At 36.5% G+C, this 57671-nt stretch carries 52 protein-coding genes and 1 pseudogene (1 of these 53 running past the window's edge); 24 read left to right on the top strand and 29 right to left on the bottom strand.

The window, feature by feature from the left end; genetic code table 11:
- A protein-coding gene (locus tag JR347_RS12740; RefSeq protein ID WP_205720980.1) for an FG-GAP-like repeat-containing protein crosses the window boundary here: on the top strand, positions 1-2052 show its end. Its footprint begins 2223 nt before the window's first position; 2052 of the gene's 4275 nt are visible here — the last part of the coding sequence; the start codon falls outside the window, past its left edge; it ends in the stop codon at positions 2050-2052.
- Here the strand turns inward: JR347_RS12740 and JR347_RS12735 are convergent.
- Complete coding sequence (locus tag JR347_RS12735) at positions 2036-3058, bottom strand: zinc-binding dehydrogenase (protein WP_205720979.1); 1023 nt, start codon at positions 3056-3058, stop codon at positions 2036-2038. The two genes, JR347_RS12740 and JR347_RS12735, sit on opposite strands and share 17 nt — an antisense overlap.
- A 73-nt stretch (positions 3059-3131) precedes the next feature.
- On the opposite strand from JR347_RS12735, the gene JR347_RS12730 reads away from it, so the two are divergent.
- On the top strand, positions 3132-3734 hold the full coding sequence (locus tag JR347_RS12730; RefSeq protein ID WP_205720978.1) for a DUF6134 family protein: 603 nt from the start codon (positions 3132-3134) through the stop codon (positions 3732-3734).
- Positions 3735-3809: 75 nt separating this feature from the next.
- Here JR347_RS12730 and JR347_RS12725 read toward each other — a convergent pair whose 3' ends face one another.
- The gene (locus JR347_RS12725) at positions 3810-6239 is read right to left on the bottom strand and encodes a choice-of-anchor tandem repeat GloVer-containing protein (protein ID WP_205720977.1); all 2430 of its coding nucleotides are present in this window, start codon (positions 6237-6239) and stop codon (positions 3810-3812) included.
- 83 nt (positions 6240-6322) lie between these two features.
- Here JR347_RS12725 and JR347_RS12720 point away from each other — a divergent pair, with 83 nt between their 5' ends.
- Positions 6323-6901, top strand: a complete 579-nt coding sequence (locus tag JR347_RS12720) for a hypothetical protein (RefSeq protein WP_205720976.1) — start codon at positions 6323-6325, stop codon at positions 6899-6901.
- Here JR347_RS12720 and JR347_RS12715 read toward each other — a convergent pair.
- The 4 genes from JR347_RS12715 to JR347_RS12700 all read right to left on the bottom strand — a co-directional run bounded on the left by JR347_RS12715 (position 6898) and on the right by JR347_RS12700 (position 9631).
- A complete protein-coding gene (locus tag JR347_RS12715) occupies positions 6898-7467 on the bottom strand; it encodes a nitroreductase family protein (protein WP_205720975.1) in 570 nt (189 codons plus the stop codon). The genes JR347_RS12720 and JR347_RS12715 overlap by 4 nt on opposite strands.
- 7 nt (positions 7468-7474) lie before the next feature.
- Positions 7475-7771, bottom strand: a complete 297-nt coding sequence (locus JR347_RS12710) for a hypothetical protein (protein ID WP_205720974.1) — start codon at positions 7769-7771, stop codon at positions 7475-7477.
- Entirely contained in the window at positions 7772-8488 is a 717-nt protein-coding gene (locus JR347_RS12705) for a pirin family protein (RefSeq protein WP_394369453.1), read from the bottom strand. It lies immediately after the preceding gene.
- 270 nt (positions 8489-8758) lie between these two features.
- On the bottom strand, positions 8759-9631 hold the full coding sequence (locus JR347_RS12700) for an AraC family transcriptional regulator (RefSeq protein WP_205720972.1): 873 nt from the start codon (positions 9629-9631) through the stop codon (positions 8759-8761).
- Between the two features lie 104 nt (positions 9632-9735).
- Here JR347_RS12700 and JR347_RS12695 point away from each other — a divergent pair, with 104 nt between their 5' ends.
- The 3 genes from JR347_RS12695 (at position 9736) to JR347_RS12685 (ending at position 11711) form a co-directional block, all read left to right on the top strand.
- Positions 9736-10005 carry a hypothetical protein gene (locus tag JR347_RS12695; RefSeq protein WP_205720971.1) on the top strand — a complete coding sequence of 90 codons (270 nt, stop codon included), beginning with the start codon at positions 9736-9738 and terminating at the stop codon, positions 10003-10005.
- A 56-nt stretch (positions 10006-10061) separates the two neighbouring features.
- Positions 10062-11363 carry a M20/M25/M40 family metallo-hydrolase gene (locus JR347_RS12690; RefSeq protein WP_205720970.1) on the top strand — a complete coding sequence of 434 codons (1302 nt, stop codon included), beginning with the start codon at positions 10062-10064 and terminating at the stop codon, positions 11361-11363.
- Positions 11364-11471: 108 nt separating this feature from the next.
- Positions 11472-11711 carry a hypothetical protein gene (locus JR347_RS12685; protein ID WP_205720969.1) on the top strand — a complete coding sequence of 80 codons (240 nt, stop codon included), beginning with the start codon at positions 11472-11474 and terminating at the stop codon, positions 11709-11711.
- Positions 11712-11902: 191 nt separating this feature from the next.
- Here JR347_RS12685 and JR347_RS12680 read toward each other — a convergent pair whose 3' ends face one another.
- On the bottom strand, positions 11903-14695 hold the full coding sequence (locus tag JR347_RS12680) for a S8 family peptidase (RefSeq protein ID WP_205720968.1): 2793 nt from the start codon (positions 14693-14695) through the stop codon (positions 11903-11905).
- Positions 14696-14867: 172 nt separating this feature from the next.
- Between JR347_RS12680 and JR347_RS12675 the strand changes: the two genes are divergently transcribed.
- The 3 genes from JR347_RS12675 to JR347_RS12665 all read left to right on the top strand — a co-directional run bounded on the left by JR347_RS12675 (position 14868) and on the right by JR347_RS12665 (position 17397).
- Positions 14868-15428, top strand: coding sequence for a hypothetical protein (locus tag JR347_RS12675; protein ID WP_205720967.1), 561 nt, complete (start codon positions 14868-14870; stop codon positions 15426-15428).
- Positions 15429-15708: 280 nt separating this feature from the next.
- The gene (locus JR347_RS12670) at positions 15709-17097 is read left to right on the top strand and encodes an ice-binding family protein (protein WP_235689669.1); all 1389 of its coding nucleotides are present in this window, start codon (positions 15709-15711) and stop codon (positions 17095-17097) included.
- A 75-nt stretch (positions 17098-17172) separates the two neighbouring features.
- The gene (locus JR347_RS12665; RefSeq protein WP_205720966.1) at positions 17173-17397 is read left to right on the top strand and encodes a YtxH domain-containing protein; all 225 of its coding nucleotides are present in this window, start codon (positions 17173-17175) and stop codon (positions 17395-17397) included.
- Between the two features lie 115 nt (positions 17398-17512).
- Here JR347_RS12665 and trhA read toward each other — a convergent pair whose 3' ends face one another.
- From trhA to JR347_RS12580, 17 genes are all read right to left on the bottom strand, one after another.
- Positions 17513-18184 carry a PAQR family membrane homeostasis protein TrhA gene (gene trhA, locus JR347_RS12660; protein ID WP_205720965.1) on the bottom strand — a complete coding sequence of 224 codons (672 nt, stop codon included), beginning with the start codon at positions 18182-18184 and terminating at the stop codon, positions 17513-17515.
- A gap of 69 nt (positions 18185-18253) precedes the next feature.
- The gene (locus tag JR347_RS12655; RefSeq protein WP_235689664.1) at positions 18254-19333 is read right to left on the bottom strand and encodes a fatty acid desaturase family protein; all 1080 of its coding nucleotides are present in this window, start codon (positions 19331-19333) and stop codon (positions 18254-18256) included.
- A gap of 59 nt (positions 19334-19392) precedes the next feature.
- Complete coding sequence (locus JR347_RS12650) at positions 19393-19563, bottom strand: hypothetical protein (RefSeq protein WP_205720964.1); 171 nt, start codon at positions 19561-19563, stop codon at positions 19393-19395.
- Positions 19563-19757 (bottom strand): hypothetical protein, encoded by a 195-nt coding sequence (locus JR347_RS12645; protein WP_205720963.1) that lies wholly within the window; start codon positions 19755-19757, stop codon positions 19563-19565. The genes JR347_RS12650 and JR347_RS12645 overlap by 1 nt, the downstream gene beginning before the upstream one ends.
- 127 nt (positions 19758-19884) lie before the next feature.
- On the bottom strand, positions 19885-20253 hold the full coding sequence (locus JR347_RS12640) for a cupin domain-containing protein (RefSeq protein WP_205720962.1): 369 nt from the start codon (positions 20251-20253) through the stop codon (positions 19885-19887).
- 204 nt (positions 20254-20457) lie between these two features.
- Entirely contained in the window at positions 20458-21669 is a 1212-nt protein-coding gene (locus JR347_RS12635; protein ID WP_205720961.1) for a cation:proton antiporter, read from the bottom strand.
- A 54-nt stretch (positions 21670-21723) separates the two neighbouring features.
- The gene (locus JR347_RS12630) at positions 21724-21921 is read right to left on the bottom strand and encodes a hypothetical protein (protein WP_205720960.1); all 198 of its coding nucleotides are present in this window, start codon (positions 21919-21921) and stop codon (positions 21724-21726) included.
- Between the two features lie 4 nt (positions 21922-21925).
- Positions 21926-22081: a lmo0937 family membrane protein gene (locus JR347_RS12625; protein ID WP_205720959.1), complete on the bottom strand. Its 156-nt coding sequence runs from the start codon at positions 22079-22081 to the stop codon at positions 21926-21928.
- Positions 22082-22107: 26 nt separating this feature from the next.
- Positions 22108-22416, bottom strand: coding sequence for a hypothetical protein (locus tag JR347_RS12620; RefSeq protein WP_205720958.1), 309 nt, complete (start codon positions 22414-22416; stop codon positions 22108-22110).
- Between the two features lie 71 nt (positions 22417-22487).
- Positions 22488-22931 (bottom strand): sll1863 family stress response protein, encoded by a 444-nt coding sequence (locus JR347_RS12615; RefSeq protein ID WP_205720957.1) that lies wholly within the window; start codon positions 22929-22931, stop codon positions 22488-22490.
- A 252-nt stretch (positions 22932-23183) separates the two neighbouring features.
- A complete protein-coding gene (locus JR347_RS12610) occupies positions 23184-23846 on the bottom strand; it encodes a porin family protein (protein WP_205720956.1) in 663 nt (220 codons plus the stop codon).
- A 105-nt stretch (positions 23847-23951) separates the two neighbouring features.
- Complete coding sequence (locus tag JR347_RS12605) at positions 23952-24143, bottom strand: CsbD family protein (RefSeq protein ID WP_205720955.1); 192 nt, start codon at positions 24141-24143, stop codon at positions 23952-23954.
- Positions 24144-24283: 140 nt separating this feature from the next.
- A complete protein-coding gene (locus tag JR347_RS12600) occupies positions 24284-24481 on the bottom strand; it encodes a hypothetical protein (protein WP_205720954.1) in 198 nt (65 codons plus the stop codon).
- A 66-nt stretch (positions 24482-24547) separates the two neighbouring features.
- Positions 24548-24751 carry an SHOCT domain-containing protein gene (locus JR347_RS12595; protein ID WP_235689662.1) on the bottom strand — a complete coding sequence of 68 codons (204 nt, stop codon included), beginning with the start codon at positions 24749-24751 and terminating at the stop codon, positions 24548-24550.
- 333 nt (positions 24752-25084) lie between these two features.
- Complete coding sequence (locus JR347_RS12590; protein ID WP_205720953.1) at positions 25085-25375, bottom strand: hypothetical protein; 291 nt, start codon at positions 25373-25375, stop codon at positions 25085-25087.
- Between the two features lie 78 nt (positions 25376-25453).
- Positions 25454-26020, bottom strand: coding sequence for a helix-turn-helix domain-containing protein (locus JR347_RS12585; protein WP_235689660.1), 567 nt, complete (start codon positions 26018-26020; stop codon positions 25454-25456).
- A 158-nt stretch (positions 26021-26178) separates the two neighbouring features.
- On the bottom strand, positions 26179-27033 hold the full coding sequence (locus tag JR347_RS12580) for a class II glutamine amidotransferase (RefSeq protein ID WP_205720952.1): 855 nt from the start codon (positions 27031-27033) through the stop codon (positions 26179-26181).
- Positions 27034-27152: 119 nt separating this feature from the next.
- Between JR347_RS12580 and JR347_RS12575 the strand changes: the two genes are divergently transcribed.
- On the top strand, positions 27153-27962 hold the full coding sequence (locus tag JR347_RS12575) for an ion transporter (protein ID WP_205720951.1): 810 nt from the start codon (positions 27153-27155) through the stop codon (positions 27960-27962).
- An 11-nt stretch (positions 27963-27973) separates the two neighbouring features.
- The gene (locus JR347_RS12570) at positions 27974-28552 is read left to right on the top strand and encodes an NADPH-dependent FMN reductase (RefSeq protein ID WP_205720950.1); all 579 of its coding nucleotides are present in this window, start codon (positions 27974-27976) and stop codon (positions 28550-28552) included.
- 38 nt (positions 28553-28590) lie between these two features.
- Here the strand turns inward: JR347_RS12570 and JR347_RS12565 are convergent.
- Positions 28591-29996 (bottom strand): annotated as a pseudogene (locus JR347_RS12565) (sugar porter family MFS transporter).
- A 3-nt stretch (positions 29997-29999) separates the two neighbouring features.
- A complete protein-coding gene (locus tag JR347_RS12560; RefSeq protein WP_205720949.1) occupies positions 30000-32834 on the bottom strand; it encodes a triple tyrosine motif-containing protein in 2835 nt (944 codons plus the stop codon).
- A 257-nt stretch (positions 32835-33091) separates the two neighbouring features.
- Here JR347_RS12560 and JR347_RS12555 point away from each other — a divergent pair, with 257 nt between their 5' ends.
- The 10 genes from JR347_RS12555 to JR347_RS12510 all read left to right on the top strand — a co-directional run bounded on the left by JR347_RS12555 (position 33092) and on the right by JR347_RS12510 (position 52198).
- Positions 33092-36229: a glycoside hydrolase family 2 TIM barrel-domain containing protein gene (locus JR347_RS12555; protein WP_205720948.1), complete on the top strand. Its 3138-nt coding sequence runs from the start codon at positions 33092-33094 to the stop codon at positions 36227-36229.
- 10 nt (positions 36230-36239) lie between these two features.
- On the top strand, positions 36240-37706 hold the full coding sequence (locus JR347_RS12550; RefSeq protein WP_205720947.1) for an Ig-like domain-containing protein: 1467 nt from the start codon (positions 36240-36242) through the stop codon (positions 37704-37706).
- Positions 37707-37730: 24 nt separating this feature from the next.
- Positions 37731-38537 carry a glycoside hydrolase family 16 protein gene (locus tag JR347_RS12545; protein WP_235689658.1) on the top strand — a complete coding sequence of 269 codons (807 nt, stop codon included), beginning with the start codon at positions 37731-37733 and terminating at the stop codon, positions 38535-38537.
- 26 nt (positions 38538-38563) lie between these two features.
- A complete protein-coding gene (locus tag JR347_RS12540; protein ID WP_205720946.1) occupies positions 38564-40825 on the top strand; it encodes an immunoglobulin-like domain-containing protein in 2262 nt (753 codons plus the stop codon).
- Between the two features lie 82 nt (positions 40826-40907).
- Positions 40908-44318: a hypothetical protein gene (locus JR347_RS12535; protein WP_235689656.1), complete on the top strand. Its 3411-nt coding sequence runs from the start codon at positions 40908-40910 to the stop codon at positions 44316-44318.
- Positions 44318-46120 (top strand): glycoside hydrolase family 3 protein, encoded by a 1803-nt coding sequence (locus JR347_RS12530; RefSeq protein WP_235689654.1) that lies wholly within the window; start codon positions 44318-44320, stop codon positions 46118-46120. Before JR347_RS12535 ends, JR347_RS12530 begins: the two co-directional genes overlap by 1 nt.
- 25 nt (positions 46121-46145) lie before the next feature.
- On the top strand, positions 46146-47435 hold the full coding sequence (locus tag JR347_RS12525) for a glycosyl hydrolase family 17 protein (protein ID WP_205720945.1): 1290 nt from the start codon (positions 46146-46148) through the stop codon (positions 47433-47435).
- A gap of 3 nt (positions 47436-47438) precedes the next feature.
- Positions 47439-48944: a glycoside hydrolase family 30 protein gene (locus JR347_RS12520; protein ID WP_205720944.1), complete on the top strand. Its 1506-nt coding sequence runs from the start codon at positions 47439-47441 to the stop codon at positions 48942-48944.
- 3 nt (positions 48945-48947) lie between these two features.
- Positions 48948-51302: an MFS transporter gene (locus JR347_RS12515; protein WP_205720943.1), complete on the top strand. Its 2355-nt coding sequence runs from the start codon at positions 48948-48950 to the stop codon at positions 51300-51302.
- Between the two features lie 11 nt (positions 51303-51313).
- Entirely contained in the window at positions 51314-52198 is an 885-nt protein-coding gene (locus JR347_RS12510; RefSeq protein ID WP_205720942.1) for a glycoside hydrolase family 17 protein, read from the top strand.
- Here the strand turns inward: JR347_RS12510 and JR347_RS12505 are convergent.
- Complete coding sequence (locus JR347_RS12505; protein WP_205720941.1) at positions 52195-53403, bottom strand: BaiN/RdsA family NAD(P)/FAD-dependent oxidoreductase; 1209 nt, start codon at positions 53401-53403, stop codon at positions 52195-52197. The two genes, JR347_RS12510 and JR347_RS12505, sit on opposite strands and share 4 nt — an antisense overlap.
- 80 nt (positions 53404-53483) lie before the next feature.
- Here JR347_RS12505 and JR347_RS12500 point away from each other — a divergent pair, with 80 nt between their 5' ends.
- The 3 genes from JR347_RS12500 to JR347_RS12490 all read left to right on the top strand — a co-directional run bounded on the left by JR347_RS12500 (position 53484) and on the right by JR347_RS12490 (position 56382).
- Positions 53484-55100: an ABC-F family ATP-binding cassette domain-containing protein gene (locus tag JR347_RS12500; protein ID WP_205720940.1), complete on the top strand. Its 1617-nt coding sequence runs from the start codon at positions 53484-53486 to the stop codon at positions 55098-55100.
- A gap of 280 nt (positions 55101-55380) precedes the next feature.
- The gene (locus JR347_RS12495; RefSeq protein ID WP_205720939.1) at positions 55381-56016 is read left to right on the top strand and encodes a carbonic anhydrase; all 636 of its coding nucleotides are present in this window, start codon (positions 55381-55383) and stop codon (positions 56014-56016) included.
- Positions 56017-56112: 96 nt separating this feature from the next.
- On the top strand, positions 56113-56382 hold the full coding sequence (locus JR347_RS12490) for a hypothetical protein (protein WP_205720938.1): 270 nt from the start codon (positions 56113-56115) through the stop codon (positions 56380-56382).
- 189 nt (positions 56383-56571) lie between these two features.
- Here JR347_RS12490 and JR347_RS12485 read toward each other — a convergent pair whose 3' ends face one another.
- Together JR347_RS12485 and JR347_RS12480 are read right to left on the bottom strand one after the other, a co-directional pair.
- Positions 56572-57282, bottom strand: coding sequence for an ion transporter (locus JR347_RS12485; RefSeq protein WP_205720937.1), 711 nt, complete (start codon positions 57280-57282; stop codon positions 56572-56574).
- Positions 57283-57361: 79 nt separating this feature from the next.
- Positions 57362-57553, bottom strand: a complete 192-nt coding sequence (locus JR347_RS12480) for a cold-shock protein (RefSeq protein ID WP_205720936.1) — start codon at positions 57551-57553, stop codon at positions 57362-57364.
- Between the last annotated feature and the right edge of the window lie 118 nt (positions 57554-57671).

Raw genomic sequence — 57671 nt, 5'->3', positions numbered from 1 at the left:
ATTGATCTCTATACTGCAAATAGTTCGGATGCAAAGGGGGAATTATTTATAAATAACCAAAATAATACATTTACTAGAGTATCTGATGAAAGTAATCAATTTACAAATACTAGTGAGATTGACGCTTCATTTATTGATGTTAATAATGACTTATGGCCAGATTTATTTGGTTCCAGCTACTTCGGGTCTAATCCAATTTACATTAATGATGGGCAAGGAAACTTAGAATTAGATACAAATAACGGTCTAAGTGAATATTCTTCTGCCACTGTAGGGTCTTCTTGGGCTGATTATGATAATGATGGAGATTTAGATGTATTAATAACAAATAACGTAAATGGAGGTGATGAATTTTACGAAAATGATGGGTATGGTGCATTTACTTATACGTTTAATCAAATAACACAGGACTATGTAGGTGGTAGTAGTAGTTCCTGGATTGATTTTGATAATGATGGTTACGAGGATGTTGTTATAGTTACAGATATTGGCAAGGTGCTATATAAAAACTTAGGTAATAAGAATTTTGAATTAATAGACGAGAATGCATTTTCAAATGAATATTATAGTACATCGGTATCTGTTGGGGATATTAATAATGATGGACATCAAGATATTTATGTAACCAGTAATACCCAAAATGAACTTTTTATTAATAATGGCAGCACCAATAATTGGTTAAAAGTCAAATTGTTAGGTATTATAAATAATAAGAATGCAATTGGGAGTAAAATTCAAGTTATTAGATCGGAAGATATTTTAACTAAGGAAATCCATACAAACTCTGGTAATGATAGCCAATCAAGTTTGGTTCAGCATTTTGGCTTGGCACAAAATAATACTGTTGACTTAAGAGTATTTTGGCCAAATAATGGTATTCAAACAATACAAAATGTAGCTGCAAATCAAATAATAACTATAGAAGAAATTCAACTTTTAGAAGCCCCTACTAATCTAGTGTCTAACGGCATTGATGATGATATTCTCTCATTATCTTGGGAAGATAATTCAATTAATGAAGTAGGATTTATTATTCAAAAGAGAATTAATAATTTGGGGCATTACTATAATTATGATACCGTTAGCTCTAATATTACTACTTACAATAGGAGTGTTACTAGTGAAAACAATTTAGAGTTTAGAGTATTAGCTTATGAGGACAATGGCTATTCACTACCAAGCAACACAATTAACGTGGGCTTCCCACCATTTGCTCCTAGTAATTTGGAAGTCAATATTTATAATGAGCAACAGCTAATTTTAACTTGGAATGATAATTCTGAAAATGAAATTGGATTTGTTTTGGAAAGATCTGAAGTTGATAATCTTAATTATTACAACTTAGATACAATTTATGCGAATTCCTCACTTATATACTTTGATAATAATGTTGTGATTGGCGATGAATACTTTTACAGAGTAAGAGCTTACAACGATTATGGCTCATCTGCTTATTCTAATGAAGTTTCTGATATACCTGAAGGAAACCCTCCAATTGAACCGACAAATTTGATTTTAGATCAAGTGGATAATACTATACAATTAACTTGGATCGATAATTCTGATGATGAGGAAGGTTTTATTATTTATAAATCAATCAATAATAATTCAAACTATGAGCCGATAGATTCAATAACTTCAAATATTACAACTTATTCTGATGCTGATTTAACCAACAGAACAACCTACTTCTATACAGTTTATGCATACAACGTATCAGGTAGATCTTTTAGATCTAATGAAGCATCAATATTGACTGAGTTTGATGAAGAAGTTGATGATGAAGTAACATCTGTAGATAAGGCTTTGGATAATAAAATAATTGTTTACCCGAATCCTACGATCGATGGTGAAATTAAATTAAGATATAACTTCAAAAATCTTGCTCAATATAGAGTTGTAAATATAGCAGGCCAAGAAGTTGTCAATGGCACCTTGAGCAATAGTAGTACTCATGTTATCAATTTAAGAAATAATAGTCCTGGCAAGTATATACTATTAATTACTGATGATAAAAAGACGCATATATTTTCATTTATACTGGAAAAGTAACTACGACCTTCCCCACCGTTTTTCCTGACTGAAAGAGCTTTATTGCCTCATGCATTTGTTCAAATTCAAAGGTATGGCCAATGAATGGGGCTGGTAAATTCATGGCTTCCATTTCTGTGATGATCTGTCTCATTAACTCACGTTTATGGTATAACCAAATCAAGTTAAATCCTAAAATGGCCTTGTTACTTTCAATCATCCCTTGAGGATCAATTTTAGGTCTGGTTAAGTATTTCCAGATAAGATCAGGCCAATTAGGAATATTAGTATTACTACCGTACCTGGCAGAACCATAATTAATTAATCTGCCTTGTGGAGCAAGTAATTCAAACCCAGCTTTAAACACTTTACCTCCAATACATTCCATCACAATATTTAACTCTCTGTCTTTTAGTTTTTCTTCTAACTTTCGTTTGAATGAACTATCTCTGACAATAAAATCATCATAACCTTCTCTTTTGAGAACATCAATTTTGGAAGAACTTCCTATCGTACCAATTGTATAGGCCCCTACTTTCTTAGCCATTCTATTAGCCTGAATTCCAACACCACCGGCTGCACTATGGATTAACACTGTATGCCCCTTTTGAATATTACCCAGATTAAAAAGACCGTAATAGGCAGTTAATGCCTGCACCAAATAACCAGCACCTTCTGCATACGACCAGCCATCAGGTAGTTTAGTAATATAATCTGAATGCAGGTTGAGGTAATTTGCATAACCTCCAAACCGAGTTACCCCCATCACTTTATTGCCTACTTCCCACTCACTGACATCTGACCCAAGCTTAGATATTACACCACAAAATTCTAAACCAGGCACAAAACTACCCTTTGGTGTGGCACTATAAAGCCCAAGAATTGCAAATATATCTGCGAAGTTGAGTCCTATGGCCTTCACTTCTATTTGCACTTCATTCTTTTCAGGTTCTCCTAAAGGTTCTTCAACCAACTTAAGCCGATTGATATTTCCAGCTTTATTAATTCTATAGGCTAATCGATTCATCTAATAAAAAGTATTTTTAAAATTCCACTGCTAGCATGCTAATCCTTCCAAGCCAACGTTTAACTTTAAGTTTATGCCAAAAATAATTTGTATCATATTTCTTACTGCATTAATCTGTTTTTCTATAAGCAGTAGCGGGCAAAAATATAACTACAGTATACACTTGGCCGGTGGTAAAATTGGTGGAATTAACGCCACTTTAACAGAAGAAAATGGTGTTCAATATTATGAAATAGAGTCTGATGTAACTTTCAAAGTACTATTCAAAAAGTATAATCGAAGAACCATTCATAAAGTAACATTTTCTGATGGTTCCATTGATGAAAGCTATACCGCTGTTTATATGAATAAAAATCAGGAAGATTCTGCTTCATTGGTTCATATTTCAAATCACCAGTATCTATGTTTTATGACTGAAAAAGATGAACGCTACAAAAAGAACTTTGGAGCAATTAGTTTTCCATCCGCCATGCTGTATTACAAAGAGCCTAAAGGTGTGAGTAAAGTCTTTTCAGAGCGTTTTCTGGACTATTGCCCAGTAGAAGTTTTGGAAGAAGGCAAATACATGGTATACCTCCCTAATGGCAAAGAGAATGTATATACCTATAAAAATGGGGAACTCATAAGTGTTTTTATCGATCGTACTTGGTTTAATATTGAGTTTAGAAAGATGTAGAATTTAACTCCAAGTGTGTAAGATTCAAAACAAGTTGAAAAACTATTTGAAATAACCAAGTAAATGGTTTTGAACCTAGTTTTTAATAAATTTAAATGTCTTTGTTATTGTTTTTGATGATATTGTTAAAAAATAAATACCATTTGGTAACTCAGATACATTAATAGCTTTGTCTTCCAAAAGCTTCCCCGTTTTGATTTCTTGACCATTAATATTTGTTATATGATATTGATTAGATGCATTAATTCTAACTGAATTGTTGATTTTCAAAATATCTGAAGTAGGGTTAGGATAAACTTTTAGATAATACTCATTGCTGTCAAAAGAAACACTTGTTATTTCCTCTTCATTTATTATTTCCTCTTCATTTATTGGTAATTCACATACTTCATTATTACCAATATAAAGTAATTCAGAAGGCGCCCAAAATGAATATGCATATCCCGTTTTTTCACCTATCACATATTCCTCCGTTAGCTCTTTGCTTAAAACATCATATGAATATAATGAACCATAGATATTGGTTTCGAAGTTGACATATGGATTTGCCATGCCATAGAGCTTGCAGCCTCTTTTTGCCAAGCTTCCTATTGGATTATTTAAATTTGAATCAAAAATGTATTCTTCCTGATAATCAGAACCGTCTGTATTAATACTAAATATCAAACCTCCTGTATGTAAAGCTGCATCAATGGTCATTCCTCCTGAAGATAGTAAGCCAAACAATCTTCCATCAACGACTATTAGACCATCAACTGCCTTTTCATTTGGTTCGAAATTGTGCAAAAGATTAAAATCATCAGAGGATGGATCAAACGAAACAATATTTCTAGAATTAGCAAAATAGAGTTTATTATCAAAAAGAAGTATTTCACTTCTTAGATCTCCAAAAAATAACTCTTCGTATGAAATAAATTCCTTAGAGTTTAGATCAATCGAAAACAAGAAGCTATTTACAATCTGATTACTAATACCCCAAAGTTTATTGTCAAATACTAAAAATTTACCTTTAAAATCATATAACCGATCCTCAAATTGAAATTCTAAAAAATCATTTACATCCCCTGTAATGACATCTACATTAAAAATGACACCTCCAAATAGTCCAACATCATCTGAATTAGCTTTAAGCCATATTTTACCTTCATGGTAGGTGAGATTTAATTCACTGTTAAACTGAATATCCGCCCCTGAAAATCTCCTAATAATTGAAAAGTTCGACCCATCAAGATTTATATGGTAAAGTGCAACATAAAAATTAGAATTATAATCAAATGCTCGAACTAAACCCCATAACTTATCTCCAACTTTAATAGGCGCACCCCTAGTTGTGCAACCAAGATAACAAGGATTCAAATCTCTAATAGTGGTCAATTCGTTTGGTTCTGTATCATACTCAAGTAATCTATCGTTATAAAATAAATATATAGTTGAACCATTAAAGATTGGTGTGGTTAAACTTGGTTCTTCGAAAACCCGGATTATCTCATTCAATTCATTCATTTGGAATATTCCCTCATCGCTTGAAAAATATAGATACCCGTTATTATATGCTAAATCACCATATAACCTACCTGACACATCTGGATTATGTTGTTGCAAATCCTGACCATCTAGATTGAAACTTCTTATACCATTATTTTGAGTATAGCCACTATTTATTGAATAAATTCTATTATTAAATTGAATGAAGCTGAAATTTGAAAATTCCTCTACTGTATTTTCTGGACTGCCATTATAAACCTCATGTAGTATTGAGTAGTCTCCTAATTCTATGTTGTACTTATATATATGATAATCAATACTGGCACCCCACAACTCACCATTCATGTAAAACAATTTTCCTAATGGATGCTTTCCGGTTTTAACTCCATCAAAATGCTCAAGAACTGTCAACGAACCTTCATTTATACTGAAGCTATATATAGTACCTAAATCAAAATTCCCTCCTAGTTTACAAGTACCATATATTATGTCATTATGGATACTTATACCATTTGGCTCATATCCACTCTGTTCATCAAACTGATGAAGTACTTTAAAGTTATTTGTTGCTAATTCAATTGAATATAAAACACCATTATCATTACCCCCACCTTCTTTAGTAATACCATATAAGAACCCATTATTCAGAACAAGAGAACTCTGTGGTTCTTTACCATTGTTTCCATCAAATTCAACTATTCTTTCTAACGTACTCCCATCTTTAGCTAATTTTAAAACCACTCCTCTTCCGTATGGACCATCAACGAATGCAGTCCATAAATAATCATCGACTTCTGTGAATGAAGTGTTATTTGGAATTGAGAAACTGCCGCTATTAAAACCTCTTAAAATATTTAATTTCTCATCACCTTCATCGAAACTAAACAATTGATAATTATTTCCTAGTTCAGTATCAGGTTTGCCATACCCATAAAACTGAGAATTCCCAGTAAGAGGCATTTTGAATAAAATCAAAAATACTATCGACTTTAATAAATTGTTGGAGTATAAATTGGTCATAAGATAGGTATGTTTCTACGGCAAAACACAATTTTAATTGAAAACCTTATTTTTAACTATTCAATGTAATATTTTTACTATTAATGGATCAATTCGAATACGTTGTCGTTCTTACTTCTTTAATATTAGGTTTGGGCATAGCCCAAATACTCACAGGCATAGCTGATGTAATTTCTAATTTCAGAAATACCAAGCTATATCTACCCCACACCCTCTTCGTGATCTTTATATTTCTTCTACACATACAAGATTGGTGGATCAATTACGAGTATGCCAATGTGGTGGAATCTTGGACATTAAAAGTAGTTTTGCTTCTTTTAGCCTACCCGATTGCTTTGTTTATTATGGCCAGAATGATTTTTCCCACAGGTTTGAGAAGTGCAGAAACTGATTTCAAACAATACTATATAGATCAGTGGAGATACCTATTTATTATAGGTTCCTCCACTGTTGTTTTAAGTATCTTACACAATTCAATTATTTCAGAGATGCCGTTAAGCATGCAGTTACCACAGTTCGCGTACCTTCTGACATACATCGTGTTTATCGTATCTAAAACCAATAACCACTGGGCTCATTTGGCATTCCAAAGTATTACGTTTTTAGGCATCGTCATTTACATACTCACAGATATGCGTATGCTAGATTCATATATGCCTTAGGAGAAGCTAACAATTTGATCCAGTCCTAAACGCTGCTGCTTTGCTTCTTCTTTTTCTTTTAATTGATCAGGTAATTGATCAGGATTACCTAAATGACCTAAGGCAAAAACACATATAGCATCGTAATGATCATCCTTAACTACTTCCTTTTCTGCTTTATCACGATCGAAGCCAGCCATTTGGTGTAGATACAATCCATTGGCCGTAGCTTGTGTTGCCAAATTGGCCACTGCCTGGCCTGAATCATACCAGGAATGAGCATTTGGCTTGCCGTTATGATCAAAAGCTTTCTTAGCGCAAACTAACACCACAACAGGGGCTGTTTTCACCCAATTTTGATTGAATTCTCCGAGAGTATTGAAAATCTTATCATACATCTCCTCTCCTTTTATTCCCACTTTAAAACGCCATGGCTGCTCATTAAAACAACTTGCCGCCCATCTGGCTGCTTCAAAAAGCGGCATGATGTCTTCTTTGGTCACTGCTTTATCAGCAAATGCCCTTGGGCTCCATCGGTTGGCTATCGGTTCAATAATTGGGTATTGATTGTCTATTTTTGGTTTCATTCGTTATTTATTTGTTTATTGCTGCATACAATTCTTGTGGAAGCAACCCGCTGCCTCCACCATAATGTTCAATTAATTTTATTGACAGTTTTTCTGCGCTAATTCTATCTCTTAGCATATCAATTTCTTCATTGGTAATACCTCCGCCTACCAGTAGTATATCATACGTGTTCAAATCCACATTATCAAGCTCTTTGTATATTGAATAGCCTTCACCTGTAAATTGTTCTAAATTATTTACTAACCTAGTCAGTAATGCAGAAATGGTTTTAGCTAATATGATAACACGATACTTCTTTTCCATTTATAAAGTCATAGGCACTTCCATTAAAAGCACCCGTGCATTGTCACTGGTTGCTTTTACTGATAGCTTGTCGGTTTCACTGATACCCAAGCCATCACGTTTAGTTAGTTTTTGTCCATTGATTTCTACTTCCCCTTCTAGAATGAAGGCATAAACCCCATTATCCGCTTTATTGAGACAATATTCAGTCTCAACACCTTTGTCAAACTTGCCAAGGTTAAACCATGCATCCTGATGCACCCATACGCCTTGATCGTCTTTATTTGGTGATAAGACCTGATAGAATTCATTTTTCTTCTCTACATCACGAATCGAAATCTGATCGTAACGAGGTTCTACATTCTTTTTATTTGGAAATACCCAGATCTGAAGGAATCGAACTTCCTTATCATCATTGGCATTAAATTCACTGTGGAATATTCCTGTTCCTGCACTCATCACCTGCACATCTCCTTCTCTAATGATGGCTTCATTACCCATGCTATCTTTATGCTTTAAGTCACCTGATAGTGGTATTGAAACAATTTCCATGTTATCATGTGGGTGCGTTCCAAAGCCTCTGCTTGGCGCCACGATATCATCATTCAACACTCTTAAAACTCCAAAGTGTACACGCTCAGGGTTGTAGTAATTGGCAAAACTGAATGTGTGATGAGAATCTAGCCAACCATGATTTGCATGGCCTCGGGTTTCTGCTTTGTGCAATACTGTTTTCATTGTTCTTTCCTCCTTATTTGGTAGGTGATTAAACCCTACCGGTTTTAATAATTCTTTTTTTGATGATTGATCTTCTGCTTTTAAAATGCTACTTCCAACCACTGCTGTTGCAGTGCCTAAAAGTGCTTTTGAGATAAAGTTTTTTCTGTTCATGGCATTAATCAATGTTTACACATCAAATAACGCAATGAATCAGAAGAAGGGTATTACAAAAATGTCGGGTATGACTATAGAAATGTCGGAATATGAGAAATTAGGGCAAAATCTCCTTTATTTTGAAAACTCTTGTTTAAACTGACCAGGAGTTACACCCACTATATTTTTAAAAAACGTGCTGAAATGGACAGGCTCTTTAAAGCCAAGGTGTAGCGCTACTTGTTTAGATGATAAATCTGAATGCAGGAGTAATCGTTTGGCTTCCATGATAATACGGTCGAGTATATACTCTTTAGCTGTGTAGCCCAAATTCTCCTTCACCACTTCATTTAAATGCTTAGGTGTAATATTTAGCCTATTGGCATACTCATTTACCTTATGTAATTCCATATAATGGCTCTCTACCTCATTCCTGAAGTCGATGAGTACACAAGAAGCTTGTGTTTCCAAAGGCTCTGGAAATTCACACGCGTGGTTGCAATGAATCAGCAAGAGCTGTAACAAAGCTCCTAAAGCTTCATTTTTATAGGCTCCATCACCTTCAAAGAAAGGAAGCATCTGTTCGATTACAGATTCAATAGTTAATGCAGGTTCATCTTCTAGCTTTAATGGCGGGGATTCATTGTAAGGTTTAAAAAGATTAATATTCTTGATAAATGAGGTAGGTATATTGTTGATCAGTAAGAAATCTGCAGAAAATGAAAGTACCCAGCCATAAGGCTTCTCAGTGGTTGATATTTGATGAATTTGCCCAGGAGAAAGGAAATAGATTTGATTGTCCTCAAGATCATATTTATTAAAATCTACAAGATGAAACCCTTTCCCTTTTTTGATCCAAATAATAGCATAAAAATCATGACGGTGTGGATCATCAGTAGTGCCGTTCACATCATCATAATGATCTTCCATTTTTTCCAGTCTAAAAAATCTGGATGGATGCTGCTCATCTTGCAAGCTATAGACTTTAATATCTTTTTTTTCCTTCACTAATTATAAACTTTTGCGTAAATTAGTTGAGAATTGAATCAATTAATAGAGCTTTCTGTTATTTTACGTAACATTAATATTCAATTTAGAAACACCAAATAATCATGAGATATCCCATTTTCTTTTTTGTTTTTGTCTTGGCAGTAGTTGTCGGCCTCGCCATGATGTTTACAAATTATAGTAATCCTGTTGACCGATTGAATGGTTTAATGGCAGATGAGCCTATTGATGATTGTTATGACAATACAATGGAGGCATGGTTTATTGAATTCAACGAATCACAAGAAGAAGGTGTTACTATGGAAGAGGCTGATCAAAAAGCAGCCAAAAAAGCACTTAATCAATTCGAAGAGTGCAAAACATCCGATAAATAATAATTATTACCTTTAACTTATACTTAGAGATCATTAGTGATCTCTTTTTTTTTGATATGAAAAAACTTTCAGCACTTCTGATATTGAGTTTGACCATTACTTCCATTTCTTGGTCACAAAGTGATGTGAAGCCGGTTATTTTGAAATCAGTTGAAGATAACACTACCTATTATACCCAATTGCTTAAAGAAATAGTAAACATTAATAGTGGCACCATGAACTTCAAGGGTGTTCAAAAAGTAGGTAACCGATTGGTAGAGGAATTTAAAAAATTAGGGATGGAAGCTTCTATGACCTCTGGTGATGCATTTGGAAGAGCAGGTCATCTAGTAGCATCCAATAACGGAACTAAAGGCATTAAAATACTAATGATAGGTCATTTAGATACCGTATTTGAACCTGAGAGCCCCTTTCAGAAGTATACCATGGTTAATGATTCCATCATGCAGGGACCGGGCGTTGCTGACATGAAAGGTGGCGATATTATTATCCTGCTTGCACTGAAAGCACTGAAAGACGCAGGTGTTTTGGAAAACCTTTCAGTAAAAGTGGTAATGACAGGTGATGAAGAGCGTAGCGGATCTCCCCTCGCCCTATCAAAAAAAGAACTGACTGATGCAGCTGATTGGGCGGATATTGCCCTTGGTTTTGAAAATGCTGATGGAAACCCTAAAACAATTGTCACTTCTCGGAGAGGTTCTACCAGCTGGACACTAAACGTAAAGGGTAATGCTGCACATTCATCGCAGGTATTCACTGATAAAGTAGGATCAGGCGCCATTTATGAGGCTTCACGCATACTCAACTCATTTTATCAGGAATTGTCAAAAGAAGAAAACCTTACTTTTAATCCAGGTTTAATTCTTGGAGGAACTGATGTAACCTATGATGATTCTAAAAGTGCAGGCACAGCTTATGGAAAACAAAATGTAGTTGCTAAAGATGTGATTGTAAAAGGTGACATTAGAGCGGTTTCATTAGAACAGCTCGCTATGGCAAAAGAAGTGATGAACAGAATTGTCACTGAAAATTATCCTGAAAGTTCGGCTGAACTTATCTTCGATTCAGAAGGTGGTTATCCTCCATTAACAAACACTAAAGGCAATGAATTTTTATTGAACCTTTATAATATGATAAGTCGTGAATTGGGCTATGGACATGTAACCGCAGTTAATCCCAGAAATGCAGGGGCTGCTGATATTTCATTTACATCAGGAAGAGTGGATATGGCCGTAGATGGTTTAGGGCTTTCTGGTGCCGATGATCATACAATAAATGAAACAGGAAACTTAAATATGATCTCCGTTCAAGCTAAAAGAGCTGCCTTGTTAATGTATCGATTGTCATCCAGAAGGTAATCTAAATAGTACTATTTTTATATTCAGAATTTTTTTCGAATATAATTTGATTGAAGCCTGAGACTTAATCAGAGAATTAATATATTGCGATCATAATTAGTATGGTTTATGACTCAAAATTCTGATCGTTTTATAAGTAAGGTTGAACTAATTATGGACTCACCAACCGAACGCAATAAATTTAAAGGATTAACAAATTTCGATGACAAGATTGCCTTTCTAAGAGGTCATTTTATCATGGACGAGATGTCTATCAGACTTCTTGAAAGAAAGTACCTTTTATCTGAAGCGAGCAGAGAAACTTTGATGAACCAAATCGAGGATATAGTACTTCGCTCTGAAAATTAGACATAAAAAAACCGGATTTAACCGGCTGCTTAGCTGAGAAATTCATTTCTCTTTATGCGATACTCCGCTTTGTTTTTTGGCTAGTACCGCTACACTTGGTAATGACAACTTACTGTCATTATTTTCTAACACTAAGAACGTATTGTAGAGAGAATAGTTCCAATTTCTGGGATTAATAAATTATCATCAAACTATTCCCTTAGGATGAACAACCTTTCTGTTATTGTTCCCTCATTGGTTATTATTCTGTAGAAGTAAAGGCCTGAGGTAACGTCAGGTAGTGCAATGGAATTACTAGTTGAAAATAATACGTCTTCAAATATCAACTGCCCTTCCCTATTTATTAATTGAAATGTAATGGAAGATCCATCGAAATCTTTAGTTAATACACTTAAAAAGTCTTCAGAACTTAATGGATTTGGAAATACAAGTACTTTCGATTCTTCTAAATAGTACACTCCAATCGTATCACTTACCAATTGCTCTCCATTGTCAAATAGTAAGGTAGCTCGATACCTGTTCAATCCATTGGAAGGGTCAGTATCGATTCCGGTAGTGACAAGATTAACAACAGGCATGGTACCAAGATTAAAAACTTGTTCTGATTCCAACGTTTCAAACATTACTTCCTTAGCTCCATATGTAAGATCTAATGATAAATCAAGCTGAATTTGATTCTCCACCACATTGGCTGAAAATGATGATATAAAACAATTAGTTCCTAATAGGTCAACATCAAAAGTGGGTGAACCAATTAATTCAGGAGGATTAGCGAACCTTGGTTTAACGGTTAAAAAATTTGTACTAAGCTGATTTCTATTAATAATCATGGAGGTGTCAGAGGTAATGGAGAAATTTTCTAGATAGTTGCTGTTGGTAATGGTGCTCAACTGATAATCAACGACACCCTCAATTTTTGGCCAGCTCACGAGTAAAGAATCTGCACAATTAAATAATACACGCACATTCAATGGCCTTGAAATAGCAAATAAATCAGTCTCATGTATATCTCCATTTACAATTATTCTGGCTCTACCGTGTGCAGTCATTGAAGGCGGCTGCCACCTGTAATAGCCCTTTTCCAAATTCACATTGTCATCGATCAATAACCACTCATTACCATCATCTATACTGTATTCCAATCTGCCTGAGCCAATTAATGTAGTTTCCCACCTAAAGTAGCTTGCGGTTTCGCCATTGTAAGGCATATTGTCTGTAGAGGTTGGGAAAGTCCATTCAAATGAATCTAGTATGTCATAAGAATAAGTAACATAAAATGGCTGAGGACTGCCGGCAATATCAAAACCCTGAACAACCACATTATAATCACCACCTTCAGGCACTTCAATACTTATTAGCTCAACATTATTCAAATGATCAGCATCTCTTGTGGGTTCATTGCTAATTCCTGATGGAGTCTCATTTAATACCCACGGTAAGGTAGTAATGTCATCTTTCTCCAGTTTAATATCCAGATCATTAATTAACGACTTAGATGAATTTGGCAGTCCCGGGACATCAGTCCAACACAACGTAACTTTGAGATTTACTGCATTTGGAGGCACTGTTAGGTTAACAATAGATTCTTCGCCATTAGTCAGGGATCCGCTGAAAAATTGTGAATTAGTAATGATTTGCAAGCTCTTTTTTGCATTCAGTGATCCGTATCCTGTCTGGAAATCAATGCCTTTGGCTCCTACATCATCAGCACCATTGATTAAAGCAGCTTTCAATAATGCCGACTCGGGATATTCATTATTAATAGCCTTATACTCTTGTTGGAGCAATGCTGCAACGCCACTCACTAATGCTGCTGAATTAGATGCTCCCACGGCACTGTAGGCCACTAACTCAGGCTTTATTCGTCCATCGTAAGCAGGCCCAACAGAAACGAATACTGGTTGATTATTTACTGTATCTACAGAACCTACCACCAGGGAATTTTTGGATTGCTTGAAATTACCTGTAAGGTTGGCGGTTCCCTCCAATCCAGCATACGTACCTGACTCAGGGGTTGATTCTCCCAAATTACCTGATGAAAATACATGTAATAATTGCGTATTATCGATGGAGCTCTGATCGTATGCTTCGGCTAATGCCCCATAAAAGTTTTCGATTTCTGTTCCGTAAGAATGATTTTGAATAAAAGCATTGAGATTAATGAAATCTGAGGCATCATCCGGGACAATAGAAGTGAAATCTGAAGACGTTATTTGCGCTGCATCGGCTACTCCCCTTCCTGTAATAAAAGAGTTACCCGCACCAGCAATAATCGTAGACATTTCAGTGGCATGATTATCCACTACGTTAGACTCCAAACTTGAGTTGATGGATCTTCCTAACAGATCTATGTCCACTTTATCAAACAACTGTTCCTGAATGGAGACCACTATCCCCTCTCCATTTAAATCAGGCCGAAGGTTATGAATAACATTTATTTTATTGGGATTTAAATTCATATCCAATACCCGTGATTCAACCGTTGGCACTAGACTTTCAGAACCCACATAAATAATTTCGTTATCTGAAAGAAGTTCCTCCAGTAGGTCTTTATCATACTTAACGGAATAGAGATTTGGAGCTATTTTCTTACAGTTACTGCATGAATAACTGTCAGTTGCTTTAAATACTAAATCATCATCAAACTGATTATCGAATACTATTTCATCGGTCAATTTCCATTGATTATTAATGCGATAAACAGCCTCAATCTCAATTTCAATAGCATTATTAATTTTTCCTATGATGTGCCTGCTATCAAGTATTCGATAAACTGTTATACCAGACTGGTTCAATGAATATTGTTCTAAGGATTCTGACAGTTTGATGAGTACATATTCTGAAGAAGTTCTGGTGCTTGCAGCTACTCTTTTCGCTTCGAATTTGGATAAATATGTGTCAATACTGGTTTGGCTGTAAGTAAAGCTTACCAATATGAATTGAAGCAAAAATGACAGATAAAATGATTTCGAAGCTTTGAACATAAAGAACAAAGTAAACCAAAAATTATGAGCTGAGAATAGTTTTTTTTAATGAACCATACCAAGGATATATGTAATCTAATTAAATAGAAGTGTAATGGTTTAGGTAGCAGAAGGAATCACCTTTACAACCTAAAAGATTCATTTAATAGAGTCTGAACTAAACTTACACACAATGAAAAAAATAAGCTTACTTACAGGCATGCTGTTAATGGTCCTTCATTTTAATGGCTATTCCCAAGAAAAATATGGCGGAACTCTCAACCTTGGTTTGGGCGTGGCAGGGCACTCAGGGTATTATAAATATGCTGGCAGATCAATACCTGTATTCAATATTAATTATGAATTTGATGTAGCTAAGAACTTTACCCTTGCGCCATTTGCAAGTATTTATACATTTAGAGATGAATATTATTGGGGCAATAACAACAACCCGGGCAAATATTACAATTATCGAGAAGTAGTAATTCCGGTAGGCGTTAAAGGCTTTTACTATTTTGACGACCTAATAAACCTGACATCTGATTGGGATTTTTATGCAGGTGCATCGTTGGGATTTGCCATTGTAAACTCAAGTTGGGAGTCAGGGTATTTAGGTGATAAAAACTATTACCACAGAAACAATAATGTATTTCTGGATATACACGTTGGTGCCAGCTACCATTTTAATGAGAAAATTGGAGCCTATATCGATTTATCTAGTGGCATATCCACCATTGGTATTCAGATTCAATAAAAGGACAAATTGGTTTCATAGTTCCTAGAGCAAAGATATTTATGAATCACTTTTTGGTGAAACAATTAGTGCGCAACAGGTTTTGTAGTTTAAATTTTTTGAATTTGCACGACAAACACTTCACCATTCAAAATCTCTAATTCAGAGGATAGTGTTCATAAATTCCTAAAGGCAAGAAATACATGTGATATATGTAACTCTTGCCTTTTTGTATGTAGCACATTCGGCAGTCAATAAGCGGAACATTGTACTATAATCAATTCACATAAATAATAATGAAATGAAATTTTTGAAACGAATTCAAATTGTGGCCATGCTGCCACTTTTGCTAGTATTAGGTTGCGATAAAGATGATGATCCTTCTGTTTTAATTCCGGCTGTGGTATCCTCCAATCCGGCATTAGATGAATTAGAAGTAGCGACTAATACGTCTATACAAATCACATTTAACAAGGATATGGACCCAACAACCATCAATAGAACATCTTTTACATTAGAAGAAGGCTCAAATGATATTGTTGGAACGGTAACTTATGATAACAAGACAGCTACTTTTACGCCTATTAGCAATCTGAAATCAGGTTCGGTATTTAATGTTAGTTTGACAACGGATGTTAAAGACCTGGGTGGCAATTCCTTAGCTGGTGTATTTAACTTGAGTTTTACAACAGGTGTAATTGTTGACATTACTAAACCAACAATTCTATCTACCAATCCAGAGGATAATGCCACTAATGTTGCCAGAAATAAAGTGATTTCTGTCACATTTAGTGAGAGTATGAGTGCGGCATCATTTACTGCTACCTCTTTTATTCTAGTACAGGGCGCAAACCCAGTAACAGGCTCAATTGAGTATGGCAATAAAACAGTACGTTTTATTCCTAACAGCATTTTAGATGCTAGTTTAAGTTATACAGCCACAGTGACTACAGGCGTTAAAGATTTGGCTGGAAACGCCCTTGCAAATACCAAAGCATGGACATTTACTACAGGTTCTGAAGCAGGACAAGCAGTCGTAAACCTTAGAAAATCAGGCGATTATGTTATTTTAGCTAAAACGGCAATAAATAATGCTCCTACCTCGGCCATAACCGGAGATTTAGGTTTAAGCCCAGCGGCTACCTCTTTTATTACTGGCTTATCGTTAACTGATGCTACGGGTTACGCAACATCAGCACAGGTTACAGGTAAAGTATATGCTGCAGATATGGCATCTCCTACAAGTACCAATTTAACTACTGCCGTTGAAAATATGATCACTGCTTACAACGATGCAGCAGGACGTCCAACGCCCGATTTCTCAGAATTAGGAACCGGAAATATTGGTGGCATGACCTTAGAAGCTGGTCTTTATAAATGGACCAATACAGTAACGATACCATCAGATGTTACAATATCTGGTAGTGCCGATGATGTTTGGATATTTCAAATAGCAGAGAATTTAACGGTTAGCACTGATGTGAAAATCACTTTAACAGGTGGTGCACAAGCCAAGAACATCTTTTGGCAAGTTGCCGGTGAAGTGGTGATGGGTGCTACTTCTCATTTTGAAGGTAACATACTTAGTATGACAGGTATTACCATGCAAACAGGTGCCTCGTTAAACGGACGTGCTCTTGCTCAAACAGCAGTAATATTAGATGCTAATACGGTAACTATATCACAATAAATAATCAACAATGAGAGCCTTCTGATATAATCAGGAGGCTTTTTCATTCAACGAATAAATTAAACATATAAAATCATGAAAAAAGGAATAATAGTAAGTGCCATTGCAGGTTTTGCAAGCGGTTTAACGGTAGGTTTATTATCAACTTCAAGTAAGGGGTCGGAATTGAGAAATAAATTATTGAAAACTATTAACACTCGATTCACGCATTTTGAAGGAAAGGTGAAAGACCTTTTATCTATAAATGACTCTAATTCAGTGAAGGATAGTAAGAAAACAGAAGAGAAAGTGACAAAATAGTTAGGTAAAATGGGTGTGTAATTTCTCGAATCACCTTATTAAATGATGAAAAGGGCATTAACCAGACTTACTATGAAAGGCTAATATTAGGCTGAGAAGAACTTAAGCCTTTTTCTCATTTACTCTGATCTGCGGCCTTGGTTGCACGCAAAAGAAAAAGCCAATGAAAGAATACACCCATTAAAACTGCAAAATGGAATATCTCATGTGTACCAATATAACCTTCTACTAGTACCGGATATTCGAAAAGATCAATAATAGCTCCAAAGGTATATGCCAAGCCACCATACACTAAGTATTTTATTGAAACATCTTTTCTCAACCTGTAAATACCAATGATTGACGCCAGTCCTAACCAACCGAAAGCCAAATAAACAGAATGCGTTAAATAGGCAGGAATATCGTTGAAATAAATAGACCCTAAGGTTATTCCAACGGACGCTATTACAGAAGCCAGGATAATAACACCCCATTTCATCAATCCTGAAAAAAGAATTTCGTGCACGGCAATTAATGTACCTGCTATGAGTAAAAATATGCCTGCATGATCAAGTACTCGTAAAACGTATCTGGCACTTGTATCGCGAGGTAATAGGTGATAAACACCGCTCATAGACAGTAAGAATACACATGAAATTGAATAAATAATAATTGCAGCCGGATATCTTCTTCCTGCACCCCCCTTCATAAACAACTTTATAGTAAGTAGTAAAACCACAAATGCTCCTAACAGATGTGTCCAGGAGCTTACTGGTTCTTCAAAACCAAGTATAGAATAGTTTTTCATAGAAGTAAGATGATTGAGCAAGAGCAAGGTAACTTAAGGAAATCAAACCTGCCAGTCATTTGATATGAATTACGCCTTACCCAACTTTCGAAGCATTTTTACATGACTCCATAGTGCTGCTGCAAAAGTGTTTTTTACTAGATAGGGTAAATCATACTCTTTAGCCGTTTTAGCTACGATTTTTGAAAGGCTTTTATAATGAACATGACATATTGTTGGAAATAAATGATGTTCTACTTGAAAATTTAATCCACCAATTAACCAGGAAAAAAACGTACTGCTAGGCGCGTAATTGCTTGTTGTAACTAACTGATGTACGGCCCAACTATTATCTATAACACCCTCTTCATCTGCTTGCTGAAACTCAGTGTTTGGCATTACGTGAGCCGTTTGAAAAATAAGGCTAATGCTAAGACCAGTTACAAAATGCATACTTAAAAAAGCTAAGATTATCACCCAAAATGGTAACGGTATAACAATAAGCGGTATGATTAGCGCATAGGAGTAATAAAGTACCTTCCACGAAAAAATGCTTATTAACTGCTTTTTAAATTCATTCTTCTTATTAAAAAAGCCCATTTTATTGTAACGAGAAGCTCTCACAAAGTCTTTCATTGTAATCCAGGATATGGTTGACAGGCCATAAAAAAGCCAAACATATAGATATTGGAATTTATGAATCCAATATCGTTTGGCATACGGTGAAAAACGTAAGAAGAATGGTGTATTAATGTCATCATCGGCCTGATCAATATTTGTATAGGTGTGGTGCAATACATTGTGCTGTACTTTCCAAACGCTTGCGTTTGCGCCTATAAGATTCATCGTGTAACCAACAAATTTATTTATCCTACTATTATTAGAATAAGCTCCATGGATGGCATCGTGCATCACACCCATGCCTACACCGGCCATGCCAAGGCCACTGGTAATATATAAAATGAAGAGCCATAAAATACTGGTAACCATACCTGTACAGAGTATTATTATCGGAATAAAAAAGACAGATAGCATAAATACAGTTTTAAATACCATATTGGTATTTGCTTTTTTGCTTTTATTATGAATTCTAAAGTAGGTATCTATCCTGGCCCGTAAGGTCTGAGCAAATTCAGCGCCTTTGTGTTTAGTAAATGTTAAGTTTTGCATGCTAGTTGTATTTATGTAGCCATATATTTAAGATCTCCTAGTGGCTAATAGGTTTGTAGCTAAGCGAATATCAGGCAAAGTTCATTTCTTGTTTTATTGAGCTTGGAGGAAAGGTTATTTAACATACCTTCCTTTTCACCTTCTTTAAAATCAAAATCGGTATCACTGAGTGTAGGAAATCGCATTTTAAGCATCGCTTTTTGTTCTCTCCAACTTCTTAATATATCCATCACATCTTTTTTATTCCGTTATCCACTAATTCACGCTCGAAGTATACCAAATCCTTCTTTTCAGGGTCTTCTACCCTTTTACAATAATAAACCCGATCGATATATCGCCTAACAACCAGCTTAAGCTGTGGTGCCTCTTTGGCGAAAACGATATCGCCCGCAACAAATTTATTTTCTAAAAATTCTTGTCCCATGTTGTTTTTATTTTCATGTATTAAGGGTAAGCTTTTCATCACTTACCCCTACCATTTTCTAAAGATTGTAGGTAAACCATCTATTAAATACTTCACACTACACTCATTCAGATTTAGTTTTCTTGGGCTAACTCATTTCTTCGTAACCGCTTTTAATAATAGTAGAAATCATTTTAAACCGAACGTTAGCCTTTACAATATTTGGAGAATGTGCAGGTATAATAATTGATTCGCCTGTATTCAATTGATGTTTATGTCCGTCAATGACTATCTCCGCTTTTCCATCAATTACCTGTATAAATGTATCGAATGGTGAGGTTTTCTCTGTAAGTGCCTCCCCTGAATCGAAGGAAGATACCGTTACATTACCTGTTGTTTTCTTGATTATTGTTTTAATTACTACAGAGTTTGGAATGTATTCAATAATCTCAACGATTATGAATGTTTTACCTTTTTCGTACTCTTCACTACTTCCTTTATTAATCTTATCAGTCATTATTTTTCTTATCTCTTCGCTTGGCTTCTTTAACAGCCCTCTTCTCCTTTAGTGTTTTTGTAGGTGGAGTTTTACCTGACTTGGCTTTGCCATCTTTTTCCTTAGACATGAGTTATGCAGTTTAGTGTTATAACTTTAGTAGTCTAAAACTAGTCGTTACTACAGGTAGTTGTGTTACACACTTCTATTTGAGTGTTACATAAATCATAGGTTTGGATTTTTTACGGACCCAATGATGTTGCGCATCATTATGATCCACAATGGACTTAATATGAGGGTAACTGAAATGGTAGATATAACCAATTGATAGGTGTTTTCTGAAATTAAACCTATAAAATAGGCTGTAGCGCCAAGTATAAAGCTAAACTCACCAATTTGTGCTAATATGGCTCCTGTGTATAAACTGTCTTTCCAGCTCTCGCCTAGAAACCTCACAATGAGTGCATTAATCAGATTGTTGGTAAAAAACGCCAGAAATACCAATATGGCCACAAACTTTATATTATCGATGAGGAAGTCCATATTAATTAACATACCTACCGACACAAAGAATAGCGCCACAAATACAATTCTAAAAGCATGAAGGCTTTTATGTACCCAGGAAGTTTCTTTGGCTTTCGAAACAATTATACCAGCAACAAAAGCACCCAGAGCTGATGAAAGACCAAAAAATGAAGTAAGCAATGAGAAGCCAAAGCAGAAGGCAAAGGCTATAAATACCTGAATTTCATGATCTTTTCTAATGTGTTTACCAAAAGGTAATTTGATTATATCCTTCTTTAGAACCCATATAGTTATACCTAAAATGAGCAAGGCCCCTAAAATTTGCTTTCCAACTTCCATAACGGAAAGTACCTCACCTGATAGGTAATTAAGTGTTACGAGCATAGGTACTACCAGAACATCTTGGACTAATAAAATACCAATAATGTTTTGTCCTAATTTAGAATCAATTAAGCCCCTATCTTGTAAGTAACCAAGAACAATTGCCGAACTACTCAGGCTAATAACAAAACCTAAAACGAGTATTTGATTGAATTGCCATGTAAATAAATTCGATACTAGCCAAACAGCTCCAATACTAAAAATAACCTGGATGAGCGTACCTAATACAGGAATTCGCCAATTGGCGATTAATTTATTTATTGAAATCTCCATACCAATGAAGAAAAGCAATAAAATAAGGCCAAATGAGCCCATACTTGATATTAGCGATTCATCCGTGACTAATTGAAAGCCATAAGGACCAATAAAAATGCCTACTAGAATGTAGGCGACAATATATGGTTGCTTTAACCACTTAAACAAAAAGCTGATGAGGATAATACCTACCGAAAGAAAAACTAGCTTAGATAAAATAGGATCAACCTGAACAGCCGACAGAATAGATAAGCTTAATTCATTCATGTCGGCCATAAAACTTGGTTTAAAATAATTTGGTAGGCTTTAAATTGATTGACAATTCTTATTTTAATTTTTTGAATCTTCTGCTTTGTGAAACGCCTTTAAATCTCGTTCCATATATGCCGATGGCTTTTTCTTCATGCCATCAATTTGCTGACAATAATAAATGATGCCTTTTTGGCTGGTGATTAACATAAGCAGATGAGGACTGGTTACCTCATATACTATGTCGCCCTCGGCAAACTTATATTGCTCTTGTTCCATGTCATTAAAAAGATCGACCACCCTTAATTACCCTGAATAGGACAGATATTAATGCAATGACTAAAAGTATATGCACAATGCCTCCTGCGTTATATCCAAGAAAGCCTATGGCCCAAAGTATAACAAGTACTACAGCAACGATGTAAAGTAAATTTCCCATGTTAGTTTTTTTAAAGTGTATGTTGATTATAAAAGCAGTATTAGGAGCAATACAATTATGATTACACCGCCTACGGAAATATATACGCCATTATCCTGCTGCTTAAGTTCTCTCTTAATTGCCTTAAGCTCATTCTTAACAGTCTTTTTCTCAGCGCGTGTCATGGTTGATTTATCCATGCTTTTGATTTCCTCTATTCGGTGAATCAGGACCGATGTCTTTTCAGATACCTCTTCTGTTACTTTTTCATTTGTTTTGTCTGTTGTATTGGCAAAGGTGTTTGTACCACACACTACCAATAAAACCACCATCGATTTAATTATAATTCTTTTCATTGCAGTTGGTTTTTGTGTATTGAATTAATCTGCTAGCTGAATATTATTAATGCAGCTAGTCAGATTTTTTCTTATTTAACATTGTTTACAGTAAGATTTTTTATTGCTTTACCTAATGCATCCATATCATTGCTGAACTCAGCCTTGAAAACTTCCCATTGGTCTTTACCTTCTACGGTATAATCATTTAGTTTTTGTTTCATTGCCGTATTTTTCTCCTCCAGCTCTTTGATTTTCTCTTGATATTCGGCTTTTACATTTATTTTGCCGTTGGGTATTCTCGCTTTAAATTCTTTTATGCTTCTTTCATTACTGGTTATAGTAGCATTTGCGTTTTTTCTGTAGTCTTCTAATTCAGCGGCATAATCCTTTTCAGCTTTGGCCAGGTTATCTTTTGCATCATTCAACTCTACTTTAGCTTCTTTTAACTTACCAGACGAACTGCTATCGCAGCTAGCAATGGTTGTTATACCTACTAAAAAGAGTCCATATGACATTAATCTTAAATTTTTCATGCTTATTTATTTATATTTCTATGTATGTAAAGGTGGGTTTATATCAACTGCAATACGTTACAATGTAAACGCAAATGGTTACATAAATCATAGGTATTGGCGGAATAGGAATAGTGTTATTATGTCGGCATTATAGAATTACCGTGTAATAATATTTTTGATGGTTGAGCTCAGGAAGCTGTACCTTAAATATTCTTAAGCAAAAAAAATCCTGAGTGATTGTATCACTCAGGATTCTTAATTTATATCAGTCTAAAGACGATAACCAAGTGTTAATTGATACCACGCATTTTTGTATTGTGGTGTTGTTGTAGATCCATCGCCATTATTTTTAAATAAATCCCAGCCAAGTCTTCCACTTACTACTAGTTTATCGAGGTTTATATCAACTCCGCCTGTGAAACATAAGGTGTTTTTTCGTAAATCCTCATTATCAAATTCATCTTCTTGCTCAATAGTGGTTTGGCCATTTTCAAATTTGTTTTTTTGACTCAACAAATAAGAATATTGTGGGCCGGCCAGTATAGTTAAGAATTTAACAGGCTTAACAGCAACTAACAATGGTATGTCTAAATAATTACTTGTTCGTGTAATTGTGTAAGAACTACCTAGCAATTCACCTTCAGCCTTATAGCCTTTTTGTGAAAAAAGTATTTCTGGCTGCACACCTAGGAATTCTCCTATAGGTATGGTAATAAATGCCCCTACAGCTAAACCAAATTTTGGATCGGCTTTAAATGACTCACCATCGGAATCATACACATTAGAATAGTTCGTACCTATTTTTACACCTACATAGGCTCTTGGTTCGGAACTGTTATCTACTTTATTATCGTTGCCCGTAGAATTATCCTGGGCATAACCAACGGTAGCTGAAACGCATACCAAGGCCATTAATGTATATATTATTTTCATTATTTCTAATTGTTTATTGTGTTCGGCAGGTGCTTTAAAAACCTACTTCTTTGTATACTTTTCGTATGATACCACTATGAAAGAGCACCTAAATAAAAGTGATTATTAAGAATTAAGATCGCTTATGATTTTATTGACATCATCTTTTGATTTACCTAACTTCTTTTGAAGTTTGCCAACTAATTCATCTTCTTTTCCTTCTGCATATACGAGGTCATTGTCAGTTAAATTGGCATATTTTTTCTTAAGCATGCCTTTCATCTCGTTCCAGTTGCCTTTAATTTCTAACTTATTCATAACGTTGGTTTTAATGATCGTAATCCACGATCGGTTATGTGATTTTTCACACAACAAAGGTGGCCTTAATAGGGAGTGAATGCATTACATAAGTCTGTAAGTAGATTACATACTTCACACATTGTTAGTGTTGATGAGATTTAATGCATTTTGGCATACTTGGAAACCAATTCTTCTAAAGAAAAATAGTAGCTTTTAATCGCCTCTATGTTAGATTCCTCACTTACGGTTTCTTGAAACGGTATTTCAGTAATATATTTCGAAAGTTCCGGAAATTCGTTATAAATCCTGGATGTGATCTTATTAACATTATTCTCCCAATCTTTAATCGATTCCATTTACTTTTTAATTATTAAAATTGAATATGGCATACTGATAGCAATAAGTGATTTACGGCACCTCAACTACAGCAGATGCATTTTTTCTAAATACTCTTCTTTATTGATTTTACCTGAGGCGTACTTCTTTTTAAGTAATTCGAGAGGTGTTTTCGCTTTTGAACGAAGCCCAGGAATTGGATAAGGCGTAACAAAAACCCAAAAAATTAAAGTAGCCCAAAAAACCCACCATGCCAAGTGCATGCCTATAAAATGATATCCTTCATACATAATTATACTAGTTAATATTTGATGTACTTTTGCTTATTGTAAGCAACTCTAAAATGAGAAGAAAGAGGCACTACCTTTTTACATAACCCATCGTAAATTTTACATAAATCCCACTTTTGATTTTAATTACAAACTGTTAAATATTTAACCGAAAGTATTCTGTTTTTCAGCTTTGTAAACTAACTATGCCAACGATAAAGGCAATAATTACAAGGATTATGATGACATGAGACTTTTTTATAGTGTTTACCTCCGGCAAGTGTTTAACTTTTAAGTGTTTTATTAAACAAAAAAAGGGGATCGCTCCCCTTTCTAACCTCTTCAACTAAGAGCTTATATTGCTTTTGCAGGTTCGGCCTTTTTAATAATATTTACAACCTCTTCCCTGTTCTTATTCAATCTGGTTTCAACTCTTTTTACAAGCTCGTTTTCTTTACCTGATTCGAATTTCAAATCCTCATCTGTAAGTTGTGGATACTTGTTTTTAAGTTGAGTTGATTGACCTTTCCAATCTCCAGTAATTTTGAAAGGTTCTGTCACTTTTTGATCTTTAGAATTTTCCATGATCTTTAATTTAAGTTGAGAAAGAATTTCCTCAACAACCCAAAGGTGGCCTTTTCGCATTCATCAATAGTTACATAAGACTTCTGTTTTGTTGTATAAATCACACGTTTCTATCTAAACATGTACATGAATTGCCTATTAAAGATCTTCCAGGTTTCGCTTACGTTTATCTTTAAGTTGCTTGTAAAAGGTAGGTGTTAGCCCTGTTATCTTCTTAAACTGATGTGACAAGTGAGCCACACTACTGTAATGCATCTTATAGGCTATTTCTGTAAGTGTAAGCTCATCATAAATGAGCAATTCTTTCACTCGCTCTATCTTGTTAATGATAATGTATTGCTGAATGGTTATTCCTTTAACCTCAGAAAAAGTATTGGCCAGGTATGTGTAGTCATAATTTAGTTTTTCACTTATATGGTCAGAATAGTTTACTTTGGGCAGCTCCTCAGAATAGTGGATCATTTCGGTAATTAAATTCTTTATCTTTTCGATCAAGATGCTTTTACCATCATCCAACAGCTCTAACCCTGATCTTAGCAAATTATCACGCAATTGGCTTCTTTGCGCATCGCTGATATTCTCCAATACCTCAATCACTCCTAAATCGACATTCACATAATGTAGCCCAAGCTTGCGTAGTTCTTCCTTAACCATCATCTTGCACCTCAAACTCACCATGTATTTTATATATAGTTTCGTACTCATGGGTCGGTTTTTAATGTATCACTAAGTTGGCATTAATTATCGGGTTCTTAAATTAATTCAGTTTGTGCAATCGTATCGTATACTTAATAGGTTGGCATTCAAGTCTTTGACTTAATGAAAAAGTAAAAACGAATTATTGTTGATTGAGACAGGTATTACTATGAAACTCTTCTAAAACCCACAGATAAGTCTTTATAAACTAAGATCATATGGTTTTTAGGTATTGGCCGCCAATCTTCGGCAATGCTGGTTAGCTTTTCAGAAACAATCATCACTGATTTGTCTTTACCTTCTGCCGGAACCATTCGGCACATTCCATCTTCACAAACGTATTTACTACCTTCAGAATAATACAGAGACAGTGGCTCAACTGCAGCGTTGGTTACATACCTTAAACCAACCATTCGCTCACCATCTACAAAAACCATATTCAAATAAGCATCTTCTTCAATGCCATAAGTTGTCATTAGAAGATTTAAATGGTTTATCATCTCCTGAAAACAGTCCGCTACATCGTCAGCCGTAAATGTTTCTCCTTTCTTTTTTAAGGCATCTAAAAAGAGCGCAAACAAATGCTCCGAATCGGTCTGGCCTTTAACCCACAGGTACTGCTCATCTGATAACATGGATTTCAAAGGTCTTTTTATCTTTTCAAACTGTTCTACCCCTCCATTATGTGCCATTAACATGTTTTTAAAATGAAACGGATGACAATTTGACTCCGATACATCACCAACGCTAGCGGCTCGAACATGGGCGATTAGACTACCAGAAACGATTTTTGGGGCCAGATACCTTAAATTTCTATTGTTCCATGCAGGATAAACTGAAACAAATACGGCTGGTTCTTCCGAAACGGTAGGCGTGTACCAACCAACTCCGAATCCATCGCCATTCAATGGTTCTTCTAATTCCTTGGCGTTAATACTTTGTTTAATCATGGAATTCTCAGGCTCATAGAGGAATTTATCCATGGCAATAGGCTGACCCAGATAGGCTAATAATCTGCACATAGTGGTATATTTTACATAAGTTAGTGATAATTAAGACTGGTTGTATGCGGAGTATGAAACTATATTTTAGGCCAGAGAAGAAGGTCTGATAGTAAATTCCATTTTGTATCTTAAAGGCTATGACTCAATCATTTAAAAAGCGGTTATACATTATCATATTCGAGGCCGATACTTTTCTGGGCAAGTTGTTCGATGTAATACTTCTTATTGCAATTCTGTTGAGTGTATTGGCGGTGATGCTAGAGAGTGTAAACCACATCAAAGATGATTATGGTTATGAGCTATACTTAATAGAATGGATATTTACCGTACTTTTCACCTTAGAGTATTTGGCGAGAATTTACGTATCTGCAAAGCCTAAGAAATACATATTCAGCTTTTTTGGAGTCATAGACCTGCTTTCCATTCTACCAACATTTATAGGATTATTTGCGGCAGGAGCACATTCACTGCTAATTATTAGAAGCATTAGGTTGCTTAGGGTATTCAGGGTACTTAAAATGGTAAGATACCTTGGAGAAGCTTCATCCTTAATGAAGGCATTGAATGCCAGCAGGGCAAAAATCATCGTATTTATTGGAGCCGTTTTTTCATTAACTGTAATTCTGGGTACAATTATGTATCTTATAGAAGGCGGTGAAAATGGCTTCACCAGCATACCGAGAAGTATTTACTGGGCTGTGGTAACATTAACTACAGTAGGATATGGAGACATTGCACCCGGTACTACTTTGGGGCAAATAGTTGCCACGGCCATCATGATACTAGGCTATGGAATAATAGCTGTACCAACAGGTATTGTATCAGCAGAAATAAGTAGTCAAAGTAAAAAAATAAGAGACAGCACAACACCCTATTGTGACGAATGCGGAACAAAGCAAAAAAGGCCTGAAGCTAAATTTTGCTTTAACTGTGGTAATCAACTATAAATCAATAACTTATGAAGTTTAAAGTAAGCATTTTATACGGTTCAGTCAGAGAGAAAAGATTAGGAATAAGAGCGGTCAAATTCATTGATAATTTGTTACAAGAAAGAGGCCACCTTACGCATATTTTAGATCCAATGGAAATAGAACTTCCTCTTTTGAATAAGATGTATAAAGAGTATGAGGCTGGCAGCGCACCTGCATCCATGCAACATATTGCTGATGCCCTTAATGATTCAGATGGTTTTATTATTGTAACTGGTGAATACAATCATAGCATTCCCCCTGCCCTTAAGAATATGCTAGACCATTTCCAGAAAGAGTATTTCTTTAAGCCCAGTGCAATTGCAGCTTATTCTGCCGGACAATATGGTGGTATGCGGGCTGCCGTACACCTTAGGGCTATCCTTGGAGAACTAGGCACACCCAGTATTTCAAGTATTGTGGGCTATCCTAAAGTTCAAAAAATTTTTGATGAGGAAGGCAAACCACTTGAAGAGTATTACATTAAAGCTACCAACAAGTTTTTAGATGAATTGGAATGGTACATGGAGGCACTAAAGGCACAAAGAGAAAAAGGAACGCCTTATTAAGCTATTTCTCTCATCAATCTGAGTTTACTTATATCCTGTCAGGATTTTATTTCACCATATTTTTCAGCCCAAACACCTTCTAATTCTTCGAGTGTTTTACCTTTCGTTTCCATGATGTATTTCTTGGTGAATATGATTAGCACAATAATGCATATTGAGAACACAACATAAGGTAACGACTTATTCCAGGGTCCATTTACATTGGCATCACTTTCTGCCATAACCGGGAATATAAATGTAACTAATGCATTACCTGCCCACTGAACAGCCACAGCGATAGACATGGCCACACTTCGTACTTTATTGGGGAACATTTCTGATAACAATACCCAGGTAACAGGACCCATGCTAAAAGCGAAAGAACCGATGAACATTAATACTCCTACCAATGAAATAATACCTACCTGATCAAAATAAAGTGACCCACCAAGCAAAATAAAACCCAATAACATCCCATAGCTGCCAAAAAGAATCAGTGGCTTTCTACCCCATTTATCTACGGTAAACATGGCAATAAACGTGAAAGCGAAGTTTACTGCTCCTAGTAATATCTGTTGTGAAAGAATGTCATCCTTACCATAGCCAAGGGCTTTTTCAAAAATATCTCCACCGTAGTACAGCACTGCATTAATACCTGTGAACTGCTGCATTATCGAAAGAAACGAGCCAATAAGAACAATTGGCAAAACTGCACTTTGCCATACGGAAATGGACTTCTGTTCTGTACGAACTTCCTTTTCTATTGATTTCTTGATTTCATCAATTTCTTTTTGTGCCGAATCATGCTCATGTAGTTTTAGTAAAACAGTTAGTGCCTCGTTTTCTTTACCACACATAACCAACCATCTCGGACTTTTGGGTATAAATAGCGTGAGAATAAGAAAAAGGAAGCAAGGAATTAACTCAGACCAGAACATCCAGCGCCAGCCTTCGTTTACATTCCCTTCAAAATCGAAGCTTTCGCCAATAAAATAGGTGGCTAAAAACACTACAAAAAAGCCAGTTACAATAGCCAACTGGTAAAATGATACTAAACACCTCTCCTTTCTGCAGGAGCAATTTCAGCAATGTATGTGGGTGCAGCCATAGATGCTAAACCAATACCCAAACCACCAATAATTCTAAATATTACCATCAATGAAATAGATTCAGGAAGCATTGAAGGTAATCCAGAACCCCAGGCCGATATAGTAAATAAAATAGCTGAGATAATAAGACTATTCTTTCTGCCGTATTTCTTAGTCATAAATCCTGCACAGATAGCCCCAACAAAGCAGCCTATTAAAACACTACTTACAACCCAACCTTTCATGGCTCCTTCCAGCTCAAAATATTTGCTGAAATAGAATTGGGTTCCGTTAATAACACCGGTATCATAACCAAATAGCAACCCACCAAGGGCAGCAACAGATGTTATCAGTATTAATAGTCCATTTTTTGACATTGGCTAGTACTCCAAAATGAACTTCGAAAGATTTTGATGTTTATCTAATCCTAGTTTTTTTCTTAACCTGTAGCGCGCTACTTCAACGCCTCTCAGAGAAACACCCATTAAATTGGCTATTTCCTTGGTATCCATTTTAAGCCTGAGAAATGCTGAAAGCTTTTGTTCGCCTGGAGTTAGATCTATAAACTCTGTAGTTAACCTGGTTAGAAAGTCTCCATGTACTTTATCAAAATGGTACTCGAATTGTTTCCAATCCTCTTGGAGTTTTAAAGTGGTATCAATCTCTTTAATTATTCTTTCAAGTGATTTACTAGTTTCTGGCGCTGTTCCTTTTTGCCTTACTTCATTTAACTCTTCTTTGATATTCTCCATGAATTCATTTTTAACTACCAAATTCATTGTAGAAGCTGCCAAAAGGTTGTTAACATGTCTTAGTTCACTTTGTATTTTCTCTTCTTTCAGGCTCTGTAGTTCTCTCTGTTTCTGCTCTAATTCTGCCTGTTTGTCTCTTTTTAATTTACGTTCTTTGCCTTTATATCTATAGCGCTGAAAGCGATAAAGCAGTACAATCAATGTAATGGCTATTAAACCGTAAATCATTTTCATCCATTTCGTTTTAAGGAATGGCGGTTTCACGGTTATTGTTAATGGTTCGCTCGTTGAACGTTCACCTAGATAATCCAGAGTCTGTACATAGAATTTATACTTGCCGGCTGGTAGGTTCGTGTATTCTTTAACTGGGGAAACGGTCCAGTCTGAATACTCTTTGTCAAAGCCCTCTAATAAATATCTAAATTGCTGGTTGTCAACATTTTTGAATTTGAATGATTCAACGGTGAATTGCAGGTCTTTAACCTCTTTAAATGAAATGGAGCTATTTGTAAGTATTATATCTTCGAAAGGCAGCCGAGCGAATAATAATGTGTCTTCATCTACGCTGAAAATACTACTCACAACAGGCTTTTTATCTAAGACTATTTGGTTTTCAACAAGTGGACTATAATGAATAAACCCTTCATTCGCATTAAAATAAACTCCATTTTCTACGTTCACTGATACATTCAGTAAATCATTATTAAACGAATGTCTTAATTGATAAAGCGATGAAGGGACAAACTGATAATTACTCAGACTAACCGGTTTATAAAATCCTACCTTATTTTCTGAAAAAACATACACATTTTTATTTTTATCCTGAGTTAAAAGATACACCCATTGGCCATCTAACTCAGTATTGAATTTTTCACTTTTTGAAATTACATTATCATCCTGGTCAATTTGATAAACACCTGTTTTGGCTGCTAAATAAAGTTCATCGTTAATTTCGCTTAATACTATATGTTCTTCAATCGATACTTGATCACTGGTAATCCTCTTCACTGAGTTAATTTCAAGATCATTGCTTAACTCGAGTTTATAAAGTCCTTTATAAAACTGCCCAACCCATATTGCACCATTTTTATCTTCTTCAAAAAACCTACTGGATTCCTGGAATCCCTGAAGTTTCTGCTTTGCTTTCAACGTTCCATCTTTATCAATTTCAAATAGGTACAACCCCGAATAAGTGCCTGCAAGCGCATAGTTTGGGTTAGACCTTAAACGTTTAACTTCCCAAAGTCCATCGGTGCTGGCTACGCGTATAGCTTCGCCATTTTTAAGACGGAATAGGCCTGTATGATGACCGGCATAAATCGCATCATTTATCATCTCTATGCCATATGCAGGGCCTTCAGTGCCAGATAGAAACTTACATTCTAGTGCCTCATTTGCTAGAAAGTAGATTCCATTAGAAGTAGTATAGTATGTACCTTCGGGTCTTTGATAGGCTTCATAACCACTTCCCTGTATATTAATCTCATTCCCAATAAGCCTAATTGGTGAATTAATATCCAACAAGGCCAAGCCATTTTGCATGCCAACCCACAAATTGCCTGAATAATCTTGAAACGACCTTAGGCAGGCATTAGATTGTAATCCATTAGAAGTGTTGATATTTTCAATGACTCTATTTTGAATATCAAACAAAAATATCCCAGCTCTTTGTGTTGCAATTGATAGCCGTGAATCTGATAGTTGCGTAACATGATTAATATAATTACCCGATAGTGTTTCAATAAGTTCTGGATAAACTGTACTTACCTCAACTGAATTTGATAGTTCTACTTTACCGGAATTATAGAATATTAAATGACCTTGATCAATAGAAATAATTCCAGAGACAATTAAATTCTCTTGGCCTTGTTTAATACTTGGAACCAACTCTAAACCAACAACCTCGTATAATTTTCCATTTTGATCCTGTGTAAATAATCTGTTTTGGGTTTTGAATGATCTATTGAAACCAGAATCGTTAGTAATAACACTGATAGATTCACCGTCAAATACGAAAATTGATTGGAAAGTGCAGAAATATACCCTGGAATCAAAGATGAACACGTCCCAAACTTCATCGAAATCTGGTGCACCATCAGGAATTAATTTTAAAAGGGATGTATACTGCCAATTTTTCTCAAAAAATCCGAAATCACCTTGTGAACCAACATATAGTCTATTAGTCTCAGGGTCAAATTCTAATGAACGTTGCTTCTTTCCATTTCTGTAAGCATGTGTTTCCCATTTGCTGCCATTGTAAGAGAGCACTCCCAAATTATTGGCTACAAACAAATTCATATTTCTATTTTGAGCAAAATCAATATTTTGAATTCCCGCCTGATATTCTTGGGGACCAAAATTTTTAATGGGATATACACCACTATTTTTTTGTGCAGAAGTAATTAACGATACAAGTACAAGAATAAATGAAGTGTAAGAAGTAATTAACTTATAAGTGTTCATGTTCAGGGCGTTGTAGAGTAAATATATTCAAATTTTAATCACTGACGCAGTGTAGAAACAATTTTGTAGTAGTAAGTGTAAATAATTGATGTAGTATTTTTTTAGGAAATAGCGTAAGAATAAAAGTAGTTTGGGTGTTCTGTGCTTAAAACAAACAACTCAAGAAGGTGTTTATCTAAAATCACAGTAAACGTTTGCAAGTAAAAATAAATCGATTGCATACGAAAACAGGTAAGAAGTGAACCAAATAATTTAAAATGAAAAAATTCTACTTAGTCATTTTTTTTCTTTTATCCCTTACCACTGCAAATGCTCAGGCTGATGAAGTAACTGTAGTAAAAAGCAGTGAGGGATTTAAGCTAAAAGTTAATGGAAAAGACTTCATGATTAATGGTATGAACTGGGACTATGTGCCTATAGGAACAAACTATTCATATAGTCTATGGAAACAACCTGATGATGTTATTCAGGCAGCTTTAGATGCAGAGATGTCTCTATTAAAGAACATGGGAGTGAATGCCATTAGAGTATACGTTGGTATACAACCAAAATGGGTGAAGTATATCTATGAAAACTATGGTATCTACACCATGATTAATGATTCATTCGGACGATACGGCTTAACCATTAATGGTACTTGGCTGGCAAACACAGAATATGCAGATGAAAGAGTACGAGATTTACTTCTAAATACTGTAAGAGATTTAACTAACGAATATAAAGACACTCCGGGTCTTCTTTTATATATGTTAGGTAACGAAAATAACTATGGCCTTTCTTGGGGCGGAGCAGAAACCGAAGATATTCCTATTGATAGTGAAAGTTCGACTATACGTAAGAGAGCTCGGGCAATGTACAAATTATTTAATGAAGCAGTTCTAGAAATGAAATCATTAGACCCCTCTCACCCGGTCGCCATTTGTAATGGTGATTTATTATATCTGGATTTAGTAAAAGAAGAGTGTCCAGACATAGATATATATGGTACCAATATGTACCGAGGAGCTTCATTCGGAGATGCTTTTGAACGAGTTAAAAATGAGTTAGGTAAACCAATACTATTTGCTGAATTCGGTGCCGATGCATATAACGCAATAGAAAATCGAGAGGATCAAAAATCTCAGGCCTTTTACATGGTTAATAACTGGAATGATATTTACGCGAATGCTGCGGGCCTAGGAAAAAGTGGCAACTCTATAGGTGGTTTTACCTTTCAATTTAGTGATGGATGGTGGAAAAGAGGCCAAACGAAAGAATTGGATATACATAATACCGAAGCTTCTTGGGCAAACGGTGGCTACACAAGCGATTTTAAGCAAGGAGCAAATAATATGAATGAAGAGTGGTTTGGTATCTGTGCAAAGGGCCAAACAGATGCTCGAGGTTTATATACACTGTACCCACGTGCAGCTTACTATGCTTTGAAAGAAGTACATTCATTTGATCCCTACTACCCCGGACTTACAGGGGAAAGTGTAGAAAGTCATTTCCTGGGAATACAATTAACGAATGCCGTATCTCAAGCAAGAGGTGATAAAGCTGCCTTAAAAGCCGATCAGGGTGGAAAAATAAAACTAAGCACACTTAGAGCAGAATTTAGCACATTCAATACTGGTGGTAAATTAATAACTACCCCTGACGAACCCGATCCAACAAACCCAGTCTTTCCTAGTGAATTAGGGTTCGATCATATGGAATCCTATTTTATCGGTTTCGAAGCAAACCCTGCATCAAATATTAGAGCAGAAGTAACCTTTAACGTTGTGGGTAATGTTGCTGAAAATCCTATTAACGAGTTATTCTATGAAGCGCGTGGCCGTACAGACTTCGTTAACACCCAAAATGGAAATGATCCAGTGCCCACTCAATTAAACCGACTATCCGTTTATCAAGCAGAATATAGCTGGAATCATGAATATTTTAATCTGGAGGGATTCTACAGAACAGGCCATTACCATTGGGGGTATGAAGGTGACTTTTTCGGATTATATCCAGAAGCTAACTACGGACCTAACCTTGATATCTACGGTGGCCTGGCACCACAAGGCGTGGAAGTAGAAGGTAAAAAAATGTTTAAAGGCCTCAAACTGGCGTATGGTAGGGAACTCTGGTGGGGAGCTAACCCGGCACTACTCGTAAAATACACCAAACATATTGATAGATTTAAAGTGACTGGTATCTTCCATGAGGATATTGAAAACCCTGGAGCAGCAGTAACATCTATTGCTGTTCCACAACCAAAGACAAGAAGAGTAACCTTACATGCCGAAACTGAATTCGATAAATTGAAAGTGGAAGTTGGTGGAATCTGGGGTGGGCAACCACTTGTTGGTCGGGAATTTCAATTTGCCAGAGGTGAAGAAGGAAATTACCAGGTATTCGTTGATGAAGTAAGTGCTGACGACACTTGGGGTGGAAAAGTAAAGTTGACATATCAAGGTGGAAGAATAAACTGGTATGCATCCACAGCTGCCATGGGGTTAGTAGCCAATGGTGGAGGAGATTACACACAAACCTTTACTGGCTGGAGGTTAAAAGACAGTGGAAGTGGTAATCAAACCAATGTTTTAACTGGTTTTACTTACGGTATTGGAAAATGGCAAATAGCACCTAATTTCTTATATCAAAAGCCACTTGTAGATCCAATGCCTGGAGATACAGGAGGACCCGGAAGATTAAGAAATATACTGGACGATCCATTTGTAGTAAGAGCAAACAGAGAAACAGTAGCAGGTGAAATTCTTTTCACTTATGACCCTACTCCAGGCTCCTGGATGTATGAATGGGACAATGATAGAGCAGAAGATGCCAAATTAGCAGCAAGTTTCGGTTTTGTGTATAGACACTTGCCAACTTCACAAGATGCTGCTGTTATTTTTCCGGGAACTGGCCGAACACCGAGTGCGGCTGATGGCGCACCACCTGCACTTGACTTATGGGAAGTACATGCACGCATCGTATCCAAACTAAATCCTGAACTGGGGATAATAGGTAATCTCTACGGTGGAAACGGACAGGCAAATGGCCCGGATCCAAGAAGTATAGAGAGATATGGTGGTGAAGTAAGAGTGATATACAAGAAAATGAAATTGATGTCGCATGTTAAAGTGAACGACTGGGGTCCTTTTGACTACCACAGAGATTTTAACTTAACCTTCCCATTACAGTTGATGGCTGACATCTCAACCTCTGCAGGCAAACAAGATTGGTTTATTTTACCAAATACAACTATTGGTGCGCGCTTTACTTGGAGATCATTGAATCAGTATTCCCCAAGATATGCTCCGCTAGCAGCTGATGAATTTGCCACATCCCCTATTATAAGTCCAGTGGGTTTTCCAGATGGCAACGAGTGGGAATTCAGAACATATGTTCACATAAACATCGGACAATAATATCAGAGAAATGAAAAATATAAAATTGATAACAACTTCTAAAATTCTGTTTCTGGCATTATTTGCTTTAACAATTACTGGTTGTGAGAGAGAACCGTCAGAAGATGTGCGGTTTGCTACGTTTGCCAAAACAGGAGATATTTTCACAGACACGTTTGTTGGCCTTGGTTCAAATTTCTATTTCCCTTTTGTTGGAGATGGAGCCAAGCCAGATGTTTTTTCCGTAGATGAAACTGAAGCCTATCAGGGTCAAGCTTCCATTAGAATCGATGTTCCTAATGCCACTGATCCAAGTGGAAATTTCGCAGGTGCGAGCTTCGTTATTGATGGTGCAGGTAGAAACCTTACCGAATTTGATGCCCTAACCTTTTGGGCTAAAGGATCACAAGCAGGAGTTTTGGGTGAAGTTGGATTTGGTCTAGAATATAGAGTTGCAGCATCAAACGTTCGTCTTTCTACCGACTGGCAGCAATATATCATACCTATACCTGACCCCTCCTTTCTCATTGAAGAAAGAAATGTATTTGAATTTTCGGCCGGTGGCATAGACCCTGACGGAGTACCTAACGGTAACGAAGTTGGCTGGACTTTTTGGATTGACGAATTAAGATTCGAAAAACTAGGTACAATTGCACAACCACGCCCATCCATTTTGGAAGGTCAAGATATAGAAACAGAAACTTTTATTGGCGTAACACTAGAACTTGGCCCCTTCGCTGAAACATTTAATTTGGGAACTGGTCAGGATTTAACTGTTAGTGTAGCTCCGCGTTATTTTGATTTTCACTCAAGTGATCCAGAAGTGGCAAGAGTTAATCAACTAGGACAGGTTACAAATCTAAAAAGAGGTAATGCTGTTATCACTGCAGAAATTAACGGTATTGAAGCCTTCGGGTCTATTGCACTAAATGTAGTAGGAAATATTCCTGTACCAGATACACCACCTGCTCGTGATCCAGAAAATGTTGTTTCAATATACAGCGATGCATATGCAAGTGTGAGTGGTTTTCAACCAGCAGTTTTTAATGGTCCAGGTGCCGGTGGCCCTATTGATATTGCTGTAATAGACATTGCAGGTAATCCTGCCTTGGCTTACAGTAATATTGATTTTGTTGGTCTCGGTTGGGATGGTACCGTAGATGTATCGGGTATGTCTTTTCTACACCTTGATATTCAGGTAACACAAGAATTTGACCCCTCAGCTGTATTAGTGGTAGAAATCATCGATTTTGGACCAGATAATACAGATACTGGCTTAGGTGTATCAGACGATACTGCCGGTGGTTTTAATGTACTTGGAAGTGAACTAGAAGAAGGCGCTTGGATAGGTATTGATATACCATTGAATGCATTCACACAGGGAACAGGCGGTGGAGGTGCAGGGTCTCCTAACCTAAGCAATGTGGCAAGAGTAGTTTTCGTGCAAGGTGGAATAACTGATATTTTCGTTGATAATATTTATTTCTACAAAGATTAATACATGATGAATTTGAAAATTGACATGATGAATAAATTAAGTTTAAAATATTTCTTACCCATTCTCCTATTAGGATGCATGGTTGGTTGTGAAGGTGATGAACAAGAGGTAGTTACCCTAAACACACTTGTATTAGCAGAGGAATTTGATACGAACGGAGCTCCAAACCCAGAATTATGGAATTTTGATATTGGAACGGGTGATAATGGATGGGGTAATCAAGAGCTTCAATATTATACAAACAGATCTGAGAATGTTAGAGTTGAAGATGGTGTATTAAAAATAACGGCCATTAAAGAAAATTTCGAAGGATCTGGTTTCACTTCTTCAAGAATACTCACCAAAGACTTATTTGAACAGCAATATGGCCGTTTTGAAGCAAGAATGAAGCTGCCTTGGGGACAAGGCATTTGGCCTGCTTTCTGGATGCTAGGTGCTGATATAGTTATAAATCCATGGCCTGGCGCTGGTGAAATTGACATAATGGAGTTTCGTGGGCAGGATCCTTCCACTGTTTTAGGGTCTGTACATGGACCTGGATACTCCGCTGGTGAGGCGATAACCAAAAGTTATACCTTAACTAACGATCGGTTTGACACCAAATTTCATGTTTTTGGTATTGAATGGGGTCCTAATTACATTAATTTTTATGTAGACGATGTATTGTACAACCAAATTACTCCCGGTGATGTGACAGGAGAATGGGTATTTAATAAACCATTCTATTTACTAATTAACCTGGCTGTTGGTGGAACTTTTGTTGGTTCTCCAAGCGATAATACAGTCTTTCCTCAGACTTTGGAGGTAGACTATGTTAGGGTCTATAGATAATGATTTAAATGAAAAAGCTTCCAATCATGAGAAATATTCTAAATTATTTATTAACAATTCCAGCATTTGCCATTATTATTCTCTTCGCAGGTTGTGGTGACGAAGATGAGAATTTACCTCAGGTAATTGCAGGATTCAATTTTGAACTAAACGAAAATTCAGGAACAGTAACCTTCGAAAATACTTCGGAAAATGCCGATTCGTATCTATGGGATTTTGGTGATGAAACTACCTCAACAGATGAAGAGCCTACCAAAACGTATGGAAATGGCACATATATTGTAAATTTAACTGCCCTGAATTCAGCAGGGGCTTCAAACACTTTTTCAGATACCATTTCTGTTGTTGTAAAAAAGGTTGTTAGCCTTCCCATTACTTTTGATGACACAAGTGTAAATTATGAAGCATATGTATTCAGTGGCGCCTCTTTTGAAGTTGTGGCAAACCCAGATGAATCAGGATCAAATAACAAGAGCACGAATGTAGGTGCCATAATAAATAGTGGTGCCGAGTTTGAAGGTGTATCATTTGATCTAGGAAATAACCTGAACTTAGAAACTGAACGTTCAGTTACCATGAGTTTCTGGTCGGATACTCCAATTGATGTCCTAGCCAAATTAGAAGGTGACGATGTAGACGAGGTAGAGGCTACTGAAAGTCATGGAGGAACAGGCTGGGAAGTCATAACGTTTGATTTTAGTGCTTCTGATAGCTACTCAATTTTTACTCTATTTGCAGATGGCCCAGGCACTACTGCAGGTACATTTTATTTTGATGATGTAATTCAAAGTGCCACTGTAGATACTACGCCTCCTGTTATTACTCTAAATGGTGATGCCACAGTTGCTGTTGTTACAGGTGAAGAATATGTAGAACTAGGAGCAATTGCGATAGATAATATTGATGGTGACATTTCAGGGAACATTATAATAGATAATTCAGCTCTAGATATCAATACTGAAGGGAGTTATGAAGTTACATATAACGTAACAGATGCAGCAGGAAATGCAGCTGATGAGGTAATTAGAACAGTGATTGTTTCAGATGCAGATCTTGTAAAGCCAGTTATTACTTTAAGTGGTGACAATCCATTTAAATTTATTACAGGTGATACATTCAACGACCCAGGAGCTACCGCAGCTGATAATATTGATGGTGATATTACAGGAGACATTGTAGTTTCAGGAAATGTCGATGCAAATACTGCAGGAACCTATACCCTCACCTATAATGTGAGCGATGCTGCTGGTAATGCCGCTGATCCTGTAACAAGAGAGGTAGTTGTTGGTCTTGTAAACGGAGATTTTCAAACTGGTGATGGTACCGGATGGTTTGGAAATGCGTTAGATGTAAGGACTGATGATGGAACTGAATACTATACTTTCGCAAATCCTACCGTTGCTGGAGCACCTTTTGATGTAAACCTAAGTCAAGAGGTAAACTTGGTAATGGGACAAACTTACACTTTATCATTTGAAGCTTCTTCTGATAGAAACAGAACTATTGTTGTTGGTTTGGGACAAAATTTTGGTGATTTTGAAGCTGATACTACCTGGTTAGAAATAAATGATACACCAACTATGTATTCGGTTGAACTTACAACGAACGCAGATGATACTGGAACACCTTTCGGTGGTGATGAAAGTAATAGACTTTTATTTGATATGGGTGCTGATGTTGGTGTTGTAGTAATTGATAAAGTTTCGTTAAGTGCTAGTACGGGTGGCGGCTCCGGAGGCGGAGGTGGTGGCGGTGATCCTGTTGACGGCAATTTAATTGTCAACCCTGGTTTTGAAGATCCTGAAAATGGTATAGCAGATGCACCTGGCGATTGGCTATTTTTTAACAATGGTGGAACAGTAAGTATCGATAATACTGAAAATAATGGCGGTTCTAATTCTGCTAAAATTGAAGTCGTTGGACCTGGTGGTAATCCCGGTATTAAAAAAGAAAGGTTCGGGATAGGAACTGTTCAAGCTGGTGATGTTGTTCAAATTAGTTTTGATCATAAAGGGACATTACAAGGTGATGGCGGTGTATTTGGTGTACTACTCTTTGTAGAACTTGGCGAAGGCGAAGCTGGAGACCCTATAACTGTGGATTTTGGCGCAATGGGCCAAAACCCAACCTTATCTGCAGATTGGACTACCTATACTCAAACATACACAATACCTGGTGGTTCAAATACCAATGGTGGTTTATCACTGCTTATTCAAGGTGTATGCGGGCCGGCCGGCTGTGGAGTAACTGCAAATATCGATAATGTGTCCATCGTTCTTAACCCATAATAAGTATTGATAATAAGGTCGAACAATTACAGTTCGGCCTATTTATAAATTTCATGTAACACTATTTAAACTATCAATTTCTTTGGATCAACAAATCACACAAGTTTTAATAAACAAGGAAACATTTTTTAAGATATCTGATGTAGATCAGCTTAGACCATTTTTTATGAGCATCGTTAGTGACTCCAACCACTGGATGTTTATTGGTAGCAATGGTGGATTAACTGCAGGCAGAAAAAATTCTGAATACGCCCTTTTCCCCTACTACACCGATGATAAAATCATCGAATCAGCTGAAAATACAGGTAGTAAAACAATTATTAGAATAAATACAGAATCTGGTTTAAAAGTATGGGAACCATTCTCTGTCAGATTTTATGCACAATACAAACTGACAAGAAATCTGTATAAAAGCGCCTATGGAAATAAAATACTCTTCGAAGAAGTTAATCAAACCCTGGGGCTAACGTTTCAATACGAATGGAACACGAGTAAAAAATTTGGTTTTGTTAGGAAAAGCAGGCTTCAGAATAATAGTAATTCAAAGGTTCAGGTAGAAGTTATCGATGGAATACAAAACATTATTCCTTTTGGTGTAGGTAGTGCCATTCAGGATGTTCGTAGTAACCTGGTAGATGCTTATAAACGTAGCGAATTAAACACTGAGTCAGGAATTGGAATATTTGCGTTGAGTGCCATTATAGTAGATAGAGCTGAACCAAGTGAAGCATTGAAAGCGAACATTGCTTGGTCGGTGGGTCTCGAAAATTGTACGCATCTCTTATCTTCCAAACAACTCAATAACTTCAGAAAAGGCTCAGACCTTATTGAGGAAACGGATGTAAAAGCTGAAAAAGGTGCATACTTAATTTCAGCTTCTATTGAACTACAGCCTAATGCTGATAAAAACTGGCTAATAGTTGCCAATGTTAATAACACAATCAGTGCTATAGTAGCGTTAAACGAACAATTAAAAAATAGCCAACAACTTTTAACGGAATTAGAAAAAGATATTGAGGCTGGCACAAATAAACTAATTCAATTAAACGCATCATCAGACGCACTACAAATTACAAAAGATGGATTAAGAGATGCGCGGCATTTCTCCAATACACTCTTTAATATTATGCGTGGTGGTATTTTTGACGATGACTACAGAATTGACAAAGATGACTTTTGCCAGTATATCAAAAAGGCTAACAAAGAGGTATTTAAAAACAATCAAAAGTACCTTGAGTCACTTGAAGAGACTATCTCTCTGGATTTTATTAAAAAGCTTGAAAAGCAAACGGATGATTCTGATTTAAAGCGACTGAGTTTGGAGTATTTGCCATTAAAGTTTAGTCGTAGGCATGGTGACCCGAGCCGTCCTTGGAACCAATTCTCAATCAACACTCACAATGAAGACGGTTCTAAAATTTTGGATTATGAAGGCAATTGGCGTGACATATTTCAGAATTGGGAAGCTCTTGCTCACTCCTATCCGGAGTTCATTGATGGTATGATCTTCAGATTCCTGAATGCCTCAACGTTTGACGGGTACAATCCCTACAGAATCACGAAGGATGGTATTGACTGGGAGAAAATTGAGCCGGATGATCCATGGTCATATATCGGCTATTGGGGCGATCATCAAATCATATACTTATTAAAGTTTCTTGAGATTAGCGAAAATCACTATCCAGGTAATCTCAATAAATATTTCAATGATGAAATATTCGTTTACGCTAATGTTCCCTATAGAATAAAAAGCTATGACCAGATACTAGCCAACCCTAAAGACACGATTGATTTTGATGAACAAGCGGATCATGAAATTGAAAAGCGTCATGATAAAATTGGTGCAGATAGTTCATTATTACTCAATCAATCCGGAGCAATACATAAAGTAAATCTGATTGAAAAACTTCTGGCATCGGTTCTAGCGAAAATATCCAATTTTATTCCTGAAGGCGGTATTTGGATGAACACTCAGCGCCCGGAATGGAATGATGCAAACAATGCACTAGTTGGAAATGGGGTGTCAATGGTAACGCTCTATTACTTGTATCGCTTTTTAAAATTTTTAAACAACCTGTTGCCTAGTGAATCTAATTCAGTAAAAATTTCCAGCGAATTAGTTACATGTTTCAAAGGTATACAGCAAGGCCTTATGGACCATGAGAAGTTATTAAAAGGAAATTTTGACGATGTAAACCGTAAGAAAGTTACTGATAGTTTAGGACGTGCAGCAAGTGATTTCAGAGGTAATATCTACAATAGCTCTTTTTCAGGATCCAAATCTGAATTAACAGTAGAAGAATTAAAAACCTTTGTTTCTACGGCTCTTAAATACTTAGAACATACTATAAAAGCCAACAAAAGAGATGATAACATGTATCACGCCTACAATATCATGTCTGTCAAGGCCAATGGTATTTCCATAGAATATTTAGATGAAATGCTGGAAGGCCAAGTGGCAGTGCTTAGTAGTAAATATCTTAATCCAAATCAGGCATTAGAAGTGCTCGATGCGCTGAAGTCAAGTGCGTTATTTAGACCAGACCAGTACAGCTATTTGTTATATCCTAACAAAAATCTACCTGGATTTTTAGAAAAAAATAATATTCCACAAGCTGCGGTTGAAAAATCTGAGTTACTAAATAAACTCATTTCAGAAGGAAACACTCGAATTATAGAGCAAGATGTTAAAGGGCAGTTCCATTTTAATGGCAATTTCAAAAATGCGAATGATTTAAAGACTGCCTTAGAACAAATGCAGGAGACGGATTTTGCAAATCTTGTAAAAAAAGATGGTGAGTTCGTTTTAGAGGTGTTTGAAGAAGTATTTAATCATAAAGAATTTACAGGCCGTTCAGGTACATTTTTTGGCTATGAAGGGCTAGGCTCCATTTATTGGCATATGGTTTCCAAACTTTCATTGGCTACTCAAGAATGTTGTTTGGAGGCAATAGAATTGGAAGAAACTGCCGAAACGATAGGTAGGTTGCTGGAACACTATTATGAAATTAATGAAGGTATTGGAGTGCATAAATCTCCTGAATTGTATGGCGCATTTCCTACTGACCCTTATTCGCACACCCCGATGGGAAAAGGTGCGCAGCAACCAGGTATGACTGGGCAAGTAAAAGAAGACATCCTAAGCAGATTTGGGGAATTAGGAATAAAAATTAGCCAGGGGAAAATAAGTTTTGAACCTGTTATGCTTAGGAAAAATGAGTTTCTCACGCAAGAGAAAATGTTTGAGTATTATGATTTGAATTCAAATCTCAACGCTATTCCTATTCCAAAAAATGCACTTGCTTTTACCTATTGTCAAATTCCAATCGTCTACAAAATTAGTGATGCCAATCAAATTAAAATATATGCTGATAATGGCCCCGCAACAATTAATGGGTTGACACTGGATAAGGCAATGAGTCATGAAATTTTTAAGAGAAGTGGCACAATCAATAAAGTCGAAGTAGCAATTGAAGAATCAATATTAAAGTAATGAAGTATCTCAACAGCTACGGACTCATAATATTTATGCTCATAGCTGTTTATAATGCTTGTAATAATATGACCCAAGGTATCTCAGAAGACGAAATCATAGAACAAAAGGCCGATTCTCTAATCGCAAAGATGTCTTTAGAAGAAAAGATAGGCCAGATGACAATGGTGCGTCATTTTGATGAAAATATTGCGAATAAACATTTAGGTGCTATTATTCATACCGAAGGTCCCCTACCTGGTGAGACAGCCTTAGAGTGGCAAAATAAATTTGAAGAATTTCAAAAAAAGGCTTTATCACAAACTCATGCAATCCCTCTTTTTTTTGGTGTTGATGCCGTTCATGGCCAAAATACGTTTGAGGGAGCCACAATTTTTCCTCACAACATTGGATTTGGTGCATCTGGAAATATTGATTTAGTGAAGAAAGCAGCAGAAATTACTGCCATAGAATCGAGGGCCACTGGTTTCCACTGGGTGTTCTCACCATGTATTGCAATACCTTATAATGAGAAATGGGGTCGTGTGTATGAAGCGTTTTCTGAAAGCACAGAGGTAACAACACAGATGGCCAGAGCTTCCGTTGAAGGCCACCAGGGCAGCTTAACAGAACCTACATCCGTAATGGCAACGGCAAAGCATTTTATTGGAGATGGCGCTACAGATTATGGTATTGAAGGCGCTGAAACCACATTAGATTTAAAAGAAGTAATGGAACGATTGCTTCCTCCCTACCGGGCAGCAATTGAAGCTGGTGTAGGTGCTGTGATGACTTCATTCAATACTATTCAAAACATATCTATGCATGCCCACAAGACTCTAATAACAGATACGCTAAAGAATTCTATGGGCTTTGAAGGTATCGTTGTTACCGACTGGAAAGGCTACTCGCGCTTTGGTGAGCATAACATAATAAATGCAGGAATAGACATGGTTATGGCCGTTGATGGTGACTTGGATGACTTTCAGCAAGGCTTAAAAAAGGCAGTACAAGATAGTTTAGTTGCTGAATCAAGAATAAATGATGCCGTAAGAAGAATCCTAAAGATGAAGTTTAAGATGGGCTTATTCAAAGACCCATATCCCAGCTCGCAATTAATAGGGTCGATAGGCTCTGAAAAACATCGTGAAGTTGCCAAGCAAGCTGTACGAGAATCGTTGGTCCTTCTAAAGAATCATAACAATATACTTCCTCTTAAACCAGAACAGAAGATTATTGTAGTGGGAGAATTTGCCGATAATTCAGGCCTTCAATCTGGTGGTTGGACAATTCATTGGCAAGGAACTGAAGAAAGTTATAAGGGAGCTACTACTATATTAGATGGGTTTAAAGAAATGGCTTCTGACAATATTATTTATGATAAGCAAGGATTGGGCAAGTACGATGGAGATGTGGCTGTAATTGTAGTGGGTGAGAAACCTTATGCGGAATTCTTTGGAGATGTTGGCGGTGAAATGGATATGTTTCAACTCACCTTAACAGAACAACACAAAAGCTATATTGATACCTATCATAACAAAGGAATTCCTGTGGTAGTGGTATTAATCTCTGGAAGACCATTGATTGTTACTGATGAAATAGAAAAGTCTAATGCATTTGTAGCCGCTTGGCTACCAGGTTCTGAAGGTGATGGTATTGCAGAAGTTTTATTTGGAAAACATGACTTCAAAGGAAAGTTACCCCACTCCTGGCCCAAATCTATCGATGATTTTAACGGTAAGTATGGTCCTAATTTTTGGGATAAAAGCATTGAACCATTGTACTCATTTGGTTACGGATTAAACTATAATGAAGCATTATGATGAAACCATTATTAATACAAGAGTTATGAATTGCGCAGTTAAGATAATATTCATTACTACTTTGGTAGCATGTATGTTGTCATGCACAAATACAAAAAAGGATCAGTCAAATAATAAAGAAACAGAAAACAAACCAGTGACAGCAAAAGATATATTAGGCAAACCAGATTATCTGGCCATATCGTACGGAGGTTATAGAACAAAAACCAGAGAAGATCAGCCAACGGTTCAACAGCTAAAGGATGATTTAAAGATTCTCTCAGCCATGGGCATTAAAATTCTTAGGACTTATAATGTTCAATTACCACATGCAGGCAATGTACTGAAAGCTATTACTGAGCTTAAACAAGAGCAGGAAGGATTTGAAATGTATGTGATGCTCGGTGCTTGGATCGATTGTAAAAATGCATGGACAGAGTTACCACCAGATCATAACATTGAAAGTGAGCAAAACGAAGGTGAAATTGAACGCGCAGTAAAATTAGTAAATACTTACCCAGATATAGTAAAGGTGTTGGCCATAGGCAACGAGGCTATGGTTAAATGGGCAGAAAGCTATTACGTACAGCCTGGCGTTATTTTAAAATGGGTTAGGCACGTTCAAAACCTGAAAAGTACTGGACAGCTACCAGAAGATTTGTGGATTACAAGTTCGGATGATTTTTCATCCTGGGGCGGTGGTGATCCTATATATCATACAGCAGATTTGAATTCACTGATACAAGAAGTGGATTACATTTCCATGCACACCTACCCTTATCATAACACGCATTACAATCCTGAATTCTGGCGAGTGCCTGAAGAAGAGCAGTCTTTGGGTGAAGTAGAGAAAATTAATGCAGCCATGAAAAGATCGCTACAATTTGCCCAAAATCAATACGACTCAGTAGTATCCTACATGAAGAGTATAGGAGTCGATAAACCGGTACATATTGGAGAAACCGGTTGGGCTACCGTCTCAAATGGGCATTATGGTTCAAAAGGTTCAATGGCCACTGACGAATACAAACAAGGACTGTATTATAATCAAATACGCGAGTGGACAAATAAAGCTGGAATTTCTTGTTTTTACTTCGAGGCATTTAATGAGCCATGGAAAGATGCACACAATCCTAAAGGTTCTGAAAACCATTTTGGACTCTTTACTAAATCGGGGCATGCTAAATATGCTCTATGGCCGCACGTAGATTCGGGGATATTCAACGGTCTTACCAGAGACGGTAAGAAAATTAAAAAAACGTATGGTGGTAATATCGATTCACTGATGAATCATGTTCACACTCCACCATTAAAAAATGTAGAAATGAGTCATTAACCAATGAGATATGAAATACATAACATATTGATTATCTGTTTTTTAACAACATTCATATCATGTAATAATGATGAAAAAGAACCTATGAATATTGACGTTTTTGAAACGAGTGCTTCTGGAAATAAATTAACCTTACTTAGCGAATTTGAAAAGGCTGAAAGTACCGTTGAAATTGTTCTGAACCCAGAAGCCCAATTTCAGAAAATAACCGGATTTGGGGGTTCATTTACTGAAGCAACGGCATATCTACTCAATAAACTCAGCGAAGAAAAGCGCAACGAAGTGCTCGAGGCATATTTTGGTGAATCAGGAGCAAAATATTCTTTGACCAGAACGCATATCAATTCGTGTGATTTTTCATTGTCTAATTACTCCTATGCTCCTATCGCTGACGATATGGAATTAGATAGTTTTTCAATTGCACAGGATAAAGATGACATAATACCCATAATAAAAGCAGCACAGAAGAAATCGAAAGAGGGTTTTAAAATAATTTCTTCGCCATGGACAGCCCCACCTTGGATGAAGGATAATAACAGCTGGGTTGGTGGTAAGTTATTACCCAAATATAACGACACCTGGGCACTCTTCTTTTCTAAATACATTTCAGCGTATGCTAATGAGGGCATCAATATCTGGGGGATAACCGTAGAAAACGAGCCTTTAGGAAATGGAAACAATTGGGAGAGTATGCACTTTACACCTCATGAGATGACTGACTTTGTTCAAAACCATTTAGGCCCAACACTTGAACAAAATAGTCAATCAAACATAAAGATACTCGGCTACGACCAGAATCGTGAGCACTTGAAAGAATGGGTTGATGCTATGTACAGTGACTCCATTAAATCAAATTACTTTGATGGTACAGCTATACATTGGTACGCCAGCACATTTGAAGTGTTTCCGGATGAGTTGCAATATGCACATCAAAAAGCTCCAAATAAACATTTAATACAAACCGAAGCCTGTGTTGATGCGGAAGTTCCTAAGTGGAAAGATGATGCATGGTACTGGTCGAAAGAAGCCACAGATTGGGGTTGGGATTGGGCACCTGAGTCAGAAAAAAAGATGCACCCTAAATATGTGCCTGTTTATAGGTACGCTAGAGACATTATTGGCTGCCTTAATAATTGGGTAGATGGTTGGGTAGATTGGAATATGGTGTTGAACAAGCAAGGAGGCCCAAATTGGTTTAAAAACTGGTGTGTAGCCCCTGTTCTAGCAGATCCGGAAAATGATGAGGTATATTATACCCCACTCTATTACACCATGTCACATTTTAGCCGGTTTATCAGACCAGATGCAGTACGTATTGGCTTGAACCTCTCAACTGATGAATTGCTGGCCACAGCAGTGCATAACCCCGATGGCACAATAGCTTTAGTGGTGTTGAATCAGGAAAACCAACCAAGAAATATGAAAATTAAATTGAAAGGTCTTGAAAGAGACTTAACCATTAGTGCTAAGGCATTACAAACCATTATAATTTCACCCAAAATCGAATAAACCATGGCTATATACCAAAATAAAGTGCCTTTTGGGCAAAAAGTTGCATTTGGGGTTGGAATGTTAGCCAATCAAATGTTTCCAGCTGTACTGGGCATATTTATGGTAGTTCTCGTTCAAGACCTTGGTTTTCCAGGCTGGATGTGGGGAGTAATCTATTTTTTCCCTCGTGTATTTGATTCAATTACTGACCCAATTATGGGATTCATATCCGATAATACAAGATCTAAATGGGGCCGTAGAAGGCAATATGTATTTTTCGGGGCCATTCTTATGGGCTTGGCATTTATAGTCATGTGGCAACTGTATCGTGAAGATGGCATTAATTACAACTTCACTTACTTCTTACTATGGTCATTCGTATTTTATTTAGGGCTTACAATATTTAGTGTTCCCTATGTGGCTATGGGCTATGAAATGAGTAATGACTTTCATGAGCGCACCAACATTATGGCCGTAGCCCAATGGATTGGTCAGTGGGCATGGGTTATTGCACCTTGGTTTTGGGTGGTTATGTACGACCCTGACTGGTTTCCAACAGCAGAGGTGGCAACGAGGCAACTAGCCATCTGGGTTGGTATTGTATGTACTTTATTTGCGCTTGTACCTGCCATTTTTATTAAAAGCGAATCAACGTTAGATCAGAACTATGCACCACTCAATTTAAGAACAGTTGGCAGGAGCCTTAAGGAAATACTTAAAGGATTTAAAGAGGCTTTTGCTTCGCCTCCATTTAGAAAATTATGTATTGCTACGTTCTTCATATTTAACGCCTTTAATACCATTGCTGCCTTTTCGTTTTTCATTGTTGTTTATTATTTATTCAATGGTGACGCGCCAGCAGCAGGCATTTGGCCCACCCTCTTCGGAAGTTTAGGTGCTTTGGTAACAACCTTTCTGGTAATTCCTATTGTAGCACGTATGTCCAAAATTATGGGCAAGAAAAATGCCTTTATATGGTCTCAGGGTATATCAATAGTCGGCTATATTTTATTATGGTTTTTATTTATTCCAGGTAAGCCTTACATGTTCATATTTGCCTTACCATTCTTTTCTTTTGGTATCGGTAGCTTATTCACTTTAATGATGTCTATGACATCAGATGTGATTGATCTAGATGAATTAAATACTGGCAAAAGACGTGAAGGCGTGTTTGGTGCAATCTATTGGTGGATGGTGAAATTTGGTTTTGCCATTGCCGGAGGTTTAAGCGGACTTATACTTAGCGTAGTAGGCTTTGATGCCGCAGCCAATGTGCAAACGGAAGAAACGTTGATTGGCCTACGGGCATTTTATTCAGGAGTACCTATTTTGGGGACACTTATCGCCATGTATGTTATGCGCGATTATGATGTAACTGAAGATCGCGCCAATGAAATACGTGCAGAATTAGATAGACGAAATGAGCAGCCTTCGTCTAGTTCTTCATTCCAGCAACTGGATAAATTAAGAACTCTACTCAAAAAAGATATTGCCATTGACACTTCGGTTCTTACCAATTTTGAGAAATTACCTGAAGAACAAATTCATTCATTGTTTGCAGCATCATTACAGGCCGGCATGCATGGCATCTGTTTTAGCCCCTACCTGGAACACCAAAATATTGGTGATGTACTTTCAGAAGATCAAATACGCAAAAGAATGGCTGTAATAAAGCCTCATACTAAATGGGTGCGTTCATTCTCTTGTACCGATGGAAATGAATTGATACCTCAAGTGGCTAAAGATAATGGACTAAAAACACTTGTAGGTGCGTGGATAGGTAAAGACAAAGCCAAAAATGAATTAGAGATTGAAAACTTAATTAAACTCGCTAAAGCAGGTTGTGTTGATATTGCGGCTGTAGGTAATGAAGTACTTTTGAGAAAAGATGTTTCGAAAGAAGAACTGCTGCAGTACATCAAAAGAGTAAAAGACGCCATCCCTAACATTACCATAGGTTGTGTTGATACATATTACCAGTTTTTGGTAAATCCTGAATTGGTAGAAACCAGTGATGTCATTTTAGCGAACTGCTACCCTTTCTGGGAAGGATGTTCCATTGAAGAATCGTCTGCATATTTACAAAAAATGTATGGTCTAATTAAGGATACGGCTCAAGGTAAACCTATCATGATAGCAGAAACAGGCTGGCCTAGTAGAGGAACAACGAATAGCAAAGCCAACCCATCGCCAGAAAATGCTATGAAGTACTTTATAGACATTAATAATTGGAGCCAAAAACATAATATTGGTTTGTTTTACTTCTCATCGTTTGATGAATCGTGGAAAATTCGTCAGGAAGGTAATGTGGGGCAAAGCTGGGGTATTTGGGATAAAAACGAACAATTAAAATACGGTAAAAAAGTTCTATCATAATATTAAAGAATATGTCATTTAAAGAAGAACGTTTAAGTGCACTCACCGGAATAAACTTTGACAGTTTATCAGATGATGATATACTAAAAATATATAGAAAGCACTTGGCAAATGGAATGCATGGCATTTGCATAAGTCCATATGTAGAAGGACAAAAACCCGGTGATCAGCTCAGCGAAGAACAGATTCACAGAAGAATCAAAATTTTAAAGCCATTCACTAAATGGATACGATCATTTTCATGCACCGAAGGTAACGAGCACATACCACGAATAGCTAAGGAATATGGTCTAAAAACACTAGTGGGTGCATGGTTGGGCAATGATCCTGAAATCAACAAAAGAGAAATTGAAGGCCTGATTAAAGCAACCAAAGATGGTTATGTAGATATTGCCGCTGTGGGTAATGAGGTGATGTATCGTGAGGATCTTTCTGAACAAGAGCTTTTGGACTTCATCTATCAGGTAAAAGAAGCTATTCCCGGAACACCAGTAGGCTATGTAGATGCTTATTATGAATTCGAACACAGACCAAAAATCACCGAAGCTTGCGATGTAATACTGGCCAATTGCTATCCGTACTGGGAAGGCTGCCATTGCGATTATTCTTTGCTCTATATGAAGGATATGTATAATAAGGCACTTAGAGCCGGTAATGGTAAAAAAGTGATTATTACAGAAACGGGTTGGCCAAGTCAGGGAAGCAGTCTTCATGGAGCCGTTCCATCTGCAGAAAACTTTATGAAGTATTTTATTAATGCCCAGAAATGGTCTAAAGAAGATAAAATTGAGATGTTCTATTTTTCTTCATTTGATGAATCATGGAAGGTAGGCTCAGAGGGTGATGTGGGTGCTTATTGGGGTATCTGGACGAAAGATGAGGAATTGAAATACTAATTGGTAAGTTTACCAGCTATAAAACCGGTGGTCCAGGCTGCCTGAAAGTTAAAACCACCGGTAACTCCATCAATATTCATCACTTCACCGGCAAAATAGAGATTAGGAACCTCCTTACTTTGCATGGTTTTAACATCGATTCCGGAAAGAGCAACACCCCCGCAGGTCACAAACTCCTCCTTAAATGTTGTTTTCCCTTTCACCTCGTACACATCATTCAACAATATATTTATTAACCTATTGAGTCCTTTACTGCCTAATTCACCCCATGTAATGTCTTCTCTTAAGTCTATTTTTTTTAATAAAAACTCCCATAAACGAGAAGGTATACCTTCAATGGCTCTATTCAACATCTTTTTCTTAGGCGAGTCATTTTTTATAGCATCAACTTGACTCCTTAACTCAGCCTCAGAATTTTCATTGAGCCAGTTTACCTGAATTTTAAAATCATAGTTAAGATCAGCTAATATTCTTGCCCCCCATGCTGATGTTTTTAGAATTGCTGGCCCACTCATTCCCCAATGTGTGATTAGCAAGGGGCCCTCCTGTTTCAACTTCGTTCCCTGAACCTTTACAGAGACTTTAGGCACTGCCAATCCCATTAAAGACTTGATAGCTTCATTAGGCATGTTGAAAGTAAATAGCGAAGGTACTGGAGTTTCTACCTCAATGCCCATCTCAACTAACCAATCCATACCCGATAGTTTCGGAGATCCACCAGAGCAAATAATTACCTTATTAAAACTTAATTCTTCATCCTCAAAGACTAACTCAATGCTCGAATTATTGGGCACAAGTTTTAGAATTGGTCGGTTCTTAATAATTGATACTCGAAGTCTTCTGGCCTCATTTAATAAGCAATCTATAATGGTCTGAGAATCATCCGTAACAGGAAACATCCTACCATCACCTTCAGTCTTTAGTCGTACACCTCTGTTTTCAAACCAATCAATGGTATCATTAACAGCAAATTGAGAAAAGGCCTTTTTCAGAAATTTTTCACCTCTTGGGTAGTGCTTGGCCAGCTGACTGATTTGTCTACAGTCATGCGTAACATTGCATCTGCCGCCACCTGAAACTTTTACCTTAGCAAGTAGCTTAGATGATTTCTCGAATATGGTCACGTTGGCATCAGAGTAATGCTGTTTCACTGATAAAGCGGCAAAAAAGCCCGCTGCTCCACCTCCAATAATTGCTACTTCCATATTCAATCTTCCAAATCTACAGTTTGTTTACAAATGGCAAGGAATTATAGTACCTTTGCGGCCAATTTAAATTACAAAGCATGCTTTCAGCACAAAATCTTTCATTACAGTTCGGTAAAAGAGTATTATTTGACGAGGTGAACATCAATTTCACAGGTGGCAATTGCTACGGTGTGATTGGTGCAAATGGAGCAGGTAAATCTACTTTTCTCAAAATATTGTCTGGTGATATTGACCCAACAAGTGGCCAGGTGAATATTGAGCCGGGTAAAAGAATGGCTGTGCTTAAGCAAAATCACTTTGAATTTGATGAGCTTACCGTGCTTAATACTGTATTGATGGGTCATTCTAAGCTTTGGGAGATCATGCAGGAAAAGGATGCTATCTATATGAAGCCAGACTTCTCTGATGAAGATGGTGTAAAGGCATCTGAACTGGAAGCAGAGTTTGCAGAAATGGACGGTTGGAATGCAGAATCTGATGCGGCAGCTTTATTAAGCGGATTAGGAATTCATGAATCTGAACATTACTCATTAATGAAAGATTTAAGCGGTAACCAAAAAGTGAGAGTGCTTTTAGCTCAAGCTTTATTTGGTAACCCTGACATATTAATTCTGGATGAGCCTACCAACGACCTTGATATTCATACCATCAGCTGGTTGGAAGACTTTCTTTTAGATTTTAAGAATACTGTAATAGTTGTATCCCACGACAGGCACTTTTTAGATACGGTTTGTACCAATATTGTGGACATTGATTTTTCACAGATTAGACTTTATACAGGTAACTATACATTCTGGTATGAGTCAAGTCAATTAGTATTGCAGCAACGATCTGCTGCAAATAAGAAGGCTGAAGAAAAGAAAAAGGAACTTCAGGAGTTCATTGCCAGATTTAGTGCTAACGCTTCTAAATCAAAGCAGGCAACAAGCAGAAGAAAGCTATTGGATAAAATTAACATTGATGAAATTCAGGCTTCTACAAGAAAATATCCTGCAATCATATTCAGTCAGAACAGAGAAGCCGGTGATCAAATATTAGAAGTTAAAGGTCTCACTAAGACTACTGAAGGAAAGACATTATTTAAGAATTTGGATTTCTTTGTTAATAAGGGTGACAAGATTGCCTTCTTAAGCAAAGACAGTTTGGCTACAACGTCATTATTTCAAATATTAGCAGGCGAGCTTAAAGCAGATTCTGGTGAGTACAAGTTTGGTCAGACTATTACAACTGCCTACTTGCCAAACGAAAATGAGAAGTACTTTAAGTCAAACGATAACCTAATCGATTGGCTGAGACAGTACAGTGATGGTGAAAAAGATGAGGTCTATATACGTGGATTCTTAGGTAAGATGCTTTTCAGTGGTGAAGAGGTATTTAAAAAATGCAATGTACTTTCCGGAGGTGAAAAAGTGCGGTGCATGGTATCCAAAATGATGCTTAAGGGTGGGAACTTATTGATATTAGATGAGCCAACCAACCATTTAGATTTGGAGTCAATCCAAGCATTTAACAATGCATTGAAAGATTTTCCAGGTACTGTTCTATTCACTTCACATGACCATGCCTTTACACAAACTGTGGCCAATAGAATTATTGAAATAACTCCTAATGGGCACTTAGATAAGCTTTGTACATACGATGAATATGTGGAAGATGAAAGGTACATTCAACAACGAGAAGAGTTGTATGCGTAATTAATTACCTATCATTCCTTCCCATCGACAGAATCTTGTTTTACATTTTCATCTGCCGTTGTAACAGTTGAGGCAAAATACTTTCAGGAATAGGTACTATTGCAACTAAATTGGCTCTATTTGATCATCTCTATCAGGATGAATGAATATTCTATTTAATTCAACAATTCATTTAGGACTTACAACGAATAGTTTATTCAGAGAATATTATGATAATATGTTGCACATTCATATTGAAACGTGTTAATTCAATATACTAATCATCTAAGTATATAATAAAATGAAAGCATCTTACGATAAACTATTTAAAGGCAATGAGGAGTGGATAAAACAAAAGTTAAAGCTTGACCCAACTTATTTTACCGAATTAGCTAAGGGTCAAAAACCAGAATTTCTGTGGATAGGATGTTCAGACAGTAGAGTTCCGGAAAGTGAAATTACCGGAACTGGGCCAGGAGAAATTTTCGTTCATAGAAATATTGCGAATCAGGTAATTCATTCAGATACGAACATGTTGAGTGTCCTACAATACGCTATTGAATATTTGCATGTGAAGCATGTTATTGTCTGTGGGCATTATGGTTGCGGGGGTGTAATGGCAGCAATGGACAACCAATATGTTGGATTAGTAGGCCGCTGGCTAGCCTATGTCAAAGATATTTTTCAAGATCACCAAGAGGAACTGAATAGCTTAGCAAATGATGAAGAAAGAATGAAGCGTATGGTTGAACTGAATGTTACGACACAAGTTCACAATCTGGCCAAAACTTCATTTGTTCAAAAAGCATGGAAAACCCGTGAATTGGAGATTCATGGTTGGGTTTATTCATTGAGTGATGGTAAGATTATTGATTTGGATATAAAATATACGAATATCAATCAATTAGAGCCTATTTATCGATTCTCTGGAATTTAAAACATAAACCTTTATTAATGTTTTGTATAAAAAACATTAATAAAAATATATAAAATAATCTGCTGATCTTTGGGACATAATTAAAAACAAAAAATTATGGATCAGTTTGATTTAATTAAAGGTGTATTTGAACCGGAAGAAGCTAAAGAAATATTACTTTACCTGATTGATGGTAAAATTCAATTTCACCAGAACCGTATATTTAGCGATAAAATTCGCTTTGGTACTGAAAATAAAGCTTCTGTGGCTAGAATCGCTGAATTGGAAAATACAAGAGAGCAAATATTAAAGCTCATCGCTGAAGATAATCTACTAATACATTCTCAAATAAATATCGAGAAAATAGCGAAACAAGAAGTAGCCTGATCATATAAGGATCAGGCCTTTTTTGTTATTATCTAGATCGTCTGATACTAGAACAAGAGCCAATAATATTATCAAATTTGTACCAAAAGGCCCTTTTTGATAATCTTTAAACCTGTGATATGTATGTTGAAGGTCACAGATATAGTGGAACATGACGAATTGGATACTTAAAAGTCGTCATTCAAGTCTTCAATCGGAATCTTCCTCTTTTACCAACTCTCTGGCTTTTGTAACTGCCGAAGCGATAATGCCAGCAGGAATTGCCACAATTCCCAACCCTAACATTAATATAAAGAAGGTGAATATTTTTCCACCAGCAGTAATTGGGTAAGCATCGCCATAACCCACAGTGGTTAATGTAGCTACACCCCACCACAATGAATCTAAAATAGAGCTGAATTTTAAAGGCTGTGTAGCATTTTCAAAATAATAGATACCAACCGCAGCCAAATAAAGTAAAATACACGTCAATGTAAAGAAAAGCGTCAGTTCTTGCTTTGCAATTTTCAAGGCAATATGCATTCTTTGGATTGTCTTGCTATACCTGAAAAACTTGAAAAGTCTTAATAACCTTAAAGCACGAATGGATCTTAAATCTAGCCCTGTAGATATATAAAACGGCAATATTGCCAACAAGTCAATTAAACCATAAAAGCTTAAAATAAAACGAAGTTTATTAGGTTCTAGCCATATTCTCAGAAAGTACTCTATCGTAAATAATATGACAGTAAAAACCTCAATAGTATTAAGAATGGAATAGAACTTTGGTGGGTAATTCGGTAAGGTTTCGAAAGAGAATGATAATAATGAAATGAATATCAAAAATTGTATTGATAGATCAAAAACCTTACCCCAAAAGGTATTATGCTCTAATACTATATTACTTAGCCTCTCTTTCATTCGAACGAAAATAACTATTTAACAACAAAAAACCCCTGGCGAAATCGCCAGGGGTTTTGCATTTGTAATCAGATATAAATTAAGCTAACTTAACGTTAACTGCATTCAAACCTTTTCTACCTTCTTGAAGATCAAATGTTACTGTATCGTTTTCACGAACTTCGTCTACTAGACCTGATACGTGTACGAAATACTCTTGATTGTCTTCTGAATCTTTAACAAATCCGTAACCTTTTGAATCATTAAAGAATTTTACTGTTCCTTCTTTCATTATAAATAATTGTAATTAAAGCCACTAAGCTAGATAAAATATATTCATTTATCGCATGGGGCTAATTTTATTTTTTAATTAACTACCTCCATAACCACTTCATAATTTAGTAACACAA

Origin of the sequence: Fulvivirga lutea, from assembly GCF_017068455.1 — a bacterium.
Lineage (GTDB): Bacteria > Bacteroidota > Bacteroidia > Cytophagales > Cyclobacteriaceae > Fulvivirga > Fulvivirga lutea.
Note: the sequence above shows the minus strand (reverse complement) of the source record. Positions and strands in the feature narration are given on the sequence as shown.

Bases quoted from the DNA above. Each gene is read 5' to 3' on its own strand.
- JR347_RS12735 (WP_205720979.1), bottom strand. From the start codon at position 3,058: ATGAATCGATTAGCCTATAGAATTAATAAAGCTGGAAATATCAATCGG.
- JR347_RS12730 (WP_205720978.1), top strand. From the start codon at position 3,132: ATGCCAAAAATAATTTGTATCATATTTCTTACTGCATTAATCTGTTTT.
- JR347_RS12725 (WP_205720977.1), bottom strand. From the start codon at position 6,239: ATGACCAATTTATACTCCAACAATTTATTAAAGTCGATAGTATTTTTG.
- JR347_RS12720 (WP_205720976.1), top strand. From the start codon at position 6,323: ATGGATCAATTCGAATACGTTGTCGTTCTTACTTCTTTAATATTAGGT.
- JR347_RS12715 (WP_205720975.1), bottom strand. From the start codon at position 7,467: ATGAAACCAAAAATAGACAATCAATACCCAATTATTGAACCGATAGCC.
- JR347_RS12710 (WP_205720974.1), bottom strand. From the start codon at position 7,771: ATGGAAAAGAAGTATCGTGTTATCATATTAGCTAAAACCATTTCTGCA.
- JR347_RS12705 (WP_394369453.1), bottom strand. From the start codon at position 8,488: ATGAAAACAGTATTGCACAAAGCAGAAACCCGAGGCCATGCAAATCAT.
- JR347_RS12695 (WP_205720971.1), top strand. From the start codon at position 9,736: ATGAGATATCCCATTTTCTTTTTTGTTTTTGTCTTGGCAGTAGTTGTC.
- JR347_RS12690 (WP_205720970.1), top strand. From the start codon at position 10,062: ATGAAAAAACTTTCAGCACTTCTGATATTGAGTTTGACCATTACTTCC.
- JR347_RS12685 (WP_205720969.1), top strand. From the start codon at position 11,472: ATGACTCAAAATTCTGATCGTTTTATAAGTAAGGTTGAACTAATTATG.
- JR347_RS12680 (WP_205720968.1), bottom strand. From the start codon at position 14,695: ATGTTCAAAGCTTCGAAATCATTTTATCTGTCATTTTTGCTTCAATTC.
- JR347_RS12675 (WP_205720967.1), top strand. From the start codon at position 14,868: ATGAAAAAAATAAGCTTACTTACAGGCATGCTGTTAATGGTCCTTCAT.
- JR347_RS12670 (WP_235689669.1), top strand. From the start codon at position 15,709: ATGAAATTTTTGAAACGAATTCAAATTGTGGCCATGCTGCCACTTTTG.
- JR347_RS12665 (WP_205720966.1), top strand. From the start codon at position 17,173: ATGAAAAAAGGAATAATAGTAAGTGCCATTGCAGGTTTTGCAAGCGGT.
- trhA (WP_205720965.1), bottom strand. From the start codon at position 18,184: ATGAAAAACTATTCTATACTTGGTTTTGAAGAACCAGTAAGCTCCTGG.
- JR347_RS12655 (WP_235689664.1), bottom strand. From the start codon at position 19,333: ATGCAAAACTTAACATTTACTAAACACAAAGGCGCTGAATTTGCTCAG.
- JR347_RS12650 (WP_205720964.1), bottom strand. From the start codon at position 19,563: ATGGATATATTAAGAAGTTGGAGAGAACAAAAAGCGATGCTTAAAATG.
- JR347_RS12645 (WP_205720963.1), bottom strand. From the start codon at position 19,757: ATGGGACAAGAATTTTTAGAAAATAAATTTGTTGCGGGCGATATCGTT.
- JR347_RS12640 (WP_205720962.1), bottom strand. From the start codon at position 20,253: ATGACTGATAAGATTAATAAAGGAAGTAGTGAAGAGTACGAAAAAGGT.
- JR347_RS12635 (WP_205720961.1), bottom strand. From the start codon at position 21,669: ATGGCCGACATGAATGAATTAAGCTTATCTATTCTGTCGGCTGTTCAG.
- JR347_RS12630 (WP_205720960.1), bottom strand. From the start codon at position 21,921: ATGGAACAAGAGCAATATAAGTTTGCCGAGGGCGACATAGTATATGAG.
- JR347_RS12625 (WP_205720959.1), bottom strand. From the start codon at position 22,081: ATGGGAAATTTACTTTACATCGTTGCTGTAGTACTTGTTATACTTTGG.
- JR347_RS12620 (WP_205720958.1), bottom strand. From the start codon at position 22,416: ATGAAAAGAATTATAATTAAATCGATGGTGGTTTTATTGGTAGTGTGT.
- JR347_RS12615 (WP_205720957.1), bottom strand. From the start codon at position 22,931: ATGAAAAATTTAAGATTAATGTCATATGGACTCTTTTTAGTAGGTATA.
- JR347_RS12610 (WP_205720956.1), bottom strand. From the start codon at position 23,846: ATGAAAATAATATATACATTAATGGCCTTGGTATGCGTTTCAGCTACC.
- JR347_RS12605 (WP_205720955.1), bottom strand. From the start codon at position 24,143: ATGAATAAGTTAGAAATTAAAGGCAACTGGAACGAGATGAAAGGCATG.
- JR347_RS12600 (WP_205720954.1), bottom strand. From the start codon at position 24,481: ATGGAATCGATTAAAGATTGGGAGAATAATGTTAATAAGATCACATCC.
- JR347_RS12595 (WP_235689662.1), bottom strand. From the start codon at position 24,751: ATGTATGAAGGATATCATTTTATAGGCATGCACTTGGCATGGTGGGTT.
- JR347_RS12590 (WP_205720953.1), bottom strand. From the start codon at position 25,375: ATGCGAAAAGGCCACCTTTGGGTTGTTGAGGAAATTCTTTCTCAACTT.
- JR347_RS12585 (WP_235689660.1), bottom strand. From the start codon at position 26,020: ATGAGTACGAAACTATATATAAAATACATGGTGAGTTTGAGGTGCAAG.
- JR347_RS12580 (WP_205720952.1), bottom strand. From the start codon at position 27,033: ATGTGCAGATTATTAGCCTATCTGGGTCAGCCTATTGCCATGGATAAA.
- JR347_RS12575 (WP_205720951.1), top strand. From the start codon at position 27,153: ATGACTCAATCATTTAAAAAGCGGTTATACATTATCATATTCGAGGCC.
- JR347_RS12570 (WP_205720950.1), top strand. From the start codon at position 27,974: ATGAAGTTTAAAGTAAGCATTTTATACGGTTCAGTCAGAGAGAAAAGA.
- JR347_RS12560 (WP_205720949.1), bottom strand. From the start codon at position 32,834: ATGAACACTTATAAGTTAATTACTTCTTACACTTCATTTATTCTTGTA.
- JR347_RS12555 (WP_205720948.1), top strand. From the start codon at position 33,092: ATGAAAAAATTCTACTTAGTCATTTTTTTTCTTTTATCCCTTACCACT.
- JR347_RS12550 (WP_205720947.1), top strand. From the start codon at position 36,240: ATGAAAAATATAAAATTGATAACAACTTCTAAAATTCTGTTTCTGGCA.
- JR347_RS12545 (WP_235689658.1), top strand. From the start codon at position 37,731: ATGATGAATAAATTAAGTTTAAAATATTTCTTACCCATTCTCCTATTA.
- JR347_RS12540 (WP_205720946.1), top strand. From the start codon at position 38,564: ATGAGAAATATTCTAAATTATTTATTAACAATTCCAGCATTTGCCATT.
- JR347_RS12530 (WP_235689654.1), top strand. From the start codon at position 44,318: ATGAAGTATCTCAACAGCTACGGACTCATAATATTTATGCTCATAGCT.
- JR347_RS12525 (WP_205720945.1), top strand. From the start codon at position 46,146: ATGAATTGCGCAGTTAAGATAATATTCATTACTACTTTGGTAGCATGT.
- JR347_RS12520 (WP_205720944.1), top strand. From the start codon at position 47,439: ATGAGATATGAAATACATAACATATTGATTATCTGTTTTTTAACAACA.
- JR347_RS12515 (WP_205720943.1), top strand. From the start codon at position 48,948: ATGGCTATATACCAAAATAAAGTGCCTTTTGGGCAAAAAGTTGCATTT.
- JR347_RS12510 (WP_205720942.1), top strand. From the start codon at position 51,314: ATGTCATTTAAAGAAGAACGTTTAAGTGCACTCACCGGAATAAACTTT.
- JR347_RS12505 (WP_205720941.1), bottom strand. From the start codon at position 53,403: ATGGAAGTAGCAATTATTGGAGGTGGAGCAGCGGGCTTTTTTGCCGCT.
- JR347_RS12500 (WP_205720940.1), top strand. From the start codon at position 53,484: ATGCTTTCAGCACAAAATCTTTCATTACAGTTCGGTAAAAGAGTATTA.
- JR347_RS12495 (WP_205720939.1), top strand. From the start codon at position 55,381: ATGAAAGCATCTTACGATAAACTATTTAAAGGCAATGAGGAGTGGATA.
- JR347_RS12490 (WP_205720938.1), top strand. From the start codon at position 56,113: ATGGATCAGTTTGATTTAATTAAAGGTGTATTTGAACCGGAAGAAGCT.
- JR347_RS12485 (WP_205720937.1), bottom strand. From the start codon at position 57,282: ATGAAAGAGAGGCTAAGTAATATAGTATTAGAGCATAATACCTTTTGG.
- JR347_RS12480 (WP_205720936.1), bottom strand. From the start codon at position 57,553: ATGAAAGAAGGAACAGTAAAATTCTTTAATGATTCAAAAGGTTACGGA.